The 55,960-nt window shown below is 60.8% G+C and carries 51 protein-coding genes and 2 pseudogenes; 25 read left to right on the top strand and 28 right to left on the bottom strand.

Translation table 11 applies throughout. The annotated features are described in order from the left end of the window. Window positions 1–131: 131 nt before the first annotated feature. The 4 genes from ACFFNA_RS30055 to ACFFNA_RS30070 all read left to right on the top strand — a co-directional run bounded on the left by ACFFNA_RS30055 (window position 132) and on the right by ACFFNA_RS30070 (window position 4,833). Window positions 132–1,214, top strand: coding sequence for a sugar ABC transporter substrate-binding protein (locus ACFFNA_RS30055; RefSeq protein ID WP_378923482.1), 1,083 nt, complete (start codon window positions 132–134; stop codon window positions 1,212–1,214). A gap of 97 nt (window positions 1,215–1,311) precedes the next feature. Next, window positions 1,312–2,352 carry an ABC transporter permease gene (locus ACFFNA_RS30060; RefSeq protein ID WP_378923483.1) on the top strand — a complete coding sequence of 347 codons (1,041 nt, stop codon included), beginning with the start codon at window positions 1,312–1,314 and terminating at the stop codon, window positions 2,350–2,352. 5 nt (window positions 2,353–2,357) lie between these two features. Further along, window positions 2,358–3,860 (top strand): sugar ABC transporter ATP-binding protein, encoded by a 1,503-nt coding sequence (locus ACFFNA_RS30065; RefSeq protein ID WP_378923837.1) that lies wholly within the window; start codon window positions 2,358–2,360, stop codon window positions 3,858–3,860. Between the two features lie 4 nt (window positions 3,861–3,864). After that, window positions 3,865–4,833 (top strand): ABC transporter permease, encoded by a 969-nt coding sequence (locus tag ACFFNA_RS30070; RefSeq protein WP_378923484.1) that lies wholly within the window; start codon window positions 3,865–3,867, stop codon window positions 4,831–4,833. 86 nt (window positions 4,834–4,919) lie between these two features. Here ACFFNA_RS30070 and gloA read toward each other — a convergent pair whose 3' ends face one another. Then, entirely contained in the window at window positions 4,920–5,330 is a 411-nt protein-coding gene (gene gloA, locus ACFFNA_RS30075; protein WP_258609516.1) for a lactoylglutathione lyase, read from the bottom strand. Between the two features lie 161 nt (window positions 5,331–5,491). Between gloA and ACFFNA_RS30080 the strand changes: the two genes are divergently transcribed. Both ACFFNA_RS30080 and ACFFNA_RS30085 read left to right on the top strand, forming a co-directional pair. Then, window positions 5,492–6,931, top strand: coding sequence for an FAD-binding oxidoreductase (locus ACFFNA_RS30080; protein WP_378923485.1), 1,440 nt, complete (start codon window positions 5,492–5,494; stop codon window positions 6,929–6,931). Between the two features lie 7 nt (window positions 6,932–6,938). Further along, entirely contained in the window at window positions 6,939–7,724 is a 786-nt protein-coding gene (locus ACFFNA_RS30085; protein WP_378923486.1) for a FadR/GntR family transcriptional regulator, read from the top strand. 316 nt (window positions 7,725–8,040) lie between these two features. Here the strand turns inward: ACFFNA_RS30085 and ACFFNA_RS30090 are convergent, their stop codons facing one another. Beyond that, window positions 8,041–9,804 carry a tetratricopeptide repeat protein gene (locus tag ACFFNA_RS30090; protein WP_378923487.1) on the bottom strand — a complete coding sequence of 588 codons (1,764 nt, stop codon included), beginning with the start codon at window positions 9,802–9,804 and terminating at the stop codon, window positions 8,041–8,043. Between the two features lie 343 nt (window positions 9,805–10,147). On the opposite strand from ACFFNA_RS30090, the gene ACFFNA_RS30095 reads away from it, so the two are divergent. After that, the gene (locus ACFFNA_RS30095) at window positions 10,148–10,852 is read left to right on the top strand and encodes an SOS response-associated peptidase (RefSeq protein ID WP_378923488.1); all 705 of its coding nucleotides are present in this window, start codon (window positions 10,148–10,150) and stop codon (window positions 10,850–10,852) included. A gap of 41 nt (window positions 10,853–10,893) precedes the next feature. Here the strand turns inward: ACFFNA_RS30095 and ACFFNA_RS30100 are convergent, their stop codons facing one another. Continuing rightward, the gene (locus tag ACFFNA_RS30100; protein ID WP_378923489.1) at window positions 10,894–11,958 is read right to left on the bottom strand and encodes a hypothetical protein; all 1,065 of its coding nucleotides are present in this window, start codon (window positions 11,956–11,958) and stop codon (window positions 10,894–10,896) included. A gap of 507 nt (window positions 11,959–12,465) precedes the next feature. Between ACFFNA_RS30100 and ACFFNA_RS30105 the strand changes: the two genes are divergently transcribed. Beyond that, window positions 12,466–12,645 (top strand): hypothetical protein, encoded by a 180-nt coding sequence (locus tag ACFFNA_RS30105; RefSeq protein ID WP_378923490.1) that lies wholly within the window; start codon window positions 12,466–12,468, stop codon window positions 12,643–12,645. Between the two features lie 11 nt (window positions 12,646–12,656). After that, window positions 12,657–12,866 (top strand): hypothetical protein, encoded by a 210-nt coding sequence (locus ACFFNA_RS30110; RefSeq protein ID WP_378923491.1) that lies wholly within the window; start codon window positions 12,657–12,659, stop codon window positions 12,864–12,866. 20 nt (window positions 12,867–12,886) lie between these two features. Here ACFFNA_RS30110 and ACFFNA_RS30115 read toward each other — a convergent pair whose 3' ends face one another. After that, window positions 12,887–13,492, bottom strand: coding sequence for a GNAT family N-acetyltransferase (locus tag ACFFNA_RS30115; RefSeq protein ID WP_245446219.1), 606 nt, complete (start codon window positions 13,490–13,492; stop codon window positions 12,887–12,889). Window positions 13,493–13,889: 397 nt separating this feature from the next. On the opposite strand from ACFFNA_RS30115, the pseudogene ACFFNA_RS30120 reads away from it, so the two are divergent. Next, window positions 13,890–14,761: pseudogene (locus ACFFNA_RS30120) on the top strand (AraC family transcriptional regulator). Between the two features lie 296 nt (window positions 14,762–15,057). Continuing rightward, window positions 15,058–15,342, top strand: coding sequence for a hypothetical protein (locus ACFFNA_RS30125; protein ID WP_378923492.1), 285 nt, complete (start codon window positions 15,058–15,060; stop codon window positions 15,340–15,342). A 161-nt stretch (window positions 15,343–15,503) separates the two neighbouring features. On the opposite strand, the pseudogene ACFFNA_RS30130 reads toward ACFFNA_RS30125, so the two are convergent. Then, window positions 15,504–15,908: pseudogene (locus ACFFNA_RS30130) on the bottom strand (NAD-binding protein); the annotation flags it as partial. 160 nt (window positions 15,909–16,068) lie between these two features. Between ACFFNA_RS30130 and ACFFNA_RS30135 the strand changes: the two are divergent. Next, window positions 16,069–16,959 (top strand): ankyrin repeat domain-containing protein, encoded by an 891-nt coding sequence (locus ACFFNA_RS30135; protein ID WP_378923493.1) that lies wholly within the window; start codon window positions 16,069–16,071, stop codon window positions 16,957–16,959. A gap of 39 nt (window positions 16,960–16,998) precedes the next feature. Here ACFFNA_RS30135 and ACFFNA_RS30140 read toward each other — a convergent pair whose 3' ends face one another. After that, window positions 16,999–17,904, bottom strand: coding sequence for an NAD(P)-dependent oxidoreductase (locus tag ACFFNA_RS30140; RefSeq protein ID WP_378923494.1), 906 nt, complete (start codon window positions 17,902–17,904; stop codon window positions 16,999–17,001). Window positions 17,905–18,009: 105 nt separating this feature from the next. Here ACFFNA_RS30140 and ACFFNA_RS30145 point away from each other — a divergent pair, with 105 nt between their 5' ends. After that, entirely contained in the window at window positions 18,010–18,750 is a 741-nt protein-coding gene (locus tag ACFFNA_RS30145) for a FadR/GntR family transcriptional regulator (RefSeq protein WP_378923495.1), read from the top strand. Between the two features lie 17 nt (window positions 18,751–18,767). Here ACFFNA_RS30145 and ACFFNA_RS30150 read toward each other — a convergent pair whose 3' ends face one another. From ACFFNA_RS30150 to ACFFNA_RS30170, 5 genes are all read right to left on the bottom strand, one after another. Further along, complete coding sequence (locus tag ACFFNA_RS30150; RefSeq protein ID WP_378923496.1) at window positions 18,768–19,490, bottom strand: ABC transporter ATP-binding protein; 723 nt, start codon at window positions 19,488–19,490, stop codon at window positions 18,768–18,770. Then, window positions 19,487–20,215 carry an ABC transporter ATP-binding protein gene (locus ACFFNA_RS30155; RefSeq protein ID WP_378923497.1) on the bottom strand — a complete coding sequence of 243 codons (729 nt, stop codon included), beginning with the start codon at window positions 20,213–20,215 and terminating at the stop codon, window positions 19,487–19,489. The genes ACFFNA_RS30150 and ACFFNA_RS30155 overlap by 4 nt, the downstream gene beginning before the upstream one ends. After that, window positions 20,212–21,243 carry a branched-chain amino acid ABC transporter permease gene (locus ACFFNA_RS30160; protein ID WP_378923498.1) on the bottom strand — a complete coding sequence of 344 codons (1,032 nt, stop codon included), beginning with the start codon at window positions 21,241–21,243 and terminating at the stop codon, window positions 20,212–20,214. The genes ACFFNA_RS30155 and ACFFNA_RS30160 overlap by 4 nt, the downstream gene beginning before the upstream one ends. Next, window positions 21,240–22,121, bottom strand: a complete 882-nt coding sequence (locus ACFFNA_RS30165) for a branched-chain amino acid ABC transporter permease (protein WP_095080594.1) — start codon at window positions 22,119–22,121, stop codon at window positions 21,240–21,242. The genes ACFFNA_RS30160 and ACFFNA_RS30165 overlap by 4 nt, the downstream gene beginning before the upstream one ends. Window positions 22,122–22,261: 140 nt before the next feature. After that, window positions 22,262–23,476, bottom strand: a complete 1,215-nt coding sequence (locus ACFFNA_RS30170; protein WP_378923499.1) for an ABC transporter substrate-binding protein — start codon at window positions 23,474–23,476, stop codon at window positions 22,262–22,264. 162 nt (window positions 23,477–23,638) lie between these two features. On the opposite strand from ACFFNA_RS30170, the gene ACFFNA_RS30175 reads away from it, so the two are divergent. Further along, on the top strand, window positions 23,639–24,625 hold the full coding sequence (locus ACFFNA_RS30175; RefSeq protein WP_378923500.1) for an aldo/keto reductase: 987 nt from the start codon (window positions 23,639–23,641) through the stop codon (window positions 24,623–24,625). A gap of 46 nt (window positions 24,626–24,671) precedes the next feature. Here the strand turns inward: ACFFNA_RS30175 and ACFFNA_RS30180 are convergent, their stop codons facing one another. After that, window positions 24,672–26,099: a hypothetical protein gene (locus tag ACFFNA_RS30180; RefSeq protein WP_378923501.1), complete on the bottom strand. Its 1,428-nt coding sequence runs from the start codon at window positions 26,097–26,099 to the stop codon at window positions 24,672–24,674. 474 nt (window positions 26,100–26,573) lie between these two features. Between ACFFNA_RS30180 and ACFFNA_RS30185 the strand changes: the two genes are divergently transcribed. The 3 genes from ACFFNA_RS30185 (at window position 26,574) to ACFFNA_RS30195 (ending at window position 29,833) form a co-directional block, all read left to right on the top strand. Then, window positions 26,574–26,798, top strand: a complete 225-nt coding sequence (locus tag ACFFNA_RS30185) for an exosome complex component (RefSeq protein WP_378923502.1) — start codon at window positions 26,574–26,576, stop codon at window positions 26,796–26,798. Window positions 26,799–27,262: 464 nt separating this feature from the next. After that, entirely contained in the window at window positions 27,263–28,021 is a 759-nt protein-coding gene (locus tag ACFFNA_RS30190) for a response regulator transcription factor (RefSeq protein ID WP_111547173.1), read from the top strand. A gap of 387 nt (window positions 28,022–28,408) precedes the next feature. Then, window positions 28,409–29,833: a glutamate-1-semialdehyde 2,1-aminomutase gene (locus ACFFNA_RS30195; protein WP_378923503.1), complete on the top strand. Its 1,425-nt coding sequence runs from the start codon at window positions 28,409–28,411 to the stop codon at window positions 29,831–29,833. A gap of 239 nt (window positions 29,834–30,072) precedes the next feature. Here the strand turns inward: ACFFNA_RS30195 and ACFFNA_RS30200 are convergent, their stop codons facing one another. The 4 genes from ACFFNA_RS30200 to ACFFNA_RS30215 all read right to left on the bottom strand — a co-directional run bounded on the left by ACFFNA_RS30200 (window position 30,073) and on the right by ACFFNA_RS30215 (window position 33,315). Continuing rightward, window positions 30,073–30,351 (bottom strand): hypothetical protein, encoded by a 279-nt coding sequence (locus ACFFNA_RS30200; protein WP_292630613.1) that lies wholly within the window; start codon window positions 30,349–30,351, stop codon window positions 30,073–30,075. A gap of 206 nt (window positions 30,352–30,557) precedes the next feature. Next, window positions 30,558–31,211, bottom strand: coding sequence for a PIG-L deacetylase family protein (locus ACFFNA_RS30205; protein WP_111547175.1), 654 nt, complete (start codon window positions 31,209–31,211; stop codon window positions 30,558–30,560). Beyond that, window positions 31,208–32,023, bottom strand: a complete 816-nt coding sequence (locus tag ACFFNA_RS30210) for a sugar phosphate nucleotidyltransferase (RefSeq protein WP_275954977.1) — start codon at window positions 32,021–32,023, stop codon at window positions 31,208–31,210. Before ACFFNA_RS30210 ends, ACFFNA_RS30205 begins: the two co-directional genes overlap by 4 nt. Then, window positions 32,020–33,315, bottom strand: a complete 1,296-nt coding sequence (locus ACFFNA_RS30215; RefSeq protein ID WP_378923504.1) for a methyltransferase domain-containing protein — start codon at window positions 33,313–33,315, stop codon at window positions 32,020–32,022. Before ACFFNA_RS30215 ends, ACFFNA_RS30210 begins: the two co-directional genes overlap by 4 nt. A 338-nt stretch (window positions 33,316–33,653) precedes the next feature. On the opposite strand from ACFFNA_RS30215, the gene rfbC reads away from it, so the two are divergent. After that, entirely contained in the window at window positions 33,654–34,205 is a 552-nt protein-coding gene (gene rfbC, locus ACFFNA_RS30220; RefSeq protein WP_111547178.1) for a dTDP-4-dehydrorhamnose 3,5-epimerase, read from the top strand. On the opposite strand, the gene ACFFNA_RS30225 is transcribed toward rfbC, so the two are convergent. The 3 genes from ACFFNA_RS30225 to ACFFNA_RS30235 all read right to left on the bottom strand — a co-directional run bounded on the left by ACFFNA_RS30225 (window position 34,200) and on the right by ACFFNA_RS30235 (window position 37,829). Next, window positions 34,200–35,519: a DUF4910 domain-containing protein gene (locus tag ACFFNA_RS30225; protein ID WP_378923505.1), complete on the bottom strand. Its 1,320-nt coding sequence runs from the start codon at window positions 35,517–35,519 to the stop codon at window positions 34,200–34,202. The genes rfbC and ACFFNA_RS30225 overlap by 6 nt on opposite strands. 5 nt (window positions 35,520–35,524) lie before the next feature. Next, window positions 35,525–36,586, bottom strand: a complete 1,062-nt coding sequence (locus ACFFNA_RS30230) for an NAD-dependent epimerase/dehydratase family protein (RefSeq protein ID WP_378923506.1) — start codon at window positions 36,584–36,586, stop codon at window positions 35,525–35,527. Window positions 36,587–36,725: 139 nt separating this feature from the next. Then, window positions 36,726–37,829 carry a glycosyltransferase family 8 protein gene (locus tag ACFFNA_RS30235; RefSeq protein WP_378923507.1) on the bottom strand — a complete coding sequence of 368 codons (1,104 nt, stop codon included), beginning with the start codon at window positions 37,827–37,829 and terminating at the stop codon, window positions 36,726–36,728. 209 nt (window positions 37,830–38,038) lie between these two features. Between ACFFNA_RS30235 and ACFFNA_RS30240 the strand changes: the two genes are divergently transcribed. Next, window positions 38,039–38,602: a glycosyltransferase family 2 protein gene (locus tag ACFFNA_RS30240; protein ID WP_275954972.1), complete on the top strand. Its 564-nt coding sequence runs from the start codon at window positions 38,039–38,041 to the stop codon at window positions 38,600–38,602. Here the strand turns inward: ACFFNA_RS30240 and ACFFNA_RS30245 are convergent. The 3 genes from ACFFNA_RS30245 to ACFFNA_RS30255 form a co-directional block, all read right to left on the bottom strand. Then, entirely contained in the window at window positions 38,568–39,923 is a 1,356-nt protein-coding gene (locus tag ACFFNA_RS30245; protein WP_378923508.1) for a glycoside hydrolase family 140 protein, read from the bottom strand. The genes ACFFNA_RS30240 and ACFFNA_RS30245 overlap by 35 nt on opposite strands. Before the next feature lie 33 nt (window positions 39,924–39,956). Beyond that, window positions 39,957–41,393 carry a DUF4214 domain-containing protein gene (locus ACFFNA_RS30250; RefSeq protein ID WP_111547183.1) on the bottom strand — a complete coding sequence of 479 codons (1,437 nt, stop codon included), beginning with the start codon at window positions 41,391–41,393 and terminating at the stop codon, window positions 39,957–39,959. A gap of 282 nt (window positions 41,394–41,675) precedes the next feature. Further along, window positions 41,676–42,734 (bottom strand): acyltransferase family protein, encoded by a 1,059-nt coding sequence (locus ACFFNA_RS30255; protein ID WP_378923509.1) that lies wholly within the window; start codon window positions 42,732–42,734, stop codon window positions 41,676–41,678. Between the two features lie 285 nt (window positions 42,735–43,019). On the opposite strand from ACFFNA_RS30255, the gene ACFFNA_RS30260 reads away from it, so the two are divergent. Beyond that, window positions 43,020–44,477: an oligosaccharide flippase family protein gene (locus tag ACFFNA_RS30260; RefSeq protein WP_275954968.1), complete on the top strand. Its 1,458-nt coding sequence runs from the start codon at window positions 43,020–43,022 to the stop codon at window positions 44,475–44,477. Window positions 44,478–44,552: 75 nt separating this feature from the next. Here ACFFNA_RS30260 and ACFFNA_RS30265 read toward each other — a convergent pair whose 3' ends face one another. The 3 genes from ACFFNA_RS30265 to ACFFNA_RS30275 form a co-directional block, all read right to left on the bottom strand. Next, a complete protein-coding gene (locus ACFFNA_RS30265) occupies window positions 44,553–45,482 on the bottom strand; it encodes a glycosyltransferase family 8 protein (RefSeq protein ID WP_378923510.1) in 930 nt (309 codons plus the stop codon). An 83-nt stretch (window positions 45,483–45,565) separates the two neighbouring features. Beyond that, on the bottom strand, window positions 45,566–46,543 hold the full coding sequence (locus ACFFNA_RS30270; RefSeq protein WP_378923511.1) for a glycosyltransferase family 2 protein: 978 nt from the start codon (window positions 46,541–46,543) through the stop codon (window positions 45,566–45,568). 55 nt (window positions 46,544–46,598) lie between these two features. Then, on the bottom strand, window positions 46,599–47,789 hold the full coding sequence (locus ACFFNA_RS30275) for a polysaccharide pyruvyl transferase family protein (RefSeq protein ID WP_378923838.1): 1,191 nt from the start codon (window positions 47,787–47,789) through the stop codon (window positions 46,599–46,601). Here ACFFNA_RS30275 and ACFFNA_RS30280 point away from each other — a divergent pair. Further along, a complete protein-coding gene (locus ACFFNA_RS30280; RefSeq protein ID WP_378923851.1) occupies window positions 47,673–48,032 on the top strand; it encodes a hypothetical protein in 360 nt (119 codons plus the stop codon). The two genes, ACFFNA_RS30275 and ACFFNA_RS30280, sit on opposite strands and share 117 nt — an antisense overlap. A gap of 217 nt (window positions 48,033–48,249) precedes the next feature. On the opposite strand, the gene ACFFNA_RS30285 is transcribed toward ACFFNA_RS30280, so the two are convergent. Next, complete coding sequence (locus tag ACFFNA_RS30285; protein ID WP_378923512.1) at window positions 48,250–49,527, bottom strand: glycosyltransferase family 4 protein; 1,278 nt, start codon at window positions 49,525–49,527, stop codon at window positions 48,250–48,252. 196 nt (window positions 49,528–49,723) lie between these two features. Here ACFFNA_RS30285 and ACFFNA_RS30290 point away from each other — a divergent pair, with 196 nt between their 5' ends. Beyond that, window positions 49,724–50,854 carry a glycosyltransferase family 4 protein gene (locus ACFFNA_RS30290; RefSeq protein ID WP_378923513.1) on the top strand — a complete coding sequence of 377 codons (1,131 nt, stop codon included), beginning with the start codon at window positions 49,724–49,726 and terminating at the stop codon, window positions 50,852–50,854. Here ACFFNA_RS30290 and ACFFNA_RS30295 read toward each other — a convergent pair. Further along, window positions 50,847–52,079 carry a glycosyltransferase gene (locus ACFFNA_RS30295; RefSeq protein WP_378923514.1) on the bottom strand — a complete coding sequence of 411 codons (1,233 nt, stop codon included), beginning with the start codon at window positions 52,077–52,079 and terminating at the stop codon, window positions 50,847–50,849. The two genes, ACFFNA_RS30290 and ACFFNA_RS30295, sit on opposite strands and share 8 nt — an antisense overlap. A 244-nt stretch (window positions 52,080–52,323) precedes the next feature. Between ACFFNA_RS30295 and ACFFNA_RS30300 the strand changes: the two genes are divergently transcribed. The 3 genes from ACFFNA_RS30300 to ACFFNA_RS30310 all read left to right on the top strand — a co-directional run bounded on the left by ACFFNA_RS30300 (window position 52,324) and on the right by ACFFNA_RS30310 (window position 55,121). After that, a complete protein-coding gene (locus tag ACFFNA_RS30300) occupies window positions 52,324–53,196 on the top strand; it encodes a glycosyltransferase family 2 protein (protein WP_378923515.1) in 873 nt (290 codons plus the stop codon). Window positions 53,197–53,210: 14 nt separating this feature from the next. After that, window positions 53,211–54,521, top strand: coding sequence for a polysaccharide biosynthesis/export family protein (locus ACFFNA_RS30305; protein WP_378923516.1), 1,311 nt, complete (start codon window positions 53,211–53,213; stop codon window positions 54,519–54,521). Between the two features lie 369 nt (window positions 54,522–54,890). Next, complete coding sequence (locus ACFFNA_RS30310; RefSeq protein WP_378923517.1) at window positions 54,891–55,121, top strand: hypothetical protein; 231 nt, start codon at window positions 54,891–54,893, stop codon at window positions 55,119–55,121. A gap of 12 nt (window positions 55,122–55,133) precedes the next feature. Here the strand turns inward: ACFFNA_RS30310 and ACFFNA_RS30315 are convergent, their stop codons facing one another. Continuing rightward, window positions 55,134–55,760: a sugar transferase gene (locus tag ACFFNA_RS30315; protein ID WP_245445575.1), complete on the bottom strand. Its 627-nt coding sequence runs from the start codon at window positions 55,758–55,760 to the stop codon at window positions 55,134–55,136. Window positions 55,761–55,960: the final 200 nt, after the last annotated feature.

Here is a 55,960-nt window from a genome sequence, read left to right on the forward strand (position 1 = left end):
AAGGGTATGGTTATCGTGTTGAAGGGTTGTCGTACAAGTAGAGGAGCTTGACAATCCATCGATCGGAGGCCCGGCCGCGCTCCCCGCGCAAGCCGCCGGGCGGGAAACGGATTTCAATGGGAGGTTTGAAAATGAAGGACAGGACAAGTTTGACGCTTTCCGGCACGGTCAGCCGCCGGACGCTGATGATGGGCGCCACCGCCGGAATGGCGGCGCTCGCCATGCCGAGGGTTTTGCGCGCCCAGGAAAAGCCGACGCTGGTGACATCGATCCGGTCGTTGTCCAACCCCTACCATGCGGTGTGGAAGACCGGCGCCGAAGCCTACGCCAAATGGGCCGGGCTCGAACACGTCACGCTGGTTTCGGAAGGCAACAGCGAGAAAGGCATCGCCGACATCAAGGCGATGCTCGCCAAGACCGGCGGCAACATGGTGCTGAATTCCGATCCCAACGACACGCCTGATGCGCGGCCGATCGTCGAGGCCTGCGCCAAGGCCGGCGCCTACGTGGTGACGCAATGGAACAAGCCCGGGGATCTGCACCCCAAGGACTTCAACCCGAACTATGTTTCGCACATCGAGTTCGACGGCATCGAAAGCGGCAAGACCATCGCCGAGATCCTGTTCAAGACCATCGGCGGCAAGGGCGGCATCGTCGCACTCGGCGGCCTGATCTCGACCACCGCGGCGATCGAGCGCAAGAAGGGCCTCGACGCGGCACTCGCCGCCAATCCCGACATCAAGCTGCTCGACTTCCAGGTCGCCAACTGGAAATCGACCGAGGCTTTCGACCTGATGGGCAACCTGCTCACCCGCTTCGGCGACGACATCAAGGGCATCTGGGCTGCCAATGACGATATGGGCTCCGGCGCGCTCGAGGCGCTGCGTGCCGAGAACCTCGCCGGCAAGGTGCCGATCGTCGGTGTCGACGGCATCAAGACGGCGGTCGACGCCGTGCGCACCGGCGAGTTCGCCTGCACCGTCACCTCGGATCCGTTCTGGCAGGGCGGCATGGGACTGGCCATCGGCTACAACGCCAAGATCGGCAAGTTCGACCCGGTCAAGGAGCCGCCGGAGCATCGCGAATTCTACGGCAAGGCGGTGCTGATCTCGCACGACAATGTCGAGGAATATTACAAGACCAATGTCGACGCGAAACCGGAGATCGACTGGAACGATCTGTGGGGTCGGGTGACTGGAGCCATCCGGACCTGACCACCGGGGCGGGCTGCTGCTCCCTGGCGGCCCGCTCCCTTTTATCGTCGTCGTGCATTGCATCGGCGACTGTCATCAGCAGACGGGAAGCGGTTTCTTGACAATCCATACAGAACCCCTGAAGTCCGTTTCGGACATCGAGCGGACGACGCTTATGACATTTCTCCCCGGCCGCATCGCCACTGTGTTCGGTGGCAGGCGCTGGCGCAGCCTGGCGCCGCTGGCGGTGCTGATCGTGCTGTGCGTGCTGATCGCCATTGCCAATCCCAATTTCATCGAACTGCGCAATCTGGTCCGCCTCGCCAACTCTGCCGCCGTGCCGCTGACGCTGGCGATGGGGCTGACCTTCATCATCCTGATGGGCAGCATCGACCTCTCGGTCGAAGGCACCCTGTCGGTGGCGGCGATGGTGGTCGTGCTGCTCGCCGCCAATGACGGCAATGGCAATGATTATGGCTGGTGGGCGGTGCTGGCCGCCGTCGTTGCCGGCACCGCCATGGGTTTCGTCAGCGGTCTCGTCCAGACCATGCTGCGGATCCCGTCCTTCATGGCGACGCTCGGCATGTGGTTCATCGGCCTTGGCCTGTCGGTGTATATGCTCGGCGGCTCGGCGATCCGGCTCAACGACGCCTCGATCCGCGACCTGGCATTGACCCGTTTCCTTGGCCTGCCGCTGGCGGTCTGGGTTGCGACCGGGGCGTTCCTGCTCGCCGCCATCATCCAGTATCACACCAAGCTCGGCCGTCACATCCTGGCCATCGGCGGTGACGAGGACGTGGCCAAGCTTTCCGGCGTCAACGTGGTGCGCGTGCGCATCACCGCCTTCGCGCTGGCCGGTTTCTTCTTCGGCATTGCCGGCGTGCTTGCCGCCGCTCAGCTCGGCCAGTCGCATGCCGTCATCGGCGACGGCAGGCTGTTTGCTGCGGTCACCGCCGTCGTTGTCGGCGGCACGGCTTTGACCGGCGGCGAAGGCGGCGTCGTCAACACGCTGATCGGCGTGCTGATCGTCACCGTGCTCGCCAACGGCATGATCCTGCTCGGCATTTCGCCCTACATCCAGCAGACGGTGCAGGGCCTGATGATCATCGCCGCGGTGGCGCTGTCGCTCGACCGCGTCCGCCTCAGAATAGTCAAGTGACCGCCATGCTGAGCGCTTCCGGCATCATCAAGAACTTTCCCGGCGTCCAGGCTCTGCGGGACGTCAGCATCGAGGTCCGGCCAAACGAAGTGGTCGGGCTGATCGGCGAGAACGGCGCCGGCAAATCGACGCTGATGCGGGTGCTGGCCGGCAGCTACCGGCCGGATGGCGGCAGCCTCACCCTCGACGGCGGGCAGCTCCGCATGCGCAGTCCGCGCGACGCGGCCCGGCATGGCATCGGCATGGTGTTCCAGGAACAGTCGCTGGTGCTCAATTTGACGGTCGCCGAAAACATCTATCTCGGCGAGGAAGACCGCTTCACCCGCTTCGGCATCGTCAACTGGCGCGCCATGAACGCGGCGGCGCGCCGCCAGTTGGCCAAGATCGGCATCGATATAGACGTCACGGCGCGCACCTCCGAGCTCACCTTCGCCGCGCGCCAGATGGTGGAGCTCGCCAAGGCACTGACGCTGGAGGAAGTGGTCGAGCGACAGCTGCTCATCCTGCTCGACGAGCCGACCTCGGTGCTCAACGCCGCCGATATCGAGGTGCTGTTCGCGCGCGTGCGGTCGCTCAAATCGCGTGCCAGCTTCGTCTTCGTCTCGCACCGTCTCGACGAGGTGCTTAATATCTCCGACCGCGTCTACACCATGAAGGACGGCGCGGTCGTCGCCGAACACCGCGCCGCGCAAGTCACTGCGCCGGAGCTGCACGAGATCATGGTCGGGCGCGGGCTGCAGGCGGAGTATTACCGCGAGGCTCGTCAACAGCAGCCGCGCGAGACGGTCATGGTCGAGGCAAAAGGGCTGGGCGCGGGCGGCGCCTATCATGGCGTCGACCTCAAGATCAGGGCCGGCGAGATCGTCGGCATTGCCGGCGTCGTCGGCTCCGGCCGCGAGGAGATCACGCGCACCATCGGCGGCTTCCTCCAGCACGACGCTGGCGAAATGAAAATCGCCGGCGACGCGGTGCGTTTCGGCTCGCCGGAACCCGCGGTGCGCAGGGGTATCGGCTATGTGCCGCGCGAGCGAAGGCTCGAGGGACTGGTGATGTTCCTGTCGATCGCGGAAAACATTTCGCTGGCCGACCTGTCGAGCGTCATGCGCCATGGTGCGATCGACTATGGCAAGGAGCGGAGGCTCGCCGCCGACTGGATCAAACGGCTGCGCATCAAGGCGCCCGGCCCAGACGCCGCCTGCCGCAAGCTCAGCGGCGGCAACCAGCAGAAGGTGGTGCTGGCGCGCTGGATGACGGCGGGCTCGCGCATCCTTGTGCTCGACCATCCGACGCGCGGCCTCGATGTCGGCGCCAAGGAGGAGGTCTACGAACTGGTCCGCGATCTCTCGGCGCAAGGCGTGGCGATCCTGCTGATTTCCGACACGCTGGAGGAAACCATCGGCCTGTCGCACCAGGTGCTGGTGATGCGCGACGGCGAGATCACCGCGCGTTTCGATGCCAGCCCTGGCAACAAGCCGAACCAGGTTGAACTGTTGCGGGCAATGGTATGAGCCGATGAATGAAGCTTTTTCCACCAGGCGCATCTTCGAAGGCAAGTGGACGCAAGGCGCCATTCCGCTGGTCCTGCTTGTCGCGCTGCTGCTGATCATCGAAATCGCCGCGCCCGGCTTTCTGACCGGCGAGACCGTGGCGCTTTTGTTCGCCAACACCGCGGTGCTGTTCATCTTGGCGACCGGCGTCACCTTCGCCATCCTGCTCGGCGGCATCGACCTGTCGATCCAGGCGGTCGCCTCGCTGGCCAGCGTCATCCTGGCGCAGTTGCTGCCCTCGCTTGGGCTGGCCGCCTTTCCGGTGGCGATCCTGTCCGGCCTTGCCTTCGGAACGTTGAGCGGCATCGTCCATGTCAAGCTGCGCGTTCCGTCCTTCGTGGCGACGCTCGCCACCGGTGGCGTGGTCACCGGCATCGCGCTGTGGGTATCCGACGGCCGCGCCATCACCATCGAGGAAGGCGGCCGCGAAAACACCGCCTGGATCAACGCCACGGTCGCCGGCCTGCCGGTGGTGGTGCTGATTTCGGCGGTCATCGGCATCGCCAGTTTTCTTGCGCTGCGCTACACGCGCTTTGGCCGCCAGGCGATTGCGGTGGGAGCCGGCGAGCCAGCCGCATGGGCGGCGGGCATCAATGTCGATCGCACCAAGATCATCGCCTTCGCCGCCTCCGGCATGCTGGCCGCCATCGCCGGCGTCGTGCTGGCAGCCAGGCTGTCGAGCGGCTCGCCGGTTCTGGCCAACCAGTTGCTGCTGCCGGCCATTGCCGCCGTCATCGTCGGCGGCACCGCCATCACCGGCGGGCTGGGCGGCGTTGCGCGCACGGCGGTCGGCGCGCTGATCATCTCGATCGTGCGCATCGGCATGACCTTCGTCGGCGTCAACATTTTCCTGGAAAACATGGTGTTCGGCGCGGTGCTCATCGCCGCCGTCGCCATCACCATCGACCGCAGCAAGATCGCGGTCATCAAGTGACAGATCCATCCGCACCGCCTCCCAAGCAAGCGCGGACCGGACGGGGTCGCATCAAAGGCTCGATGCGGCCCCGCCTGACCAGGTCGCTACATCGTGTCGAGACCGATCAGCTCGATCTTGTAGCCGTCCGGGTCCTCGACGAAAGCGATGTGGGTGGTGCCATGCTGCATCGGCCCGGGCTTGCGCGGAATCTTGGCGCCGCGCTTTTCGAGCTCGGCACAGACGGCGTAGATGTCGTTGACGCCGAGCGCCAGATGGCCAAAGCCGGTGCCGATCTCGTAGGGCTCTTCCCTGCCCCAGTTCAGCGTCAGCTCGACGACGGCCTCCTTGTCCTCCGGGCCATAGCCGACAAAGGCGTTGGTGAACTTGCCGCCGGGATAGTCGTCCCGGCGCAGCAAGGTCATGCCGAGAACCTCGGTGTAGAAGGCGATCGACCTGTCGAGGTCGAGCACCCTGATCATGGTGTGCATATAGCGAAAGCCCGGGGCGTCGCTCATTGGGAAAGTCCTCCGCGTCAGGTGATTTGCTGGTCTGACCATCCACATCAAACGGCTGGCGGGAACATGGCCTCGCTTGATGTTCTAAATCAGGGTTGTATGATAACACGACAAGAACGGTGGTTGTCCAGTCGTTTTCCCAGAGGGTCCCGAGCCAGGTCATGAATGTCGTGCCGCCCACCTCCGCATCGCTGATAGCGGCCCTTGCCGGCGTGCTGCCGAATGGCGGGCTGCTGACCGCGGACGAGGATCTGGCGCGCTACAGCCGCGACTGGTCCGGCGACCATTTCGGCCGCCCGCTGGCGGTCGCGCGTCCGGCCTCGGTCGAGGAGATGTCGGCGCTGATGCGGCACTGCCACGCGGAGCGTATTCCCGTCGTGCCGCAAGGCGGCCTGACCGGGCTCGTGGGTGCTGCGGTGGCGGCGGATGGCGGCGAAATCGTCATCTCGCTGGAGCGCATGAACCGGATCCGCTCGATCAGCCCGATCGACTTCGCCATGGTGGTCGAGGCCGGCTGCATCCTCGAGGACGCCAAGCGCGCCGCCGGAGAGAGCGATTGCCTGCTGCCGATCACCTTCGGGGCACAAGGCAGCTGCCGCATCGGCGGCAATGTCGCCACCAATGCCGGCGGTTTCAACGTGCTGCGCTACGGCATGACGCGCGACCTGGTGCTTGGCCTGGAAGTGGTGCTGGCCGATGGCCGGGTCTGGAACGGGCTGAAGGTGCTGCGCAAGGACAATCGCGGCTACGACCTCAAGCAGATCTTCATCGGCTCAGAAGGCACGCTCGGCATCGTCACCGCCGCGGCGCTAAAGCTCTTTCCCAAGCCGACGCAGATCGAGACGGCGCTGGTCGGCTTGCGTTCCGTCGAGGACGCGATGGCGCTTTATGCGCGAGCGCGACGCGACTGCAGTGACCTTCTCACCGCCTTCGAACTGATCCTGCGCCAAGGCATCGAGATCACCATGCGCGAGGGTGCGGATTTTCCCGATCCGCTGACAAAAGCCTATCCGGCCTATGTGCTGATCGAGGTTTCCTCCGGCGGGTTGATCGACCTGTCCGCGATGCTGCTGGGCTTTCTCGGCGGCGTCGCCGATATCGTCGAAGACGGCATCGTGGCATCGACCCGGGCGCAGGCCGAGCGGCTGTGGCTCTACCGCGAGATCATGGTCGAGCGCCAGGGCCGCGGCGGCCGTTATCTGCGCACCGACGTTTCGGTGCCGATCTCGAAACTCTCCGACTTCGTCAGCGATGCGCTGGCGGCGCTGCAGGAAGCGCGACCGGACGCGCTGGCCGTCACCTACGGCCATGTCGGCGACGGCAACATCCATCTCAACGTGGTGCCGCCAGAAGGCATGGAACCGCAAGCGGTGGAGCATCTGTTCGAAGAGGCGGAAGCCGAGATCTTTGCCGTCGTCGACCGCTATGGCGGCTCGATCAGCGCCGAACATGGCATCGGCCGGGTCAAGCAGAAGGCGTTCCTCGAACGGATCGATCCGGTGACGCTTGATCTGGCGGCAGGCATCAAGCAAGCCTTCGACCCGCGCCACATCCTGAGCAATGGCCGCATTCTGGCAAGCAAGGCCAATCATGGTCTATAGGTGAGCGATGACGCTGAAGCTCGACAAGGTCAATCGCGGTCCGCACCTCTCCACCCTGGTTGCGAGTTCGATCTCGCGCGAGATCGCGCAGGGGCGCCTGAAGCCCGGCGACCAGCTGCCGACGGAGCAGGCGCTGGCGACGACGTTCGGGGTCAGCCGCAACGTCGTGCGCGAGGCGATCGCGCGGCTGCGCTCGGAAGGCCGGATCTGGTCGCAGCAGGGGCGCGGCGCCTTCGTGGTGGAGAGCAACAACCCGACGGTGCTGACCATCGACTATGAGGCGCTGCAGCGCGCCGACTCCTTCCGCAACCTGTTCGAACTGCGCGGCATACTCGAGGTGCAGGCGGCGGCCTTTGCCGCAAAGCGGCGTACCGAAGCCGATCTCACCGCGATGGGCGATGCGCTCGCCGGCATGCGCGCGGCCCCGTATGGCAGCGTCGCCTGGCTGCGCAGCGACCTCGAATTCCACCGCACCGTCGCCGAGGCGACGCGCAACAGCTACATGGGCCAGTTCCTGGTGTTTGTTTCCGAGCGTGTGCGCGAAAGCATTCTCGCTGCCGGCAACCAGCAGAAATCAGACGACATGGCACGCATCACGCTCGGCGAACACGAGCGCATCCTGGCCGCCATCCGCGCCGGCGATGTTCAGGAGGCGCAGGAGGCCATGCGCGACCATCTGGCGGGCGCTGCGTTGCGTGTTGGACTGGATGATGGTGAGGCCGTGGCGGAGACAGCATCTCCGGTGCGGCACACACGACTGAGGAAGGCTATCCGTAAGCAGGCCGCCGGGTAGCGTCGCCCGCCTGCACCTTGGGGACTGCGGCGGCTCTGTCCGCCCGTTCCCATGTCCAACACGCAACGAAAGACATCGTGCGCGATCTTTTGGTGCGCAAGGCTCATGTATCAACAAACTGACGAAACTGGTCACGCCTGGTGCGACATGGAACGCGCCGGCGGACCAAGGCGCCCTATCGGCTGAAATTGGTGCAATAAAATTGATGGCGGGAGCGACAGCCCCGCTTTCGCGCGCTGTCGAAAGGCTGACGAAGAGACGGCGGATAGGAGCCGACGCTCACCGGGTACAGATGGCAAAGCGTCTGCTTTTTTTCTTATTCCCGCAGGCCCGCCTTGCGCAAGTTCTCGCGAAAGTGTTCCAAATCACTTGAATTCCTGTATGGCGCCATTTCCGGGCTCGTTCTCATCGTGATTGTGGCTCGTGGCTCCAGCTGCAAAACGTGCTCAATGGCCTGCTGCGCTTCGTCTTCGCTCCCTAACGCCGCGTAGCTCGCTGCCAAGTACAAGTGGAGATATACGGTGTCGAGGGTTCGTAGACCTTCCAACGCCGCAATCGCTTCATGATATCTGCGAGCGTCGTAGTAAATCTGGCCAATCTGTAGAACGTACCACTCGGGATAGTGAGGGTTGAGACGCATGGCTTTTTGCGCTGTCTCAAGGCCCTCCGGTGCCCTCCCGGAATAACTTAGGCAGGAACCAAAATCCATGAGCACGTCGGCATCATTTGGATTGAGTTCAAGGGCGCGTTGATACTCAACGATAGCGCGTTCGTATTGTCGGCTGAATAGGCAGTGTGCAGCGAGTGCATAGTACCCCCATGCCTCTGAGTCATCGCGTTCGACAGCAAGGGTGGCGTATTTCAGGCCATTTGCCAGTGAGACGTCGGGGTTATCGCTCCAACCGTCGTTGGCGTCGATCATGTGCGTCCAAGCGAGCTTCGCAAACGCTTTCCCAAACTTCGGATCGAGTTCGCCCGCCTTCTCAAAGAGTTCGCGTGCACGCAAGTTGTCCTCTTTCGTGAAACGGTTGAGAAACTCCATGCCGCGCACGAAATAGTCTAGGGCTTCAAAGTTCCGTGTGCCCGCTGCCTCTGGCCGCTCGTGCCAGACCTTCAACAGTCGCCCGCCATAGGCGGTGGCGAGACTGCCAATAATCCTTTCGGTCACATCGTCTTGCACCGCAAAGATGTCATCAATGCCCCGATCATAGCGCTCTACCCAGAGATGCCGGCCAGTCTTACCGTCAATGAGCTGGGCCGTTATTCGGACGCGCTCTTTCGACCGTTGCACACTGCCCTCTAGGATATAGCGAACCCCCAGCTCCCGGCTCGCATCCTGTATTTTCGTGGCCTTGCCTTTGTAAGCAAACGTCGAATTGCTCGCGATGACAAAAAGATCGCGGAACCGCGACAGGCCGGTGATGACGTTTTCTGTAATACCATCCGCGAGATAATCCTGCTGACGGTCGTCGCTCATATTGACGAAAGGCAGCAAGGCGATGGAGGGCTTGTCAGAAAGCGAGGGCTGCGAAATCGGTGCTGCTGCAGGACCACCGAGACGCACCGTATACGCTCGCACGGGCCGCTCAATATTCTTGAGCATCTGCTCGCCAATATCGTCGAATTGCAGGTCAAGCCGATTTCCGAGATGGTCTCGCACCGTGCCCGAAACCATGACACCTCCAACGGGAGCGATGCCTTCGAGCCTCGCCGCCACGTTCACGCCGTCACCGAATAGATCGTCATCCTCGATGATCACGTCGCCGAGGTTGATTCCTTTGCGCAATTGTATCTTTCGATCCTCGGACAGGGCCGCGTTGCGATCCGACATGGCACGCTGCACGGCGACGGCACAAGCCACGGCGTTCACGACGCTTGGAAACTCGGCGAGGACGCCGTCGCCAGTCGTTTTGAAGATGCGGCCTTGGTGCTCGGCCATCTTCGGGTCGATAAGGTAGGCCCGTATCGTCTTCAGTTCGCCAAGTGTGCCGGCCTCGTCGCTGCCCATCAGGCGCGTATAACCCACCACGTCAGCCGCCAGGATTGCGGCAAGACGGCGTTGGACGCATCCTTCGGTCATGTCGGACCTTGCCTTTCAGCAGGACCGAGATTGTATGGGCAACGGCTGGCCGAGTCCACGAGCCGGAACGTCGCCACCATTTCTTGCGACCATGTGCGCGGATTGTCCCTTGCGCTGCGAAGCCTTCCCCCCGCTGACGAATATGCCGACGCAAATGAAGGTTACGGCACAGCGCGTGGTTTGGTGCTGCCTTCCTCGCATCCAATGCCACGCCAAAGGCCGGCAAAGGCACGCCAGCCGTAGCTCCCATCTTCGATTCGGCGGGAATTGGGGGACTGCAAGGTGCAGTTTCGTCCGAATTTTTCGACTAGTCGGAGGACCACTCTCACGGCAGAGTGTAACCATGTGCAACCTCTACAACATCACCACGTCGCAAGAAGCCGTCCGCCAATGGACCCGGACTTTGCGGGACATCTTGGGCAACCTTGAGCCGTCCATTGACATCTATCCCAACCAACCCGGCCCGGTGGTGCGCAATGCGCTGGACGGGCAGCGGGAGCTTGCCAATCTACTGTGGGGCATGCCGACACCCATTGAGCGGATGAAAGGCAAGGCGGATTACGGCACCACCAACATACGCAATCCACAGTACGGCCATTGGCAGCAGTTTGTTGGCGTCACGAACCGCTGTGTGGTGCCCGTGACGAGCTTTGCCGAGCCCAGCCCAACGCACGGCGACAAGGACCCTGAAACAGGCATCCAGCGAAACTATTGGTTCGCGCTCAACAAGGACCGCCCGCTGTTCTTCTTCGCTGGCCTCTGGACGCCGTGGCATGGGGTGCGCAAGGTCAAGGATGGCCCAGGCGACTTTGAGCTTTACGGCTTCATGACGACCGCCCCCAACGCCCTCATCAAGCCGATCCACGAGAAGGCCATGCCGGTCATCTTGAGGACGCAAGAGGAAACGGAGACCTGGCTGACAGCGCCGTGGTCGGAAGCCAAGCGGTTGCAACGTACGGCCCCGGATGTTGCCCTTGTGATTGTCGAGAAGCCGGCCACACAGATCAAGTTTCCGCAGCAAGCACCTGCACAAGGATCGCTGTTTTGACCACCCGTCACGGTAGGCTTAGAGTCACATTGGGCCGTCCTTTAGGCTGTGGCTTTATCGGTGGTAGTACTCCTCCTCACCGCGCCGGTCTCATCGAATAGAAAAGACACGCGCCCGGTCGCGACGATATCAAGAGCAGCGCTACCGGTTTTCCCGTCTACTACAATGCCCTCCGTAAGGTTCCCAAGAGCCCCGACAAGAACGCGGCCGAATATGGATGGCTCAAACGGATGGATTTCGAAATTCGGGAGGGTGACTGTAATACGGGGATGGCCGCCATGGCCAACTAATTCCGTCCGGAAGGTCGGCCTTTTTTTGATATGTATGTTGGCGGCTAGGTGTCGTGCGTAAACCTCCCGCAACTGTATTTCAGAAATAGGATTGGGCATTGATTTTAACTGTTCGCTGAGCATTCCTGCTGTGGCACCGCAATCATCGATAACATATATCAGCGCAATGTCATAGATTTGAATAAGAAGCGTTCGTCCAGCTAGGTTATCGCAATAGTCGAAAGGGTCACCTCCTAACGAAGGGTCGATTTTCAGAATCATAAGAGTTCCAAAAACTCTGTCATCTATTTCGATTCCGGCCGTTTCCGCTCTCGCTATGGCATGAATATGATGTAAATCGCTTAGTTCGTATTCGTCGCCGATCACCCCTAGCTCTTGGCGCTTGTCCAACGAAATCCTGTTTTTAAAATCCCTTAGGTGCACTTTCAGAAAGATCAGGGCGAGCCATGCCCGGATGAGGCTAGAACCGCCTTCCTTGAGATAGGTGATCAGGCTCTCGTATCCACCGCAGATCGCCTTACTCACAGGAGTTTCGTAGATTTCCGAGAGGCGACTATTACAATCTTTGCAACAAGGAATTTTGTAAGTGCCGTATTTCACTCTGTTCCCGGTTGGCAGTGTCAGAGTCTCCTGATGCATACCGCAATGTCTTAGAGCCCAATTTGGGATGATGTGTTCATTGTTGAATGACTTATTCGGGGCGGCGCCGCACACAAAACAATAGCCCTTTTTGCAGATTTCATCTTTGAATCGTTGGAAGGAGAAGAAAATTTTTCGACCATCAATGTCTTCCGCAGTTCCGTCCGCTTCGACCAAGTATGCTCTCAATTCCAGCTCCCACTTAAATCAAAATACGACAACTAAGCGCAAACGTGTCCAAAGTCAGCTTATTACATGGCGGTCCCTGTTAGTCTTCATCCCTCCAGACCACCTTTCGCACCATGCGGATTTCGACAAGCCGCCTCACGCGTATCTTCATGCCTTCCGATGCGCTTGGCAGCAGGATATCCACGTCAAGCTCGCGGCGTCTGCACCGTTCGCAACGCATGTGTCGGGCCACGTCCCAAAACGGAATGTCCCCGACCAGCCTGGCGAGGTCCCCCGGCAGGTAGTGGCGAGTGATGTTGCAGTTGATGCACCGGACACGGACTAGCTGACCAACCTCATGCGCTCGGCACAGGGTCTGCACAAGGCGGCGCGGTCGTCTGCTCTGTTCCGGCATGGCCAAAAAATAGGAACGTATTCCTCTCCGAGTCAATTCGCTCTTGACATTTTCGTTCCCTTTTTGTTCACTGCGACCTTGCAGCGTTTGGAGGAATTGCCATGGATCGCATTGTGACACTCAACAGTCGTCAAGAGGCCGCCCTCCAGGCCCACGCCGAGGATTTCATTGCAGTCCACAAGGGCGACGTGATGAAGGCGCTCAAGGAAATGATCGTTCTCAACGGGCACCTTCAAGAGCGACTTGACGCGCTCTCGGCCCCGCGCCGGGCAAGCCGCTAGGGGAGACCGCAATGGCCACGATGCACCTGGACGCTGAATCCAAGGCCGAGTTGCACGCCGAAGCGGAGAAGCTCATAGCCCGCTACGAAAGTCCCCTTGAGACCGTGAAGGCGCTTATGGCCTACAACTGCGAGCTTGAGACCCAAATTCTCGCTCTCGCCCACAGATATCCGGGTATCGTCGCCATCAGCTACGATCCTACGCCGCCTGTACTGGGGTGATTGCGAATGACCGAAGTCGGTCAGGTCATATCGGCTGGCATCGCGTTGCTCGCCAACAGTGACGATCCGATGTCTCCGTCGAGCGCAAAACGCTCGCAGCGCTCGCCGTCGGACTCATCGATGAAGCTCTCGCTATGTTTGAAGCCGAGCTTCGCCAATATCCGCAGCGACGCGAAATTGCGCGCCGCCGCCTCGGCCGTCACCTGTTCAAGCGCCAGAGTTTCAAAGGCGTAGCGGAGGACTTCGCGCGCCGCCTCGCTGCCCAGTCCGTGCCCCCAATGCGCACGCGCCAGCACAAATCCCAATGCGGCTGCCTTGGCGTCGGTTGCGCCGAAGGACAGGGTTATCGTCCCGATCGCGTCCGATACTCCTGCTTGGTCTATGGACCACTGGATCGCCTTACCGTCAGCGAACCGCTGACGCGAACGGGCGAACCATCGCTCGCCTGCGCTTATGTCGTCGGGAACGGGATCGCCGGCAAGGGAGGCGGATTCGACATCCGTCGCGCGCGCAAACCATGCTGGGATATCCCGTTCGCTCGGCGCCCGAAGCACGAGCCTTGGTGTCGTGAGCTTGGGAAATCGGACTGCTTCCATGGGGGCATTTTCGACCTGAGACGGCGCCAATGCAACGGCGCTGGCAGGCCGCGTTCGCTAACCACCAATCTCGGTCATTCCGCATTTATGTGTCGCCCCGCCCTCTGGCGGCTCAACCAGAGAAACACCGTTCGGGCCGGCGATGACATCGGACAGGGCCGGCACGAACTTCTCGCCATGGCCGGTTGCGATCGCAGTGGCAAAGCCGTTGCGCACCGCCGCAACGACCGGGTTGGGACATCAGCGGCTTGAGCGAAAGAGGCGAGATAGGTCATATCCTCAGCGCATTGACGATGGTGAAACGCTGATCGGGCTTGCCTGCAAGCCGTTGCTGGCAGGCACCTGTCGATCCGTGCCAAATCGCAAGATCGGTCGAGCGCGACATATCCGGAAGGGCCTAGCTGGTGTCGCCACGGAGGAAGAGACGGTGAAGGCGGCACTTGAAAACTACCATGCCCGAATGCAGCGGGTGCTGGACCACATAGACCAGCATCTGGACGACGATCTGGGCCTGGAAGCGTTGAGCGGCGTCGCGGCGTTCTCGAAATACCATTTCCACCGGCAGTTCATGTCCACCTTCGGGTTGTCCGTGCATCGCTATGTCCAGCTTGCCCGTATGAAGCGCGCTTCGTACCGGCTGGCCTACACAGACGCCCAAAGCGTCACGGACATAGCGATGGATGCCGGTTACGACGCACCGGATGCCTTCGCCCGCGCCTTTCGGCAACGGTTCGGACAATCGCCTTCGTCGTTCCGGAAGTCTCCCGACTGGGAGCCGTGGCTTGCGGCCTTCGGGCCTCTCGACAACGCCAGGAGCAAGCTCATGCAGAAGACTTTTACCACTGACGACGTGACGATCCGCGATGTGGCCCCCACGCCGGTGGCGATCGTGGAGCATCGGGGCGACCCAGCGACGCTCGGCGCCACCATCCAGAAGTTCATCGCGTGGCGCAAGGCCGCTGGCCTGTCGCCGAAGACAAGTCCGACCTTCAATGTCTGGCGTTCCGAGCGGCGTCCTGCGTCGCCTGCCGATTACAGCGTGGACCTTTGTGTCGGGACCGACCAACCGATCGAGGCGAACGGCGAGCAGATCAAGGCCGGCGAGATCCCCGGCGGACGCTGCGCGTCGTCGGCAACACCCACAATCTGGAGCCCGCCGCGCTCTACCTCTATCGCGAGTGGCTGCCGGCCAGCGGCGAGGAAGCACGTGACTTCCCGATCTATTGCCAACGGCTAAGCTTCTTCCCGGAGGTGCCGGAGCATGAGACGGTCGCGGAGCTGTTCCTGCCGCTGAAATAGTACCGCTGGACGGCGGCTTGCAATGGTTCGGGACAGGTCCGCCCCGGTGACCAAGGGACTTCAGTCCTAGTTGAGCCATAGCTAATATGCCTATAGCGTTGGCAGTGCGGGGGGACGATCCCAAATCGAAGCCTATCCCGCAGTGGCCGGTGCGGCACGCTTCACCCAAGCATCCCTGCACCGGCCATTCTTTCGCTATGACCAGTTAGGCTCCCCTACCGCTGGGTAGCCTACGGCCCGCTTGAAATCGTAACCTGGGTGCGCGATTGTCGCCGCTTGGGGGAGATAGGTGATCGATGCGCCGCACTACAAAGGCTCTGCCTTTCGTGCCGACCGAGATTCACGTCAGTACGTTCGAGGATGAGAAGGGCCTTCTAGGCATCCTTTCGATTCAGACAACGGAGGGCATCCTGGACCTGGCCCTCGACCTCACGACCGCAGACGCCGTCGCAAACGCCGTCAAGGAAATCCGGTCGAAGCTGGCCCCCGAGCGTCAAAAGAAAGCCCGGCTTGAAACCGGGCCTGGGAGGTCAGTTGGGAACACCGAAAGTGAGAGGATCGTGCCCTTTCGGTATTGCTAACTTTGCATCGCCTTCATGACGACTGCATGAAGCCATATGTCGATTGGCTAAAATACGGAACGTCCGATAGAGTGGCCATTCGGCTCGTCAACGGCCGGGTCTGTCAAACATACAATCGCCTAATAGCACGCCCTGCGCCGCGCCTTATCGGTCCGGCCCCGTCACATCTCTGGCGGCTCGACCAGCGAGACGCCGTTCAGGCCGGCGATGACATCCGACAAGGCCGGCACGAACTTGTTGCCATGGCCGGTTGCGACCGCGGTGGCGAAGCCGTTGCGCACCGCCGCGCCAATCGGGTTGGCGACATCGGCGGCTTGAGCGAAAGAGGCGAGATAGGTCATGTCCTTGAGCGCATTGACGATGGCAAAACGCTGGGCGTTCTCGTTGCGGTTCAGCACGAAATCGAAGAAAGCCTGGTAGAAGCCGCAATCCATGCGGCTGCCCGAGATGACGCTGTTGAAGACCTGCGGCGTCAGCCCGGCTTTGACGCCGAGCGTCAACGCCTCCGAATAGATGGCGGAGTAGCCCATCGAGACGAAATTGTTGAGCAGCTTCATGGTGTGGCCGACGGGGCGGGATGTTCGCCCAACCTCCACGTGAACTCACGAACGTTCGTATCTCGGTCGCGTCGCACCGATGGTGCGTGGCTACGATCAGGCATTCGTGGTATACTTTTGCCGCCTTGAAAGCGTGACGCGTACGGCGGTTTGCCTTGGGAGATGCCAAATGCGCATGTCCTTGCTCTTCATTCCACTACTGCTTGCATACATCCCGATTGTATCGCATGCCGCCGACATTCACGACGCCGCCATGAACGGCGATGTCGCAGCGATCAAGGCGGCGCTCGATGCAGGCGCCGGCATAGATGAGAGTGATGGAACCGCAACGCCGCTCTATTTTGCGGTCTGGATGGGCCACATCGAAGCGGCAAAACTGCTCATAGAACGTGGTGCGGACGTCAACGCCCAGACGGCTTTGGGTCCCCCGCTGATGGCGGCTGTGGGGGTAGGCAAGATCGATCTGTTAAATCTGTTGCTGGAGCGCGGTGCAGATCCAAATTCCGTCCGTGGCGGCGAATTCGCCCTTCATGTCGCCGTCACTCTCGATTGTCTCGACTGCGTGAAGGCACTGGTTGAGGCCGGCGCAGACGTGAATGCGAAGACAATGGACGGCAAGACGCCGCTCCATCTGGCAAAAAGCAGGGGGCAACGCGAAGTTGCCGACTATCTCTTGTCGCACGGCGTCGTCTTGCCAACACCAGCCCCGATCTCAATGAAGTTGGCTTCTGCCGATGTCGAGAAAGGCCGAACCTACTTCACCCACGCTTGTGACCGTTGCCACAACGCCGAGCCAAAGGGAGTGACCAAAACAGGACCGAACTTGTGGAGCGTCGTCGGCCGCGACAAGGCATCCATGGCAAATATGCGTTACTCCGACGCCTTGCTGGGCTGGGAAGGTGTATGGACGTACGAGGACCTGAACAGATATCTCTTCGGGCCCATGCTCACCACGCCGGGCGTTAAGATGGAGACGCCTGGTGTCCCGGACGAGACCGAACGGGTCAACGTGATCGCCTACTTGCGCACACTCAGTGACAAGCCGATCCCGCTGCCCTAAATTGATGACCTCTCGGGCCGTACCTTATCGGTCCGGCCCTCACATCTCCGGCGGCCCCACCAGCGACACGCCGTTCAGGCCGGCGATGATATCCGACAGGGCCGGCACGAACTTCTCGCCATGGCCGGTTGCGACCGCGGTGGCGAAGCCGTTGCGCACCGCCGCACCAATCGGGTTGGCGACATCCGCGGCTTGAGCGAAAGAGGCGAGATAGGTCATGTCCTTGAGCGCATTGACGATGGCAAAACGCTGGGCGTTCTCGTTGCGGTTCAGGACGAAATCGAAGAAGGCCTGGTAGAAGCCGCAATCCATGCGGCTGCCGGAGATGACGCTGTTGAAGACCTGCGGCGTCAGCCCGGCTTTGACGCCGAGCGTCAGCGCCTCCGAATAGATCGCCGAATAGCCCATCGAGACGAAATTGTTGAGCAGCTTCATGGTGTGGCCGCTGCCGGTCGGGCCGGTGTGGACGACGCGCGCGGCGAACGCCTCGAGCACCGGTCGCGCGCGGGCGACGGCCTCGGCCGGGCCGCCGACCATGACGTCGAGCTTGCCTTCGGCAGCTTCCTTGGGCGTGCGCGCCAGCGGCGCATCGATCAGCATCACGCCAAGTGCTGCGAGTTCAACCGCCAGCGCCGTCGTCGATGACGGGTTGGAGGTCGAGCAGTCGATGACCAGCAGCGGGTTGCCTGCCGCGGCAAGGCCATCCGGCCCCTTGACCAGCATTTCGACCTCACGCGAGCCGGTGACGCACAGGATGACGACATCACAGGCGGCGGCGAGCTTGCGTGGGCTTGCCGCCTCGGTGGCGCCGGCTTCTATCAACCGGTCGGCGGCAGTGCGGCTGCGGTGCACGCAGACCGTCAGCGGCCAGCCCTTGCGCAGCAGATTGTCGGCCATGCCGGCGCCCATGCTGCCCAAACCGATGAAGCCTACGCGTTCTTTCATGCAATCCTCCAACCGTGACCCGCGCCGGCGGGCCGCATTTCGTCACCTTGCGGCGGGCACCTGTCGATGCAATCCTTTGCCGGAGAATCGGACCGGAGTCCCCCGATGGCGGAGCCCATGTTTTTCGACGCCATACCGCAAGCGCCCAATCTGCGGACCGGGCTCGTCAACACGCTGATCGCGCAGATCGAATCCGGCGATTTGGCGCCGGGCCAGCGGCTGCCGACCGAGCAGGAGATCGTCGCCGCCACCGGCGTCAGCCGCACCGTCGTGCGCGAGGCGCTTGCAGCACTCCGCGCCCGGGGATTGATCACCACGCGGCAGGGCCTCGGCGCCTTCGTCGCCAAGGATCCGCTGCCGAGGACCTTTTCCATCCTGCCGGACGATCTTGAATCGATCGACGAGGTGCTGCGCGTGCTGGAGCTGCGCATGGGTATCGAGGTCGAAGCGACCGGGCTTGCCGCCGAGCGGCGAAGCGACGCGGCGCTTGAGCAGATGAGTTCGCGGCTGGACGCGCTGGAGGCGGCGGTGCGCGCCGGCGGGTCGGGCTCGGAAGAGGATTTCGGCTTCCATCGCGCCATTCTCGCGGCAACGCAGAACGCCAATTTCACCCGGCTGTTCGACACGTTCGGCAGCGCCATGATCCCGCGCCAATGGACGCGGCTCGACCGGATGACCGTTCCCGAGCGGGAAAAGTACCTGGCGCGGATGCAGCGCGAACATCGCGCCATTCTCGCGGCCATAGAGGCCAGGGATGTCAACGCGGCGCGGCGCGCCATGCGCAGCCATCTGACCAAGAGCTATGCCCGCTTCGAGGAGTTGCGCGACAGGGCAAGCCACGACTGAATGGTTGCTCATAGCGCTCATCCAGCCACACCGCCGAGATAGAGTTCGCGCATCAGCGACATGTCGCGCAATTCGGCGATTGCGCCTGAGACGACGATGCGGCCGTTCTGCATGAGATAGCCGCGCGACGCGACCGAGAGCGCCAGGCCGGCATTCTGCTCGACCAGCAGCACCGAAGCGCCGAAGCGCTCGCCGATGCCGAGAATGATCGCCTTGATCTCCTTGACCAGCAGCGGCGACAGGCCCAGCGACGGCTCGTCGAGCAACAGCACGCGCGGCCGCGTCATCAGCCCGCGTGCAATGGCCAGCATCTGCTGCTGGCCGCCGCTCAGCGAGCCGCCCTTGTCGCGCCGCTTGGTGGCGAGGATCGGGAAGAAGGCCAGCATCGTCGCGAAATCGACTTCCACGGCGGCATCGTCGCGGCGCGCATAGGCGCCAAGACGCAAATTCTCCTCGACCGTCATGTCGACGAATATCTTGCGCCCTTCCGGCACCAGCACGACGCCGCGCCTGGCCATGACATCGGCGGCAAGCCCGGTCACCTCGGCGCCATCGAAGGAGATGCTGCCGGCGCGCGGCCGGATCAGCCCGGCGATGGCCTTGAGCAGCGTCGACTTTCCGGCGCCGTTGGGGCCGAGGATGGTGACGATCTCGCCCTCGCCCAGCGTCAGCGAGACGCCGCGGTTGACGATCGTCGGCCCGTAGCCGGTGACGACATCGGAAACGGCGAGCAGGTTCACAAATCGCCTCCCAGATAGACTTCCAGCACCTTGGGATCGGCAAGCACCGCCTCGGTCGGGCCGTCGGCGATCTTGGAACCGAAATCGAGCACGGCGAGGCGCCGGCACAGCATCTGCATCAGCTTCATGTCGTGGTCGATGACGCAGACGGTGATGCCGTGGCCGGAAAGCTGGCGGACAAGTCCGACCAGGGCGGTGGTTTCGCGATCATTGAGGCCGGCGGCAGGTTCGTCGAGCAAAAGCAGCGACGGCCGCGTGGCCAGCGCCAGCGCAAGGCCGAGCAGGCGCAGGCTGCCGAATGGCAGCACGCCGGCCTTCTCGCTCGCAACCGCGCTCAGCCCAACGAAATCGAGCAGTGCCTGCGGTGTCGGCCACGGGTTGGCGGTGCTGCCTGCCCTCGCCCGGACATGTTCGCCGGCGATCTGGACATTCTCCAGCACGCCAAGGCCGGCAAAGGCCATCGCCTGCTGGAAGGTGTAGCCGATGCCGGCCCGCGATATGGCATGCGGCTTGAGACCGGTGATGTCTTGCCCGCGAAACAGCACGTTGCCGCCGCTCGGCCTGTGGACGCCGGTGACGACATTGAACAGCGTCGTCTTGCCCGAGCCGTTCGGACCGACGACGCCGAGGATTTCGCCCTCTTCGATGGCGAGGTCGACGCCGGCCAGTGCGGTGACGCCGCCGAACTGCTTGCTCAGGCCGCTGATCGCCAGAATCGGGCTCATTGCCGCGCCTCCGCCGCGTCGCGCTGTTCCGTCTCCTGTTTCGGCTTGGCCGAAAACGCCGCGCGAAGCGCTCGCACGATGCCGCCGATCAGGCCATCGGGCAGCAGCATGATCACCGCGATCAGGCAAACGCCGTAGACGATGCGCGACTGGACCGGGTCGAGGTTGAGCACTTCCGGCAGGAAGGCGACCAGGATGCCGCCGGCGAGCGGTCCCTCGATCAGGCGGGCGCCACCGATCATGACCATCAGCGCCAGGTAGATGCTGGGGAAGGAGGAGAACTGCGACGGCGAGATGTGGCCGAGGAAATGGGCCAGCAGCACGCCGGAGATGCCGGCAAAGATGCCGCTGACGACGAACGCGCCGATCTTGTGCCGGCCGACATTGATGCCGAGCGAGGCGGCAAGTTTCTCGTTCTCCCGGATGGCGCGCAGCGTGCGGCCATAGGACGAGTTGATGATCGCCCAGCTCGCCACCGCCGCGACCGTCACGAACGCCACCACCATCAGATAGTAGCGCGTCAGGTCGCTCATATCGGCGCCGAGCAGGGTGACCGGGCCGACCAGGTCGAGCCCGGTCGCCGCACCGGTATAGTCGCCGCCATTGGTGAGCACGATGGCCAGCAATTGGCCGAAGGCAAAGGTCATGATGACGAAGTGGTGGCCGCCGACACGCATCGACGGAATGCCGACGATCATCGCGAACACGGCGCTCGCGAGCGCCGCCGCCGGCAGCGCTGCCCAGAAGCCGACGCCGAAATCACGCGCCAGGATCGCTGCCGCATAGGCGCCGACGCCGACCAGTGCGGCGTGCCCCATCGACAGGATGCCGGTCTGGCCGAACAGCACCGAAAGGCCGTAAAGCGCAATCACGTTGATGCCGGCCGAGATCGCCAGCGACAGGAAGCGGTTGCTTGGCGAGAACAAAGGCACAGCTGCTATCAGCGCCAGGATGACCAGCACCGGCAGCAGGGATCGCAACGCCCTAGAGGCGGAACCGGCGCGATCCTGGTGGAGGCCTTCCTTCATGATGCCATCCTGGGTCCGCTGGTGCCGCCGAACAGGCCGTGCGGGCGAACGATCAGCACCAGGATCATCAGGGCGAAGGAGTAGGCGTCGGTCCATTGCGAGAAGCCGTAGCCGGCGCTGAAGCCTTCGACGATGCCGAGGATGAGACCGGCGGCGACGGCGCCGTAGATGTTGCCGAGCCCGCCGATCAGCGCGACGGCAAAGCCCTTCATGACCATGGTGCCGCCGGTGAACGGCGTGATCGGAAACAGCGCGATCAGCAGCGCGCCGCCAAGCCCGGCCAGCGCACTGCCGAGCACGAACACGCCGGTGATGTAGCGGCGCACCGGAATGCCCATCAGGGCGGCCGTATCGCGGTCCTCGACGCTCGCCCGCAAGGCGCGGCCGTAGCGGCTTGCCGTGATCATCCGGAAGCTCAGCGCCACCACCGCAATGGTGATCGCGATGACCATGACGCGAACGGAAGCGATGCGCACGCCGCCGACCTCCCAGACAGTGGTCAGCGGGCGCGGAATGCTCTTCTGGTTGGGATTCCAGAACAGCACGACGACATGCTGCAGCACGACGATGAGGCCGAGCGAGACGATGAAGCCGTTGGTCGGCCGCTCCAGGGTGAAGCGGAAAAGGCCGCGCTCGAGAATGTAGCCCATCAGCCCGACCGCCAGGATCGCCAGCACCACCGCCAGCGGGAAGCCGAGGCCGGCGCTGACGGCAAGCCAGGTGACGATGCCGCCGATCATCAGGAATTCGCCATGGGCGAAGTTGATGATGCCGGTCAGGCCGAAGATCAAGGTCACGCCAATGGCGATCAGCGTGATGACGCTGGCGATCGAAAGCCCGTTGAGTATCTGCTGTATGAAAATGTCCACGGCTCGCATTCGCTGTTTAAGTGGTGGCGCTGTTGACGTAGAGGCCGGCGATCGAGACCCGCCTGTATTCCGAGAATATTCTGGGAATATTCTGGGAAGGATGAGTTGGCGGCGGGTGACGCCGCCAACTCGAGGGTCGGTTCGCCTGATCAGCTCTTCGGCGCTTCAGCCGGTGGCTGCTGCATCGAGCAGGAGATGGCGCCGCCGGGTGCCGCGGCGCAGACCTCGGTGGCATGGGTGACCTGGTGCGTTGGATTGAAGGTCAGGTCATCCGAGACCACGCCCTGATGGTGGAGGGTCAGCAGCGCCTCGACCGTCTTGTCCGGATCGAAGCTGCCGGCCTTCTCCCAGGCTTCGGCGAGGAAGTGGACATAGTCGTGGTAGAGCAGCGACACCGACGAGGTCACGCCGTGCGGCGCGCCGGCGGCGAAGTAGGCGTCGAAATAGGTCTTGGCTTTCGGATTGGACGACTCGCCCCAGCAGACCGGAACGCAGCTCATCGCCACCGGCACATCGGCCGAAAGCTGCTTCTCCTTCCAGATGCCGGGGTCGACGCCGAACAGGAAGTAGCTCTTGGCGGCACCCAGTTCGAGCGCCTGTGGCAGTGCCGTCAGCGTTGAATCGCCATTGTACCAGAAGTGGATGATATCCGGATTGAGGCTCTTGGCGCGGGTCAGGAACGGCGAGAAGTCGGTTGTGTCAGGCGGATAGAAGATGATGTCGGGAACGTCCTGCCCCTCGGCCTTCAGCGCCTTGTAGTAGTAGGACGACAGGAACTGGCCGGTGGCGTCGTTGCCGACGATCATGACCGACTTCTTCGGCTTGTACCCTAGCAGCGGCTCAAGCAAGGTCAGCACGCCGCGCGCCGTCGATCCGGACCGCTGGAACTCCTGCGGCTCGGACTGGAAGAGATAGTGATCCTCGCCGCCCGGCCTGACCGAGTCTGGTGTCAGGATTTTCGCCAGCGTCGAATTGCCGGCGAAATGGATGATCTTGGCCGGCTGCGTGATCTTGGCCATGGCCAGCGTGAAGTCGTGCGTCTCCGATCCGAAGATCGCCTGCACCTTCACATCGCGCACCAGTTCCTGGGTGGCGGCTATTGCGGTCGCGATATCCGTGCGGTCGTCGCGCTTGACCATTTCCAGTCTGTAGGTCTTGCCGCCGACCTTGATGCCGCCGGCGTCATTGATCTGCTTCACGGCAAGGCCGACGCCTGCCGGCAAGGTGTGGCCGGCGGAAACGAACGAGCCCGACTCCGCCGCGACGACGCCGATCTTGACGATGTTGTCCTCGGCGAATGCAGGATGAGCAAGCGCGCCAAGGCACAAGGCCGCCGACGCGCCCATTTTCAGAACGGTTTTCAACTTGAGATCCTCCCGACTCCAAATCATTGCAGTCTTACCGGGTTGTCATACAACCCTGTTATCTGGTAAATCCAACGAACGGGGATGTCAATCGCGTTGCCATGCGATAAAAGGCGGCCCGCAGATCAGGAATCACCACCAAGCCGCAGTTAGGAACAGGACATGCAGTCACGGAAATTCGGCCGCACCGGCCGCGACGTCAGCGAGATCGGCTTTGGTTCATGGGCCATCGGCGCCGCCTGGGGCGAGGTCAATGACGACGATGCGGTGGCCGCCCTGCACGCGGCCCTCGACGCCGGCGTCACCTTCATTGACACCGCCGACGTCTATGGCGGCGGCCGTTCCGAAAAACTGATTGCAAGGGTGATGAAGGAGCGCGGCGGCGAGCGGCCATTCATCACCACCAAGGCCGGAAAACGCCTGCCGGCGCAGAGCGTCGAGGGTTTCAGCCAGAAGAACCTGACCGACTGGGTCGACCGCAGCCTGAGATATCTCGAGGCGGACACGCTCGATCTCGTGCAACTGCATTGCCCGCTGACCGACCTCTACTACCACCCGGAGGTTTTCGAACGGCTCGACCGGCTCGTCGAGCAAGGCAAGATCCGCAATTACGGCGTCAGCGTCGAGCGCGTCGAAGAGGCGTTGAAGGCGATGCAGTATCCCGGCGTCGTCAGCGTCCAGATCATCTTCAACGCCTTCCGCCAACGGCCGGCGGAGTTGTTCTTCGACCTGGCGAAAAAGAACGATGTGGCCATCATCGCCCGCGTCCCGCTGGCCAGCGGTTTGCTGTCGGGCAAGTTCAAGGCCGACACCAAATTCGAGGACAGCGACCACCGCAAATTCAACCGCAACGGCGAAGCCTTCGATGTTGGCGAGACCTTCTCAGGCGTGCCCTATGAGGTCGGACTGGCGGCGGTCGAGCGCATCCGGCCGCTGGTTTCCGGCGACACGACGATGGCGAAATTCGCCCTGCGCTGGATCCTGATGTTCGACGCGGTCACGGTCGTCATTCCGGGCGCCCGCAATCCGGCGCAGGCGATATCCAATGCCGAAGCGGCGCACCTTGCGCCACTGTCGGATCAACTCATGGGCAAGATCCGGGATATCTACGACCAGGACATCAAGCCCTATGTGCACCAGCGCTGGTGATCGAAAGCGAACAGCATTTCGACCTTCTCCGCCACGGCGAGATCCTTCATATTGCCTCTGCCGCTGTCTGATGCCAGGCGGTTCGCCCAAACGCCGCCATGGAACGTCGAGCACGGACCCGCGTGGCGGAAACGACGGCAAGTGCGATGAAGAAGAGGATGCCTGGATCGGCGCTGCCACCCGACACTGAGATGGCAATTATGCCGGCGAGCGAAGCATTCCTGACGCTCGTCGCGACCGCATCCGTTTCCGGGTCCACCCATTCCCGCATCCGTCCCATTCCAGCGACCAGGACACCGAGCAGGATCGCCATCATCAGCGATCCGAACAAGCCGAGTTGGGAAAGGACCGCGATCGGCCAGCTCGATGCCCTCGAACTGCCGAAACCGACGCCAAGGCCGCTGGTGTCCAGGAAGGACTGCAGGCTCTTGATGTTCCAATAGGTGCGCTCATGGCCTGAGCCAGAATCCGCTTTGTTGATGATGGTGCTGTTGATCAGCCTGACGAAAGGCTCCAATGCTCCGGCGTCGTAGAGGCTGACGCCCATAATGGCGACCACGCCTATCGCCATCAGAGCGGTTACCAGTATCTCCTCGCGCTCAACCCGCCCCCTGAGGATTGAAACCAACATCGAGAAGGCGACCGGAAGGCACAGGAGAGCCAGACCGACGTAAGCGGTCGATGAAGTCGACAGAATGGTCAGGAAGAGCAGGATGCCCGCCAGCCACTGGGCAAGGCGTGACTTGGTCTTTCTCCAATACGTGTAGCAGAATGCCAGGCAGGCGAGGGAAGCGCTGGCGAACGAAGAGGCTTCCGAAAAAGGTCCCGTGATCCGTACGAATCCTGCCTCGACCGCTTCCGTTATGAGTGCGTAATTGGCGGTTTTGATCGGGCCCAGCAAGTCTCCCGCTCCTGCATTCTTGCCGATAAAATCGACCAGCCCCATGCCCGCATGCAGACCGCACCACAAGAAGAAGCCGCGGCGGACCTGGTCGATCCTGTTGGAGTGCAGCAGCAGCACACAAAGCGCGATGGCGGTGAGCCCGCCAAGAATGAAGTAGCCCGTCTGTGAAGTGTTGGCCGAAACCGGGGCCAAGGACGCTTCTACGACGGCGCCTCGGGTTTTCGACTGCACGAAGACGGCGGTCTGTCCTGCGAACAGTCTTGGAAATAGCCATGCCCCGATGATTGCGTAAGCCATGAGGCTTGTGAGAACCCAGACCGGGCGGATGCTCCCGAACACACTTCCAAGGTCGAGCCAGATGCGACGCCTGACTGTGGTGGCCATGACGAGCAAGGCCGCAAACATGGTGTAGATCAGCGGAGACGACCCACCTAAAAAGGTCAGCGTCACGATGGCCGTCGCACCGAACGCCTGGGAAGCGATCAGGCCGATGATCAGCATTCCCCTGGAATAGCGGGCAACGACCAAAATAGCCGCGCACACCAGCAGCCCCATCAAAGAGACCTGCATTGTTGATCGAGCCTCCCGCTTGGTTTGGCCCTGGACTGTGCGGACTCAGGAAGCTGTCCGACGGCTCATCATTCGGCAGATGGGTATCCCGGGCAAGAGAGCCAAAGGACGTAGCCTGACACCCGCATCCGCAGGACCCGGTCACGGCCGTTGCGTTGTAAAATGCACGGCGGCATGATCAGAGGATATGAAGCCTTTTCGTTCGCGAGCGAGGGGTGACCTGCGGGCCGGTGGGCTTCTTGAGCTGTTTCGCGATGGCGGTCTTTTCGCAATCCGGCCCTCCTGCAAACGGCTAACCCTCAATCCGCGAACGCCTACTAAAGAACGCCTCGACCAAGGAAAATAGTAATCTTATAGTACGGGTGCAGGCTTGTTTTGGTTTTCAGTTGCAGAACCCTGTGTTAATGTTGAAATCGTGGGAGCGCTGGGCAACGGGCGGGTTGTTTGAGTTCCAGCACCAGGAGGAGAAGCGGTATGACCACTCAGGTTGTACATGGCGTATTCGGTCCCAAGCAGGTCAGGCAACTCAAGGAAGTTTACGAGCGTGCCCGGGTAGTGGAGGCAAATTACCCCGAGTCCCACATTGCCAGCAAAGCCGCCAAAAGGCTGATAGAGGCCTTCGAAGCCGTGATTCAGGCTGACGGGACGGTTCTGGATGGGCAGTGGCTAAGCGAGGCAAATCCCCAGGGAAACGCCTGAGACCAGGCCTTCATCTGGCGTCCGCGAAGCCTTACGGTGAACGGCTTCATTCGAGCAGATCCCACTTCCGCCTATCGGATGAGGATCAGCCATGCTGCCTATATACGTGAGGCGCGCCCACACGCGGCGGCAGACCCATCAGGCATCTGAAGCGCTGGGCCGCGGATATCACGAGTTGCGCCTTAGGGATGGCCGGGCCGTCCCGTTCCTGCGGCTCGCAGCGCTTTACGTCGACTTAAAAATTTACCGAAAATTAACTTAAGTTAGAGACCGCTTATAAATAGGCCATACACTGTCCGAGCTGCTCTACATGTCAGCAGCCAAGAACTGCTCAAGGCTCCAGGTTGGGGCAATCCAGCTTTGAGCTTTGAAATGGGTTGGGTATCAAACTTTCAATTCTAGAGAATGAGGGGCTCTGTTGGGCGCCGCAAGGCGGCCTTTGTTGGGGAAGGGTGGGTATAAGTATGGGTTCCACAGTAGGACTGCATAATCACGTTTCGACAAGTCAATCAGGAGTTCCGTCCAGCGGAACTGAAAATGTCCACGAACAAGCAGGCAAGCAATACCTCCTCATGCTGGATGGAAGGGCCTTAGACCGCGAGTGTCTCGCATCGGCCCTTGAGGATCATGAACTGGGCATGGCGGTCGTCGCCATGGGTTCGATCGAAGAATGGCGCCTGAGGAAGGGTTCGGCCCCTCCCCTTGCAGCCATACTCTTCAACCTTGGTGGCCGGAAGGTCACCGATCATGGCATCGCAGACGAGATCAGGCATATTTCGTCCGAGTTCAAGGCAGTCCCTGTGGTCATCCTGGCCGACACGGAAGACCTCGCACAGATACTGACGGCTCTCGAATGCGGCGCACGCGGCTACATTCCGACTTCGGTCGGGATCGATGTATGTGTCGAGGCGATCAACCTGGCGGCAGCGGGAGGCATCTTCGTTCCGGCGAGCAGTGTCCTTTCCATGCGGCACCTGATAAATTCAGGCAGCTGCGACACACGGCCTTTGACGGGCATGTTCACGCTCAGGCAGGCTGAGGTCGCCCAGGCGCTGCGGCGTGGCAAGGCGAACAAGATCATCGCCTACGAACTGAACCTGCGCGAAAGCACCGTGAAGGTCCACATCCGAAACATCATGAAGAAGCTGAAGGCGACCAACCGGACGGAAGTCGCCTACAAGGTCAACGATCTCTTCGCAGAAGGAGCTCTGGCCGAAGAGTAATCGCAAACAATAAGACGGCCCGCCCTGGGTGAATCCTGGCGGGTCGTATTTGTATCGTACTACAGACTCATTCAGTGAAGGTCGATGGATCTCCGTTGCCGCGAATGGCACCGGAAGCCGCCCGAGATAGATGACCCCGCTCCGATGCGGTTCGTTGCGCCGAACTCCTGACAGTGTGCTGCAGGTGGATATTTTCGGAGTGCTCCGAAACGCCCGGATTCGTCGCGATGATCTGGTTCTGTAGTTCCCTGAAAAGCTGTTCCATTGCGCGGCATCAAAGTCGGTGCCCGCCTGGGTATCCACCATAAGTGCTAACCGATGACCTTATGGAGAACGCGAAATCCTGAGCCGAGCATGTAGACTTGCTGCCGGAATGGAGTGGTTGGCATGTCTGAGCAAAGCCTTCGTTTTCGCAAATCCGTCCGCCTGCAGGAACGCGGTCGTGAACTGATCCCGGGCGGTAGCCACACCTACGCGAAAGGCGAGGACCAGTATCCCGTCCTGGCGCCCGGCTTCATCGAGCGTGGTTTGGGATGCCATGTCTGGGACGTCGACGGGAACGAGTACATCGAATACGGCATGGGTAACCGCTCCGTCGGGCTGGGGCACGCCTACCCGACCGTGGTCAGAGCGGTGGAGACGGCCCTCCAAGGTGGGTCCAATTTCACGCGGCCAGCCAGGATCGAGGTCGACTGCGCCGAGACGTTCCTGGAACTCATCGGCGCGCAGATGGTGAAGTTCTGCAAGGACGGATCGGATGCGACTTCGGGGGCCGTTCGCCTTGCCCGCGCCTACACGGGTCGCGATCTCGTTGCCTGCTGCGCCGACCATCCTTTCTTTTCGACAGACGATTGGTTCATCGGGACCACACCGATGAATGCCGGAATTCCGGAGGCGGTCCGAAAGCTCACCGTCACTTTCCGGTACAACGACATCGCCAGCGTAAAGGATTTGTTCGACAGGCACCCCGGCAAGCTAGCAGCCCTGATCCTCGAGCCTTCCCGCGGCGACGATCCGGTGGACGGGTTCCTGCATGAAGTCCAGCGTCTCTGCAGGGAAAAGGGCGCACTGCTCATTCTCGACGAGATGATCACCGGGTTCAGATGGCATGCGGCCGGGGCGCAGAAGCTCTATGGCATAGAACCGGACTTGTCGACATTCGGCAAGGCGCTCGGTAACGGGTTTTCGGTCTCGGCCCTCGCGGGCAAACGCGAATACATGCGGCTCGGCGGCCTCGAGCATACGGACCGCCCAAGGGTGTTTCTGCTGTCGACCACGCACGGCGCGGAGACCCATGCGCTTGCGGCGGCGATCGCGACCATGCGGACTTACCAGAACGAGTCCGTGATCGAACACCTGCACCGTCAGGGGACGAAACTGAGGATGGGGATCGCAGAGGCTGCCAGACGGCATGGGGTGGATGGGCACTTCAAGGTTGTCGGCCGTTCCTGCTGTCTGGCATATGCCACGCTCGACCCCAACGGCAAGCCGTCGCAGGCATACCGCTCGCTGTTCCTGCAGGAGACAATCAGGCGTGGAGTGCTTATGCCGTCTCTCGTCGTCAGCTACACCCACGACGACGCGGCCGTCATGAAGACGATAGAGGCCGTCGACGGTGCACTGGCGGTGTATGCGCAGGCCCTGGAATCGGGAACGAGCCGTTTCTTGGTAGGCCGCCCCACGCAGGTTGTTTTCCGCCGTTTTAACAATGGTGATGGGCGAGCTGAAATAATGACGACTCCAGAGAACCCTCTAGCCGCGAATAATGCGACCATGGGGCAATCTGAAACCCAGCTCGCGGCGACATCTTGACGCCACGAAAGCGTTGCTTTCTCATTCTTTTGGACCAAAGCAGGACCGTATACGGCAATCCCGCATTATACGGCAATCCCGCATTGTTTCCGCATGAGGCCATGGGACAGGATCTCACTTCGGCTGCAGAAACAGCAAGGTGCAGGCTGTCAAGGCCCCTCAGGCGAGGGAGATACAGGACGCGGGCCGAAAGGCATCGCTGGCTTGCACAGGCGCCTTGCTGCCGCGGAATCCGCTGATCAATCTGCAGTGGCAACAGGCTCGGGGAAAGTGTGGTTGCCCACCCATCTTACGGCTTCTTCGATCGTATCGAAGTTCTTGTGCAGCCCGCTCAGCAGCCCGAAGCCTGTCTCGAGGAACCATTTGCCTTTCGTGCAGTAGGCTTCCTCGTCGATCTGGGTAAGGACGGCGACCAGTTGGTCGGATTTCCACACAAGAACCCCGGATTCTCCGCCCTCGACCGTTCCGATCCGAGCTTCGCTGAAAGAATATCCAGGCGCAATGTTTGCATTGCCCATTTTGACAAAAAATCCCTTCAACTTCAAAATGGATGGCAGAAAAGGCAGAAAGGAAAACCTTAGGATTGATGGCCCGCTCTGTCGGTGTTTTTTACCCCGCGACAGCGAATTTAGTAACAGATCGCCGGGTCAGTTCAACCCCCCTTTCACCCGATTCATTCGGTCATCCACCGCTCGTTTCTTCGCCAGAAAATGTGTGCAAACCGCTACAGAATTTTGGCCTTTCGAAGCGTGAACGCCTCGGCAAAATGCTCGGGCGCCCGGCATTCCATCCCGCGCAACCGCGCAAGCCCGGCGAATGTCTCGCGGTCGAACCAGTCCTTTGAGCGCTGCGTCCCGAAGTGCTCGTGAAGGAGTTCGATCTTGCGTTCCAGCACCTCGGCCGTAAGCGGCACGTAGGCATTGGGTTGGCAGAGATCGCCGTCCCATTTCGGAATCTCGTATTCGAGCACAAGATGATCGCGGAAGACGTTCCAGGTCAGTTGGTTGACCTCCCGGTGGTCTTGATGGGCATCGAACCTGGCGTGGGTTAGCACCACATCGGGATGAACCCGCGATCTTAAATCCATCAGCCACTTCTTTATAGATCGGCTATGAGCCGGAAAGTAGCTGTCTTCGAAATCCGCAACGTCGACCGTGGACGAGCGCGATCCTTCGAGGAAGGCCTCGGCCGAAGCCCTGGCCTCGGCCGACCGCTGGCCGCCGGCGCTCAGTACGCACCAGTCGACATGCAGTTTGACCCCCGACGCAATCAGCCCGAGTATCGTACCTCCCGCACCGATCTCTATGTCGTCGGAATGGGCACCAAGGCAGAGGATCGAGAGTTCCTCGCCGCGACGTGCGAGGCCAAGTCCCCTCATGATGCAGCCATTACCATGCTGCGCCTGATTTTCTCTGCGGTGACCCTTCTATTCCAGGGCATGTCACCCTTTTCGACCATGTCTTCGAGCGATTGCCAATCACGCAGCGTGTCCATCGAACGCCAGAACCCCTCGTGCTTGTACGCCATCAGCATGTTGTCATCGATCAATCGCTTGAAAGGTTCGACAACGAGTTCCTCGCCGTCACGCATGTAGTCGAAGATTTCGGGACGGAACACGAAGTACCCGCCGTTGATCCAGATCTCGGACGTCTCCGTCGTGCGGAACTCGCGCACGCGACCATCTTCGGCGATGTCGGCCAAATGGTATGTCAGCGGCGCGCGCACGGCGAGGAAGCAGCCGATCTTGTCGCTGGCCTCGAACTTCGCGATCACATCGTCGAGGTCGACGTTGGTCAGGCCATCGGAGTAGTTGGCCAGAAACATCTTCTCGTTCCTGACGTGGTCCTTCGCAGCCCAGAGGCGTTCTCCGATGTTGCGCCAGATGCCCGTATCGAGCAGGGTGATGCTCCAGTCCTTGACCGTGTCGCCGAGCAGCTTCACGTCCTGGCCTCCTTGCGTGACGACGCAATCGGAAAAGGTCTGCGGCCGGGTGTTCAGGAAGAAATCCTTGATGACGTTGGCCTTGTAGCCCAGACACAAGACGAATTCGTCGTGCCCGTAGTCGCTGTACCACTGCATGACGTGGCGCAGGATCGGCTGGTGGCCGAGCGGAATCATCGGCTTCGGTATGCTGTCGGAATAGTCGCGGATGCGGGTCCCGCGACCGCCGCAGAAAAGGACGACTTTCATCTCCGTAACTCCGATGGATCGATCACTGTCACGAAAGGAATTGGCACCACGAATTTCGCACCCCAGGCGGCGACATGGTGCATCTGCTGGATGATCTCGTCCTTCAGGTTCCACGGAAGGACCAGGATGTAGTCTGGCTTGGCCTGCTCGATCGCCTCGATGGACTTGATCGGGATGTGCATGCCCGGCGTGAAGCGGCCGTGCTTGTAGGGATTGCGGTCGACCGTGAAGTCGAGGAAGTCGGTGCCGATGGCGCAGTAATTGAGCAGCGTGTTGCCCTTGCCAGGCGCGCCGTAACCGCAAATCGTCTTGCCCTCGTCTTTGGCCGAAATCAGGAACGCGAGGAGATCGCGCTTCGCGCGCTGCGCCTTGTAGCCGAAAGAGGTGTAGGTCGTCATTTCCGTAAGCCCATGCCGCTTTTCGCGGTCGAGGAGTTCGGCGATACTGTCATCCGTAGCCCAGCTGCTGCCCTCGTTGGCGAGATAGACACGCAGCGAGCCGCCATGGGTGGGCAGTTCCTCGACGTCGATCAACCGCAGCCCGTGGCGGGCCGCCATCAGGTCGATCGTCAGCAGCGAGAAATATGAAAAATGCTCGTGGTAGATGGTGTCGAACTGGTTCTCCGTCATCAGCCGCTCGACATGCGGGAACTCAAGAGTGACCACGCCCTCCGGCTTGAGCAGGATTTTTATTCCCGCGACGAAGTCGTTGAGGTCGGGCACCTGCGCCAGGACGTTGTTGCCAATGATGAGATCGGCGCGGAGTCCTTCGGCCACCATCTGAAGTGCCAGCCGCACCCCGAAGAAGTCGACCCGGGTTGGCACGCCCTTCTCGACCGCAGCGCGCGCAACGTTGGCCGCCGGCTCGACGCCAAGCACGGGAACGCCGAGCGGCAGGAAGTGCTGCAGCAGGTAACCGTCATTGCTTGCGAGTTCTACCGCGAAGCTGTCGGCGCCAAGCCCAAGTCGCTCCGTGATCGCCCCGCAATAGGCTTTCGCGTGGGCCACCCAACTTGTCGAGAAGGAAGAGAAGTAGGCGTATTCGCTGAAGATGGTCTCGGGGCTCACATACTCCTTGAGCTGCACCAGGTAGCAGCTGTGGCAGACCAGGACGTTGAGCGGATAATAGAGTTCCATCTGGTCAAGCTGGTCGGCCTGGATGAAGCTCTCGCAAGGCGGCGACATGCCAAGGTCGACCAGAGTGTGGCGCAGGCGCGACCCGCACAGCCTGCAGCTGACATTCCGGCGTGCCGTGTTCTGGTCGCGAACGATTTCGACAGCCTGAATATTCATTCCGTACTCCTGTCGCGCTGGTTTGAAAAAACGGAGACGCGGTGGCCTGACGATGAACCTGTGCCCGCCGCGCTCCGTAGGGAGTGCTTCCTTTTCAACGCAGGTTAGGACGGGACCCCCCCGAGTTCGATTTGCCAATCCGTCGGGTGCCTTAATCCTTATAGGGAAACGGCGGGGGCGATGACTCAGCAAAGACCGCCGAACGGGGTACTGCGGTCGGCCTGGCATACCGCGATCGGAGAAGCCACCTAAGGCTTAGGTAGCTCTTCCAGCCCGGGCACGCGGTGCCGACAATCGGACCGCCGGTCCTTGCCTGGCCACTGGGGATTTAGGGAGACATGCAGTTTACCGAAACGGAGCTGAAGGGTGTCTGGCTGATCGAGCCGACACCGGTGGTTGACGATCGCGGTTCCTTCACCCGCCTATTCTGTGAAAAGGAGATGGCCGATTGCGGGCTGGCGACGCGCTTTGTCCAGCACAGCCGCGCGCATTCGGTCAAAAAGGGAACACTGCGGGGGTTGCATTTCCAGGACGACCCGTACGCCGAGGTGAAGCTCGTCTCCTGTGTCCGCGGCGCGATTTTCGATGTCGTGGTGGATCTGCGCCCGAACTCGCCGACACGCCACCGCTGGCTGGGCTTCGAACTGACGCCCGAGAACATGAGGCAGGTCTACATCCCTGCCGGGTTCGCCCACGGGCTCCAGACCCTTACGGACGATGCCGAGGTCTCGTATCTCATATCGCAGTTCTATACGCCCCATGCGTCGACGGGCGCCCGCTACAACGACCCTGCCTTTTCGATAGCCTGGCCTTTGATGCCGACGGCGATGTCGGAAAGGGACAGGACGTGGCCGTTGCTCATGCAGCGAACGGCCGCTGGAGCCTTATGAAGCCGCGGCCAGCAGACCGTGATCCGACAGCAATCTCGCGGCGGCAGCCAGTTCCCTGAATGGCAGACCCGAGCGCTCCGCCATGGAGAGCAGCGAATGCCGGCCGTCGGCGAGATTGAGCACCCAAAGCAGGGACATCGAGGTTGCTCCCGAAGACGCCTGCCCGCCCAGGGCGGCGTAGAGGCCGCGCCTGCCGAGTTGTGGTTCGCCCTTGGGACAGAGGCTCAAAGGCGTCCAATCGTCTTCGACGATGTCGATCACGTCCGTCAGGATGCGGAAGGAATCCTCCAGGTACTCCGGCTTGATGAAGTCGAGATTGTCAGCCGACGTGTGGTATTCGGGGAAGGTGCCGTGGACGCTCCGCTGGAACATGCCGACCGGAAGATTGAAGCCCGGCGAACAATATTGCCTCTCGTCATAGCCGTAAGGGGAGAAATCCATCAACTTTGCCCCGGCTTCACGCCCCAGCACGTGAGCCATGGCGCGATCGATGAAGGCGTCGCCACGGCGGCTGCGCTTGTATGCAGCGCTTCCCGCGTCCCCCACGCATGACAGCACCAGACCGTGGTCGATGAGATGTGTCCGGGCCTCGTTGCGAGACAGCCACGCGATCGAACCGATCGTGCCCGGAGCGAACAGGAAGCGGTAGCTGTATCGTGTTTTTCTTGCCCTCAGGCTTTTCGCAAGGGTTGCCAGCAGGGCCAGGCCTGAACAGTTGTCGTTGGCCAGTGACGGATGGCAGATGTGCGCCGAAAGAAGGAATTCCCGATCGGTCCGGCCGCAGTGCAGGTATTCGCCGTAAGTGAGGCTGCCGTCCTTGAGCTCGGCATCGATCTCCACCCGATAGAGACCGTCAGGCATTTTGGCCACACGGTCGTAGGCCATGCAGAAGCCCCATGTCGGGGCATAGTAGCTGGTGCGGTAGGGGATCACATACGGCTGTTCAGGCAAGGTATGGATATGCGCCTTCAACTCGTTGAGCGGCAGGATCCCCTTGAAGGGTACGCTGTAGTTGACGATGTGCAGGTTGGAGTCGGCAAAATCCACGACCGTTTGCCCGTCCGGGCCTGTGATGCTGGCCGAGCGGATGTTCCATTCCCTAGGAACAGTCCAGTCGAGCACCTGCGTGCCGGTGGGCACCTCATGCCGTTCCAGGTCAATGTGCCCCGACAGGATATCCAGCGTTCGTCGCACGCCGTCTCCGGTGATGCTCCTGCAGATCGGAAAGAGACGTTCGGCCAAGGCATAGATTTCTTGGCCGACGCTGATGGACGCCGGCGGCGAGCCGAGTCCGCCGGGGTTCACGTGTTCCATACCGGTTATCCCGCCGCTGCCTCCAGTGTTCTCGAGCCTTCGGCGACCCGCATCCGCTGGTCTAGAAGTCCGTTGGCCAAAAGATACCTGATGTGGCCGATGCGCTGGAAGCGTGGCCCCTCGAATTCCTCGAGAGTGACATTCGACTTGCCGTAGGCTTGGTAAAGCTGCTCGGCACCCCTGCGCGCATCCCATTGCGGCTTGAAGGCAGGAAGGGAGCGCGCGATCTTGTCGAAGCTGACGCGATAGGACCGCTTGTCGGGCCCGGCATCGGACGCGAATTCAAGCCGGCAGCCCGGCACGACCTCGGCGACAATCTCGGCGATGTCGCGGATCCTGTAGTTGTGATCCGTCCGTCCCACATTGAAGGCTTCGTTGTGGATGATCTCGCGCGGTGCTTCCAGTCCGGCGATGAACGCCCTGGAAATGTCCTCGATGTGGACGATCGGCCGCCACGGTGTCCCATCCGACTTCAGGAGGATCACGCCTTTTGTAACGGCCCAGGCAACCAGATTGTTCAGCACGATGTCGAAGCGGAGCCGGGGCGACAGGCCATAGGCCGTGGCGGGCCGGAAATAGGTGGGAGAGAAGCTGCTGTCGGCCAGTTCGGAAATGTCCCGCTCCGAAAGCACCTTGGACCAGCCGTAGGGCGTGACCGGGTTCAACTCGCCCGTTTCGTCGACCATCCCCTCGCCCGCCTGTCCGTAATTGCTGCACGACGAGGCGAAGAGGAAGCGCGACACGCCGGCCTCCTTGGCCGCCTTCGCGAAACGGACGCTGCCCCTGTGGTTAATCTCGTAGGTGATGTCCGGATCGAGATCGGACAGCGGGTCGTTGGAAAGGGCCGCCAGGTGGATGACGGCATCGAACCCTTCGAGGTCGCGCGCATGCACGTCCCTGACGTCCTTTTGGATGGACGGAACGGAAGCCCGCTCTCCGCCCGAGGCAAAGGTGCAGCGCCGGTAGAGATCGCTGTCGTAACCCGTCACCGAATGCCCTGCGCGCAGCAGCATCGGCACCATCACCGAGCCGATATAGCCTTGATGGCCGGTTACCATGACTTTCATCGCACACCTTTTCCCCAGCGGATATGATCGCGCAGAGGCTACTTGGGCTGAAAACAGTGAGGGAGAACGCCAATAGGCGATCAGGGTGCCCCGTTGGACGAAGCCTTGCCGCCCGCTACCGCTTTCGGGTGGTCCGCGCCTAATCCTTTCGGAGGACTTTCTTCAGAGAACCGTCGAGAGCAGGAATTCGTCCTGAGCCTCGGTGCGCGCGGCGCGCTTCACCCAGCAATGAATCGACCGTCCCGCCGTCGAATTCCAGGGTTCCCACGTCGGCAATTCGCTGCTGGGCCAGAGCGTGCTCGTACACCGCGATCTCCTTGCGCCGCCTCACCTTGTTGACGAGATAGGAGATGCCGTGGTCGTAAACCCATCCGGGGCCGGGGAGGCCTGTTTCTCTGCTGATCGCGCGCAGCAACGCGTGTTCCCTTGGATCGCACGTGCGGGCGCGCACGGGAAGGAATTTTCTAGGCCCGGTGTAGTGCCTAACCGTGGCCGTCCGCCAAGCGTGCGTGTGGAGGGCGCACTTCTGCACGTTGAGCGATATGGGCAGCAGAAGGGTGTCGGAATCGAAAGTCATGTTGAAGACGCATTGGTCGTGCGTCGGGCACGCACTCATGTACGGGCAGTGATCGAGGTGTTGTTCGAGGTTTTCTGAAAATCGCCTTTCGGCTTCCGTCTCCCGCCACTTGCGGGAGTTGATCAGCATCAGGCCGGAATTGAAGTAGCGGGGGGACAGGCCGTATACGTTGCACCGATCGAAAATCAGGGGGTCGTCGATGCCCGTGCCGATCGAAAGGTCGAGGCAGGCAGCGGCGATCTCATTGAACCCGGCAACCTGTTCGCAATGAACGTCGCCGAACGCGAGCATGTCTCCGTCCAGATAGAGCACATAGTCGTAGGCTTCAGATAGCTCCCCGATCGCACGCTCCTTGAGAAGGGCCGTTTCGGTGATGTGCCGATGCTTGCCCGGCCGTTCCCTGATCTCGAAGGCTGGTCGTGCAAAGGGGGCGTCTATCACGTGGATCGTGTGGTTGCGCGACGCCAGGAAATCCTTGAAACGGGCGGGCACGTCTTTGCGGTAGCCGACCTGGAAGAAGTGAAAATCCAGCGGGCGGCTGTGGCTGCGGGCAAAGGAGGCCAGGGAATAGAGGGTTATGTCATGATAGTTCGAATCGCAAAGGTAGGCGGCAGCAATCCTTGTCCGGGACGGCCCTGGCGAAGCAGCGTTCGCATGGATCAACATGGAGCTGGCTTCTTTTCATTGTCCGTCCATTGATCGTCCGTCCATTGATCGCATTTCGCCCGGGCAGGCAAAAGCTGGCAGAAGGAAGTAAGCGCGCGAGATCGGACGTAACTCGTTTGGGGGTTCGGTCATCCGAAAATGGCGGGTTCCGGCTACCCCTGATTCAAGGCACACCAAGATCGTCCCGTCGGGCACCGGTCACTACGCGAATGCCTAAGATCGACATAGCCATCCCCTGCTACAATCACGGGCGATTCCTCCGGCAATGCGTTGCCAATGTGCTCGGCCAGGGAGCGGAGATGCGCGTCCTCATCATCGACAACGCGTCAACGGACGGAAGCGAAGAGACCGCGCGCCGCATCGCAACTGAGGATAGCCGTGTCGAGTTGCTCCTGCGGGAACGGAACATGGGTTCCCACGCTTCATTCAATTCAGGGATCGATTGGGCGGAAAGCGAGTATTTCATGATCCTTTGTGCCGACGATCTCCTCGCTCCGGGCTGTCTTGGGCGGGCTCTGTCGGTGTTGGAAGCCAAAACCTGCGTGGCTCTTGCCTACGGGGGCCAGTTCATCTGGGAGGAACCGAGTCCGTGTCTGTCCCAGCGGCTGTTGGCGGCGCAATCCACACTAGCCTTGTCACTGGACAACAACTTGCAGAGACATTGTCGATGCCGCACAAGCCAATCGGAACCGGTTCGTTTGTCGTCAGAACGTCAGTCCAGAAGCAAGTCTGCGGCGTTCATTGGCTTTGCTCCACAGGGTCTTGAGGCGTGAGTTCCAGAATCCAGTCCGGGTATCCCCGGCTGTTGAGTTCTGGCGGCTTGAAAGCCGTGCGATCCGCCTTGAAAGGGGAACCTTCAACATCCGTTAATTCCCCGCTTGTGGGATCGCGCCAGCGGGCGTGGACGGACGTCGCCGAAAGCAGCGCGAGGTCGACGGTGACGCCCTCGTTGCCGGGCATGTAGACGACGGCGTAGAAGCCGTCCTTGGCCATCGCGGCGACCGCCCTCCCCATCTCCTTGCCTATGCCATCGACAAGCAATCTGTTCTTGCTGTCGGGCTCGAGCAGCCACCATTTTATCGACGATATGAAGGTTATAAGCACCTCCATGCTCTTTGCGCCGGGACTGTTGAGGGCCTCCTTCCACTGCATAGTCTGCCGCTGGACACCAGGTCCCCCGAAATGCCATATCGGGTTGTTGCCATAGAGATGCCCGAAAGCGCCCGAGAGGATCGCCTGGTACGCCTGAATGCGGACCCGGTACTCGTCGGCACCATGTTCGAATTCGTAGACGCTCTCGATCAGGAAGAAGGGCATGCCCCTGCCGATATCGTGCTCCCTGAGCGCGCTCGCATAGACGGGGCCGTGTGTGTAGACGTTGTTCACCTTCAGCCAGGGTTCGTGACCCCAGAATTCGAGCGGTGCCGTTTCGGGAGCGCCGTGGACGGTGCCAAGAGCATCGGGATCCTCTTCCAGAATACCCTTGGCGACGGCCCTAACCAGATCCTTATCCGCAGGATTGTAATCGCCGCCGTTGACCCACATGATGTTGTCGAAGCGCCGGTAGCGGCGTCCAACAAAACGACCATAGGCGTCGAGCCTTTCTGCTCCTGCTGCCGCCATTTCCTGATACCAACCTTCATCGCCACCGCCATATCCGAGATATGCCGGGGCGAGCAGCACAAGGAAACCAAGCTCGCAAGCCTTCTGCAGAATGCGGTCGGCATGGGCGAAGTATGCCTCGTTCGGAACGACGAAATCTCCGTTGTCGGCGAATGGTCTGTCGCCATATGCGTTTGCCGGCGCGTTTCGGGAGAACCGGTGCTCGAGAAGGTTGACCAGGACGGTGTTGAACCCGCGAGCCTTGCGGTCCTCCAGGTAGAAGTCTGCTTCCTCGTCCTTCAGGTCGGCGATCAATGACCAGGCCGAGTCGCCGTGCATGAAGAACGGATGGCCCTCGCTGTCGACAGGATAATTCTTTCCGGATTCGATCCGCAGCGGGAACTTTGTCCCGCCGTTGCGCTCGCAGGCCAGGGCTCCCGTCGACATGGCCGCCAAAAGGGCGCCGGCCATGAAAACAGACGCGAGGCTCACTGCCTTGACACTCCCTGTTGCCAGCGTTCCTGCTCAGCCGGGGGCCGGCACCGCGGAAACTTCGCGGGTGGCAGCGTGCCCAGATCTGAACTCCGATGAATCGACGATGCCGAAGGCCACGTCCTCGCGGGTCATGGTCCCCGCGCGCAGCTGCCGGGCATAGGTTTCAATCCCGTAATCGTCCGCGGGACGGTCAAGAAGCAGCAAATAAAGGAAACTGATATAGCTGCGGTCCGTCAGGCCGATCGTGGCATATCTGGTTTCGAAATCGTCGGTGCGCATCATTTCCATGATCATGCCGGCGAGTTTGCTGTCTCCGCTTTCAAGCGCCGCCGACCAATGATCGACGCTGGACGTGTCGCCCTCGTGGCCAAGCACGAGGCAGTAGGCGAAGCTTGCCTGCCGCACATATATGGACTTGTCTGCGGCGGTGGTCTCGGGGTCGCAGTCCCGATGCGGCTTGGGCAGCGGCTGCGGTCCGCGGGTGAAGTCACGCACCGTCTTGTAGGCAGGCTTCGGCTCGCCGATCCTCCATTTGCCATCAGATGCTGCGGCGAGCCTCACCAATCCCATATTGGCTTCGAAGCCGGGGGCCCAGTAGGTCTCGTCGATCAGTTCGTAGATGTGCGCAGCCTCGACCTTGTACTTCTGGGTGAGTTCGCGAAGTCGCGTCATTGTCTGCTTGATGCCGTCGGCCTGCTGCCGCTCGCTGCGTTGACTTCCATAAGGATTGTTGAATTCGGTGACCCAGATCGGCTTGCCGTAGCCCGCGATTTCGCGGAAAGCCCATTCCGGGTCGTCGCCGTACATGTGCCACACAGAGATGTCCCAGGCGATCCCGTCCCGCTTCATCCGCGCGAACGCTCCGGTGTGGCCCCATCCGGCGGTGCCGATCGCCTTCCTGATGCCCGGATCGACCTCGGTCATGCCGTCGGACAGGCCCTTGAGGACGGCGCTCACCTTCACCCAGCGCGGACCGTAGTAGTCGAGTGCTCCCGTTCCTCCTGCCGGCCCCCATCCACATGGATATTGCGAGCCGTCGTCGCGTTTCTCGCAGGGCTTGATGATGGCGTAGTTCTCCATCTCGTTGCCGAGTTCCCAAACGCGGATGTCGTTCTTGAACCTGGTGCCGAGGGTGACCGCCAGTTTCCGGGTCTTCTCGTAGAGCTCTTCCGGACTATCCTTGTCCAGATCGATGGCCGCAGGCGTGATGACGGGCAGGATCTCGATTCCTCGCGCCTTCCCGGCGTCGACGAGGTTGGCAAGCGTTTCTGCGTTGTCCTCGCTTGTAACGTTGACTCGGTACGATTTCAGGCCGAGATCCCTAATGAAATCGAGCTGCCTTTCGAGCGGGATGCCCGGATAGGCAGTTATTGGATGGCCGTTGACGCCCCAGAGCAGATCGGCGGCGGAAGTAGGCACGACTGTCGCCAGCAGGCAGGCCGCGATGGTTGCGAAACGAAAGGACATGGACGAGCCTCCCTGTCGGGTTTCAGATTCAGGCTGGATAGTCGGGACTGCGGCCGCTGGAAGCAATCTGCCCATACGGGTGAACGGAGTGCTCGCGCTACCCCTTTCGGCGGTCGCGCTACCACCATTGGGAAGCACACCTCTGGTCCTTGTCTACCCTGGCAGGCCCGGAGCACGCACCATTGTGCAGCCGAGGGACGAAAGCCGGACCAACCCCTTCGGGCCACTCCTCGGTTCTGCAAGTTCATGACGCTGGCGCGCCGGATCACCTCGGATAGGCTTCTAGCTTCTGGCCTCCAGTGGCCGCCGTCCCGACTGGCGTCTTGTGACCCTCCGAACGAGGTCGAGAGCTGGCCTTTCCACAAATACGTGTGTCAGCACACCAACAATAAGGCATAAGAATATAATTACAGGAGCGAAGACAGCTTGTGACATTCCTCCCACAAATGTCGACTTAATTACCCAGCCATATGCCATCATGACGAAGATGTGCGTTAAGTAGAGGGCATAAGATGCATCGCCGAGCAGGACAGTTGCGCGGCCGGCTATTGATTGCGGTCGCTTAACCTCGAGAAATGCAGCCACTATCAAAGTTGCTGGAAGACCCCATACGATGACCCGCGAACCGGGCAAAGCATCGGGATGGGGTAGGAAAATCGGGGACACGATTATTATAAGAAACCCGAGCGCGCCGAGAGCTAACGGGACTTTCCATTTCTTGCCAGCGGAAAAAAACAGTGCCAAAGCGATGCCGAAACAAAACTCCAGAACGAGGGGGCTAGAGAAGAAATCATAGTATGTCGAATTCTGAATTTCTCTTCCTAACACAATTCCACCGATCATCAGCAATATCACAGAGATCGACGTCGAAAACATTTTTCCAATATTAAGACATATCGAAAAAATTATGTAAAAATATAGTTCATAAGAGAGTGTCCATGCGACATAAACTAATTTATCTCCAGGTAGTATCAGCGCGGAGTTCAATATGGTATATAAATCTATATTTTTGTTCTTTAAGAAACCTACCGCAGAGATTGCAACAATGGCTGCACTGCAAATCCAGTACAATGGGAATATGCGCGTTGCCCGCTTGACAATGAAACGCTTCGGCGTGTCCGCGGCCTGACCGGGCGGAAAGCTCACGTACACCATAATAAACCCGCTAATTACAAAGAACAGATCTACTCCTGCGGCGCCAGATGCTGTTATCCAGTCGGGACTGAACCGCCCAGCTTCCGATCCATTCGACATCTCGAGGGTATGGCGAACTATGACGCCAAAGGCGGCGATAGCGCGAAGTATTTGAAGCCCACTTAGATCGCGATTTTGCCGGTTCATCCCATTCCACCATATGAGAAGAGGGGTGCCCACCCTAAGTGCCCCCTGCGGTAATACAATTCATCCCTCCGGTGGATGGGGTTGGGGCTCTTTGCGTCCTATTTTATCCAGTCCGATCAATCCTGAACTGGCCAGGAAGTGGTCAGATCACGCGGGTAGTCGCCTCCCTTGCTACCGCTTTAGTCGGTGGTCATTCCCTAGCCTATTGGACGTCCTGACCTTCAACCCGGTTTGTCGGACTATCCGTCGGCACGCAGGCGGCCGGGCCACCTGGAAAGGACACTCATGCTTTCGGTAAAACGCGCACTCTTGATGAGCGTGGGTGAACGCTACGTCCTGCTCGTGACGAATTTTGCCACTGCAGCCTTGGTCTCCCGTATATTGACGCCCCAGGAGATCGGGGTGTCAGTGATCGGCATGGCTATCATGGCGACTGCCCTGTCCCTAAGGGAGTTCTCCAGTTCGAGCTTCCTCATCCAGCGCGAGGAACTCAGTCGCGAGGATATACGCAGTGCCTTTACGGTGATGTTCATCCTCACCGGGGTCATCGCCGCCACTCTCGTCGTCGCTTCCCCTTTGCTGGCTTCGTTCTACAGCGAGCCGAACCTCGTTCCCTACTTCAGGGTCATCTCGGTGTGTCTCTTCCTTGACACCTCTTTCACCTTGATAAACGCTCTCCTGCGGAGGGAGATGTCCTTCGGCAAGATCGCGGCCATCGACATAACGGGAGCTGTGGCGAACTCTGCAGCAACAATTGCGCTGGCATTGGCGGGCTTCAGCTATATGAGCTTCGCCTGGGGCTGGTTGATCGGCAGTGGTCTTGCCGCGGGCCTCGCCCTCGCCCTATGCCCCCATTTCTGGATGTTCAGGCCGTCCCTGGCCAATTGGCGCGGAATGATCTCATTCGGTGGATACAACGGCGTTATCACCATGCTTTTCCGCATCTTTGACGCCCTGCCCCTGCTCCTGTTGGGCCGCGTCGTGTCGCCGAATGCGGCGGCCTTGTTCAGCAGGACGCTCTGGATCGGCCAGATACCCGACAAACTGGTCATCGGAGGTGCCGTGGCGGTCGTGCTGCCCGCCTTTTCAGCCGAGGTCAGGCAAGGCAGGGATTTGAAGCGTCCCTATCTAGCCGCCCTTTCCCTCATTACCGCGCTCCACTGGCCCGCGCTCCTCGTGCTGTCGGTTCTGGCGTACCCGATCGTGGACATCGTGCTCGGTCACCAGTGGACCGAAGCCGCACCCCTGGTGCAGGTCGTCGCAATCGCGCTGCTCTTCTCGTTCAGCTTTGAACTCAATTACCCCGTGATGGTTGCACTTGGAGCGATCCGCGACTTGTTCATCCGAGCGCTGATCGTCTTCCCGTTTTCCGGCATTCTGCTCTCCGTAGCCGTCGTCTTCGGTGGACTGCAGGCAGCCGCCTGGTGCATGCTGGTGACCGTTCCCTTCCAGGCATGTATTGCCCTGAGCTTCGTCCGGCGCAGGCTGGGGCTGAAACGCAGGGACATCGCCGCAGCGCTATGGAAAAGTGCTGTCGTCGCCTTCGCGAGCGCGGCTCCTCCCCTCGCAGCCATCGGGATCTCCAGTTCCGGCTTCGGCCTCTCCAACATGGAAGCCGCTGCAGCGGCATTGTCGGCGTTCGGGGGGTGGTCGGCCGGATTGATCATCACCCGGCATCCCCTGCTTGATGAGATCATCAAGATTTTCCCGGCACTCCGGCGGGCACGGGTTTCGGTAGGTTGATATCGAAACTTGTCCGAGATCCCGCACCACCAACTCGCGGTAAATCAACGAGAGGACATGCTCAGACGGAGGACCTCAAACCACAAGAAAACCGTCCAATAGTCTCGAAATTTTGGTCCGATCCGCTCTCCTGCGCAATCTGTTGACCCTGTAGGGCAACCCCAGATACGCAGGAGGAATATTCAGCCCGAGCTCCCCGCAGTTGCACGATATGCGGCCGAGTACAGACCGTTCCTTGCTGTCGATGCGATGTGCCACCGCCGGCAGGAACTTCTCCGGCCCCGTATAGTGGCGGATCAATGCCCGATCCCAATAGGCTGTCTGGAATGCGGACTTCTGCACGTTGAATTCCAAAGGAAGCGTCTCCCATGCCCCATTGGCGGCGATGTTGAGGGCGCATTGGTCGATATGGATGCATGACCCGTCCCAATAGGGACAAAAGTCCGCATGTTCCTTGACGGCGGAATCGTACCGTTCGGGAATTCCCGCCCCAATCCATCGAGAGACATTGATGGCCATCAGACCGGAGTTGAAGTAGCGCCGTTCGAGGCCGTGTTTGTCGCAGTTTTCGAAGAATGCGGGATTGTCGAAACCTGTGGATATGGAGAGGTCGGGCACGGCGGCGAGAGGTTGTGTCTTCGGGGCAGCAGCTGCCAGATCAAGAGGCGACATGGCAAGCGTATCATTGTCGAGGTAACAGACGACATCGTGTTCGCCCGAAACCACGGCGATCGCCTCGGCTTTTTCATATGCCGTCGAGGTTATATGGCCGTGCCCGGATCGGCCTCGGTAGACCGTCGACAGGGTGTGGGTCGCCAGCCGATGGCCCTTTGCCTGGAGGACCCTGAGCACCGCCGGCGGGGGCGCCGAGCGGAATCCGGATTGAACGATATGGATGTCTATTTCCCGCGAATGGCTCAATCCCAACGCCACGGCGCTGGCATAAGTCAGGTCATCGCGCCTGCCGTCAGTCAGATAAACGACACCGATGCGCCTTTCGGTCATGGGCTATCCTTTGCGCGGATGAAAGACGGCATCCGATCCGAGACAACGGATCCACATCGGCGGCCACATGCCAGACGTCGTTGTCAATGCTGGCCCCAGGCCTCCGCCAGGCGTGAGCGGATGTGGCTTAGCGGGTTGGGAACATGGGCCAGGTAGTCAATCGGCGGAATGTAGGCCAGGCTGGGCGAGAGTTCAGCCGCAAACCTGAGGAGATCAAAGCCGGCGGCCCGCTGGCCGCGGGCGATGTGTGACAGGCCGGACCAGTACGCACGCTTTCCAAGGTTTCGATACACATTCCGCCGCAGTTGTTCCACCCCGGGTACGCCTGCTGCATCGTTCGAAAAGAAACTGTCGAAGGCGATCTTCTTTTCGACCATGTCGCGCTTGGGATCTTGCCAGAATACCGCAGATATATTCGCGCCGTGTTCCCGCCTTATTCCATGGATCGCGTTGGTCACCGCCACTCTGCGATCCAGCGAGAGCCGTAAAAACATTTCCACGTCTTCGTTGTAGGATATCTCCGACCGGAAATGGCCGACCCGTTTGAGGTCGGAGGTTCTGATCAGCGACGCGCCGAACCCAAAAATAACCCTACTCGGGAGCGACCGCGCCAAAGCGTACGATTCCATGGATAGAAATCGCCAATCCCCTACGTCCGAATTTTCCACTATTGGAAAGGGCCGGTCCTCGTGCCATGCCAGTTCGGCTCCGCATGCGAAAGAAACATCGGGTACCCGTTCAAGAACCGACAGGGCGCGGTGAAAACAGCCATCGACGAGCAAATCGTCGGCGCAAAGAATCACAACGTACTTGGAACTGGCCCAGTCTAGACCCTCATTCCACGAAGCGTGCAGCCCGAGATTTTTTTCACGCGCCACAAGCGTTATGCGCTTGTCCTGCCTTGCCAGTTTTTTTGCAACATCGACGCTATCGTCTGTTGAAGCATTATCTATGATCAAAATCCTGATATCTTCTACCTGCTGCCGAACGATGCTTTCGACGGCCTGAGGCAAGTAACGCCCGTAGCAGTAGTTTGGAATCAGAATGTCGACCATCGGCATTGATCAGCCCTCCAAATTTGTTGAGAGTGGAAGAATTTCTGTTTGTCTGTCGACCCTAACTTCGGGTGTTGCCTTCACGGATCTTTTCGTCGTCTATGTCAGCCTCCCCAGATTTCATTTTACGAGAGCGGCCAAGACACCGCACGTCGAAAACTTGCGTTCGGAAGAGATCTTCTTGGTTCATAAGTTGTCGCCTGTACTGCAGAACGCTTTCGCGAACTTGCTGCGCTCGCGCTTCCCGCTCTGCAAGGAGCGAGTCGAGCCGCGACTCAAGCCATTCGACGCTGAACGTTTCGACGTTGGCGCAAAAGGCCGATAGGCCCATGTCTGCGGCAAGCACGTCATGCTTTTCGAGGTATCCAAGAGATATGACAGGCAGACCCACCCGCAGGGCGCAAACAACATTGTGAAATCGGGTTGCGATGACGACGTCAGTGGTCTGCATTTGGGCCATGACGTCGTGGAGCGATGCAGACCGACTATAGATGACCCGGGCCAAGTCAGCCTCAGAAACCATGCCGCGGAGCCGCTCGATGATATCGACGACCGCGGCCTCGTCATTGTCCTGGCCCAGGATCAGTCGAACGGCGAAGCCTCGCATCACAATGCGTGCAACAAACTCCGCGAGCTTGGAAATGTACGCGTTATAAATTGCTTCACTTCCACCCGTGCGGCCACGGTAGTTCATGACGCCCACGCCAACGACGGTGGTCTCCGAAATCTCACGCTCGACTGTTGGAATTGGAAGACCAAAAGCAAGGTCGGGGAAAATCCGGTCGCTGGCAACATTGACTCCGAGGGATCGGATGAAATCGCGCGAAATTCCGTCACGATACGAACGGTATGAGGCGCAACGGGCAGCCCAGGCGAAGAACAGACGAGAGAGGGGGTGGTAAGCAGGCCCAGCCCCGACGCTCGCAAATGCGACGACGCAGCCGCGCAACCTCGCCATCGCCAACCATTTGAGAAAGCCGTAAGGCATTCCCAATGGTGTGTCGCTGAAATCATCGAACGCGCCGGTTCCGGGCACTACGACAGCATGAAAACCACGAAGTTTGAGGAAGGCCCGAATTAGTCCCCATATCCTGTATGGGACACGACCGAGCATGCGGTTCGCCCGGTCAAGCCAATGCGACTGGATGCCCGGCCGCGTCAATTTGATGGTCTTCAAGCCGAAGACCCTCTCGACGGTCTCGGGACGTGTGCAAATCACGGCAAGCTCGGCCTCTGGGCAGATGCGCCTCAGAGTGTCGATCATTGCCTCAAGCGAACCGTCATTGCCGAAGTTACCGACGCCGAACTGCCCTATCAGGCCAATCCGAAGTCGCCTTGTGCTTCGCGCCACACGCGCAAGGTCGGAGCCCTTGGTCCGTCGTTGCTCTTGGACATGACGTTCAAGCAAGGTTTCAACTTGCGCATTTTGGGATTGCATAGCGAACCGTTCGCTCTCGATTTCAGTGAACAGAAATCCACACCCATTCTCGGATGAGGTGCCAACACACCCGTCATTGAATGAATGCTAATGACCAGTATAGAACCCAGTACTCGTTTCCTCGCTTCACCTTATGGGCAGGACAACACACCTTTTTGGCTGAGGCAGCGCTTTGGGAGGCCTCCCTAAGTCAGGTTTGTCGAAGCTTCCAGCGACGGCTTCGAAGAGCAAGGTCGGTCCCTTCATAGGGTTCCTGCCGCAGACCGGTTGCCGCTCAACTGTCGAACTCCCCGAAATCGGCGTCGACCTGAATCATGAGTTCGAGGTATTTCCACGCTATCCACCGCCAGGAATAGCTGCTCGCCCTCGCGTGCCCCTTAGCAACCAACCGCTGCCGCAAGTCTGGGGCGAGCATCAGCAGGCGGATGGCTTCGGCCCACGACTGGACGTCGTCGGGGTCGGCATAGAGGGCCGAATCCCCACAGATTTCGGGAAGACACGGCGATGTCGAGGCCACGACCGGGCAGCCCGAAGCCATCGCCTCGACAGCGGGCAGCCCAAAGCCTTCGATCCGTGACGGGAACAGGAAGCACAGGGCGCCTTCGAGCGCCTTCTTGAAGTCGTCATCGCCTATGCGGCCAGGGAGGACGATGTTTCCGGGCATTTCCGGGACGTACCTCAGGACCGTGGTCTCGTCGACATCGCCTGGCATCCAGAGGTCGAGACCCATCGCGTCGAGGAGTGGGGCCAGCTTGGCGAGAAGCCCCATGTTCTTGTATTCCTGGTCCCGCCTCCCAAGGCAAAGCACATACTGCCGGCCCCGGTCGACGGCCAGAGACGATCTCGCTGCATCCCATCTCTTCGCATGGTCGCTGCCGTTGTAGGTGACGACGATGTTTTCCTCCGGCGCGATCCCGAACTCGACCAGATGGCTGCGCGAGAGTTGCGAGACCGTGGTGATGCGGGCGGCCCGCCTGCCAAGTGCCGGCAGGATCAGGCGGTGCGCCCACCGGAACCCCCGCGCGTAGCTCGACGGCATGAGCCTGGTGTGCATGTCGTGGATGCACGCGATCTGGCGCCTAAGCACGACCGGAGCGAGATTGCAGAAGCTCAGCAATCCTCCCGGCACATGCCAGGGCAACTGCGCCTGCACCCAGAATTGGGGAAGTCGCGGCCTGTTGAATTCGGGAACGACACGGACAGAGATGGCATTGAGGCGCAAAGGTTCGGAAAGCGGGCGCGGCACCACGAGATCGATCTCCAGGTCGCGACCGAGGGGATGCCCTTCCGAAATGAGGGCGTCGAGAGCCAAGGTGACCTCGCGGGCGTAACGGGCTACTCCGGTCGGCCGAAGCGTCGTGAAGTCTCCATTTATCGTCCAGCGTCGTCTCGGCGCTTCCCGGTCCACGCACACCCGAGCGGAATGCCCGATCAGGAATTCGGCGCCGGCGGCAGCAGATCTGGCCAGGGGTGTGTCGGCGCGGTGTCCATTCACCTGTCTGGCCTGCCTTGGTGGTGGCGACTCTGTCGTGTCGAACTCGAGTTTGCCCATGTCCACCCTTCCCCGGTCCTTTCGGCACCCTGGGCCAGACTAGCATTCCCGGGAGCACTAAGGCCCTCAAACGTTTGAGGTAGGCACGCTGTCCGACCTCGCCTATCCGGATGATTCCCGCTTAGCCGGATGACCCGATGGCCATGGTGACCTGGCGCCTTCGCGGCTCCACACTAAAGGTTTCAAGGGGGACGGCATGGCGCGACGTTGGACGATCAATGGGCGTTTTCTTTCCCAGCCGACAACAGGCGTCCAGCGTTATGCGCGCGAGGTCGTGCATTCTCTCGACGCCTTGATCGCCGAACAGGAGCCCCTCGCCCGCGGCCTCGAGCTTACACTGCACTGTCCGTCCGGGTCCGGGGACATCCCCCTGGCTTTCATCGAACGTCGCGAGATCGGCCGCACGAGCGGGCATGTCTGGGAGCAGGCACAGCTCCCCTCATCGCTCGATGGCAGCGGACTGCTCAGCCTCTGCAACACCGGGCCACTGCTTTCCCACAAGCATATCGTCTGCATCCATGATGCAAACGTCTGGAATGCCCCGCAGAGCTATTCCCTTGCCTTTAGGCTTCTTTACAGGAATCTGTTGCCCGGCCTCGGCAAGACGGCGTGCGGTATCTCCACCGTTTCCAATTACTCCTTGGATGAACTGGTTCGCCGCGGCGTCATCCCGGCAGAACGGGCTTTCGTAGCGCCGAATGGCCATGAGCATGCGTTGCGGTGGAAGCCTGAACACTCAGCGCAGACACGGCTGGCGGCCTCGCGGGAAACCGTTGTTCTGATCGGCAGTGCCGCACCCCACAAGAATGTGGATCTCCTCCTGAACATGGCTGACCGTCTTGGCGAAGCCGGACTCAGAATCGCGATCGTCGGCATGTCGGATTCACGCGTCTTTAGGTCAGGATCAGCCAGGACCGAAGCTCGAAACATCCACTGGCTCGGCCGCATTTCCGATGGCGAATTGGCGGCCCTGCTCAGGGACTCGCTATGCCTGGCTTTCCCCTCGCTCACCGAGGGCTTCGGTCTTCCAGCCCTCGAGGCGATGGCCGTCGGCTGCCCTGTGGTGGTTTCCGACCGCGCCAGCCTGCCTGAGGTCTGCGGCAGCGCAGCCCTGTTTGCACCTCCCCACGACCAGGACGCATGGGTCGACAGTTTCGTGCAGCTTCGCGGTTCTCAGGCCTTGCGACTGCAGATGATAGGCAAGGGAAGGGCGAGAGCCTCGGCATACAGCTGGAGGGCGACGGCCTTGCGTTATCTCGAGGCGATGGCGGCCGCAGACGGCGTCGATACGGAAACGAAGGTCGTCAGGGCTCGCGAATTCACATGATCTCGTGAAGTGCCTGCACGGCCCCGAGGGATTCCAGGATCGCGCGGTCGAAGTTCTCTTCGGAAAAACGTCCTGCATTCTTGGCGCAAGCGCGGGGCGCGATGGCGTAGCTGTTCTCTTCGAACCGTTCGACTGCCTCCTTGAGGTGATCGACCGTCTGAGCCTTGAACAGTACCCCTGTCGGCTCGGGGGATGATCCCAGGCGCTGTACGATGTCGACGGCCCCGCCGCGGCCGAAGGCGACCAGCGGCGTGCCGCAGGCCTGCGCCTCGGCCAGCGCTATGCCGAAATCCTCGCAGCCCGCGAAGACCATCGCCTTCGCCCGCGCCAGGGTGTCCACATAGTCTTTCCGGGGCAGGTAACCCGAGAAGGTGACGTTCGGACCGGCAAGCGCCCGCAAGCTGGCTGATTGCTGGCCTTCGCCAACGATGACCAGGCGCCGCGACGGCATCTCGTTGAAGGCCCGGATGACAAGGTCGGTGCGCTTGTAAGGGGCGAGGAAGGACGCCGAAACGTAGTAATCGTCCTTGTCCTCGACACAGGGCAGTTCTGCCAGTGAAACCGGCGGGAAAACGACGCGCGCGTCGCGCCCGTAAATGTGCTGGATTCGGGAGCGGACATAATTCGAATTCGCCAGCATCAGGTCCGGACCGTGCGCCGTTCTCGTGTCCCACGTCCTCAGGCGATGGAGCATGTACCGATAGAGCATTCCCTTGGGGCCGAAGCCAAGCCGTCCTTGCTGAAGATAGGAAAACTGCTCGTCCCAGGCGTAGCGGACGGGGCTGTGCACATAGCAGAGATGCGGCTGGTCCGGCCTGGTGATCACGCCACGCGAAAATGCGGCCGAAGACGAGATCACCGCATCGTAGCCTGTCACATCGAACTGTTCGATCAGGAAGGGGCAAAAGAAGAACAGGGATCGATAGAATTTCTGGACCATCGGGATCCGGTTGGCCGCGGACGTATGGAATTCCACGTCGTGGAAATATTGCTCCTTCACCTCGAGCGGCAGGAAATCGAAAAGCGTGAAGACTTCAGCATTGGGGAACTGCTTGCAGATTTGCGCCAGAACCCTTTCCCCTCCCCGGAAATTCGGGCACCAGTCATGAACGATCGCTATCTTCGCGTACCTGTCGACGCCAGGCCCCGGCGCGGCCGGCAACTCCTCGATGGGCATATCGACCTTGGCCGCGATGGCCAAATCGGAAGAGCGTTCGTGGAGCATGGTTCCCCCTAGCCTCATCAGGCCGTCAGTCTCCATTCCATGTCATTGCTCCGGCAAGTTGTCCGATCGGTTACAGACTGCTGCGGGCGCATGCCTGTCTAATACTTATGGCTGTGGTCGTTCACCGGGGATACTCCGAAAGCCTGTGTCCGGCGGTAGGCCAAGCTCCTCCCGTCTCCTTTTATGCAGGCTGTTTCGGTCCACTCGCCGGTCTAGGTTCGGCGGAACCGAAACTGGATCGAGCATGAGACTCATAGTGATCATCCCGACCCTTGGCCGCAGCGGACAGGTCGCGCGCCTGCTCGGGTATTTGGGCGGCCAGACGAGGCTTCCCGACGAGGTCATATTGTCGGCGCCCGACGCCACGCATGTCGAACTGCCGGAAAGCTGTCCTTTCCCGGTGTCACTCGTTTTCGGACCGAAGGGACTGGCTGCCCAGCGGAACAGGGCTCTCGTACCTTCCCTGGGGCGCTTCGACATCATCACATTCTTCGACGACGATTTCGTTCCGTGCGCCGCATACCTGGAGCAGGTCGAGAAAGCTTTCGTGGAAAATGTCGGATGGGCGGTGGTGATGGGCAAGGTCGTCAGGGACGGGGCCACGAATGCCGGCCTCACTTGGGAAAATGCCGAAGCCGCCTTGCGGGAAAACGAGGGCAAAAAACATGATGGACCGTCGGTGGTCGACCATGTCGGAGCATACGGATGCAACATGTCCTTCCGTTCCTCGCTTGTGGGCGATTTGCGCTTCGACGAGCGCCTCGTCCTGTACGGCTGGCAGGAAGACATCGACTTCACCAGCCAAATGAGATCCAAAGGTCGGGTGGTCTGCGTGACCGCAATCACGGGCGTCCATCTCGGTATCAAGACAGGGCGGGTCAGCGGAGAGCGGTTCGGCTACTCCCAGGTTGCGAATGCGATCTACCTGATCAAGAAGGGCTCCGTTCCGGCCTCCTTCGCGCTTCCCCTGATGTTCAGGAATATTGCGGCCAACCTCGCAAAGAGCCTGCGACCCGAGCCGTATATCGATCGGAGGGGCAGGCTCAGGGGCAACATGCTGGCGATCCGGCACATCGCCATGGGACGAATCGAACCCGAATACATCCTGAAAATCTGACGGCGGGAAAGACAATGCGGAAATGGCTTGTGACGGTGGCGGCGGCTTCATTGGCAGCGGCAGCGGCCTGCCCCTTGCCGACGGTGGCTGCCGAGTACCTCCTCGGACCTCAGGACAAGGTCAGGCTCAAGGTTTACGAATGGCGCGCATCACGCGACGTGATCTTCGAATGGACGGCGCTCAACGACAGTTTCATTGTCGGTGCCGACGGCACGCTCTTCCTTCCATTTGTCGGCCAGATACGCGCGCAGGGCACCGCCCCCGGTGACCTCGCCCGCGCGATCGGCGACCGCCTGATGCAGCACATGGGCCTTGGCCGCCAGCCGGATGTCGCCGTCGAGATTGTCCAGTACAGGCCGTTCTACATAGTCGGCCACGTCACGCAGCCCGGCGAATTTCCCTACAGGCCCGGACTGACGGTGCTGCAGGCGCTGGGAATCGCCGGCGGCCTGCGGACGCGCGAGGAAGACATGTCGAGGCTTGAGCGTGAAGTCATCGCGGGCCAGGGCGACGTGGGTTTGTTGGCGCTGAGCAACGTCAGTCTGCTCGCGCGCAAAGCGCGGCTGGAATCCGAACTGGCTGGCAGCGACGACATCGCTTTCCCTGCGGAACTGAAAGACAGGGCTTCGAACGAGACGATTGCGGTGGCGATGGAGCAGGAACGCAAGATCTTCGCCGTCCGCAAGGACGCGATGATGACGCAACTCCGTGCCCTCCACGAACTCAGGGATTTCCTGGAAAAGGAACTGGCCTCGCTTGAAGAACAGCTGACCTTCCACGACAAACAGATCGAACTCATCCAGAAGGAACTCGCGGGTGTTTCGGCCCTTGTCTCGAAGGGGCTGGCGGTTGCACCGCGGGAACTCTCTCTGGAGGGAACTGTCGCACAGATGCAGAGCGAAAAGTTGGCTGCCGAGACCTCGCTCCTGCGAGTCAGGCAGGAGATAAGCAAGACCGATATCGAGATCCTCAACCTCGGCAACAGCCAAGCCAGCGAAGTCGCCGCGGCCTTGCGCGAGACGCAGCTGCAGCTCAATGAAGTAACCAGCAAGGCCGACACCGCGGTGCAGTTGCTGCACGAAACCGAGGTCACGGCCCCTGCTCTGCTCGCCCTTAGAGAGCGCTCCGAAAGGGCCAAGCCGATCTTTAAGATCGTGAGGACGACGGACAGCGGCTCGGAAGAACTCACGGCTGAGGAAACGACGCCGATCGAGCCAGGCGATACCGTGAAGATCGAGATCCCCCCGCCGCAGTCCGGCTTGGCTGCCCTACCTGCAGGCGGCAGCGTGCAGGCAGAGACGAATCCGGTTCAGGGCACCAACTGATCAAGCTTGCATGGTTCAGCGAGGGCGGCAGCTCGCTGCACCCCTTCGCTTGTCGATCGATCACCTTAGAGAATCACCATAGAGAATCACCAGAGAATCACCGCGTTTCGCCGGCTCTTGAATTGCAAGCGCTTGGTTGGCATGGGCTTCGGAAGCCAAATCGCGGCTGCTGGAAGCCGCAGGGAAGGACGAAGAACACCGCAAGCGCAGGGCTAGCTTAGCTCGACCCCTAAGCGGACCAACTAAGCAATGACCCTAGCACTTGCCATGCACTTTGAGGCCGCATATCAGTGAGCACACGCTGACGAAACCTTCCCTGCCGCAGTGAGGCAATCAGTCCTGCGGGTATCACTGGAGATGTCGGTGCTCATGAGTGTAATCGCTGTATCGGCGGCAGGCGTTTTGATGGGATTGCGGTTCAAGGCTCCCGCCCTGATCGCGGCGACTGCGCTGCTTGTGATCGGAAGCTTTGCCTGGAATGGCCTTGGGTTGCCCGGCCATGTGACCGTCACCAAATTCCTGATCCTGGCATTCGTATTGGCTTGCGCCTACATGATCGGCCTGTCCCTGTCCGTCCACTGGAAGCGGGAGGAAGGGTGACCGGTCGGGACTTCAGGAAGCCCTGTCGAAGCGCATCACTGCGAAAACCGTCCTGAACAAGATCACGATGTCGAGCCAGACCGACCAGTTCCGCACATACTGGCTGTCCAGCGCCACGCGGTTGGCGTAGTCCATGCTGCTTCTTCCGCTCACCTGCCAGAGACCAGTGAGTCCCGGCCTTGTCCGAAGGTATTCCCCCAGGTGGTCGCCGTAGCGTTTGAGTTCGTCCTTTACGATGGGCCTTGGGCCTACGCAGCTCATGTCGCCGCGGATGATGTTGAAGAGCTGGGGGAGTTCGTCGAGGCTCGACTTGCGGAGCATCCACCCCAGGAGCGTGACGCGGGGGTCGTTCCTGATCTTGTGGGTCTCCTCCCACTCCTTGCAGACATGAGGGTTGGCATCGAGATATGCTTTCAGAACTTCTTCCGAATTGGCAACCATCGAGCGGAACTTGTAGCAATCGAACGGCTTTCCGCCGAACCCGATACGGCTGTGCGAGAACACTGCCGGGCCTCCTGCCGTCATCCTGATCAGCAGGGCAATGACGATCATCACTGGCGCAGCCATGACAAGCGCCGTGGCCGCTATGACCAGATCCATGATCCGCTTCAGGAGACCTCCGATAGGAGGGATCGTCATTCCCGCCCTGATGGCGGGCGACAGGTCTGTCAACACTGCCCCGGCACTGTTGTGGTCGGGCGCAGGAACAACATGCAGGACTGCCGTTCGGTTGTCAGCCGCCACTGGTAATGATGGCTGAACCCAGATCGGGGTTCCCTGATGTGACTCGAATGCGTTTGTTGTCATGGGACGGTTGCTGTCTGAATTGTTCTCGTCAC

This window comes from Mesorhizobium kowhaii (assembly GCF_042431665.1).
In the GTDB taxonomy this organism is placed as follows: Bacteria; Pseudomonadota; Alphaproteobacteria; order Rhizobiales; family Rhizobiaceae; genus Mesorhizobium; species Mesorhizobium kowhaii.

Excerpts from the sequence above, each read along its gene's own strand:
- ACFFNA_RS30055 (WP_378923482.1), top strand. The coding sequence starts at position 132 with ATGAAGGACAGGACAAGTTTGACGCTTTCCGGCACGGTCAGCCGCCGG.
- ACFFNA_RS30065 (WP_378923837.1), top strand. The coding sequence starts at position 2,358 with ATGCTGAGCGCTTCCGGCATCATCAAGAACTTTCCCGGCGTCCAGGCT.
- ACFFNA_RS30070 (WP_378923484.1), top strand. The coding sequence starts at position 3,865 with ATGAATGAAGCTTTTTCCACCAGGCGCATCTTCGAAGGCAAGTGGACG.
- gloA (WP_258609516.1), bottom strand. The coding sequence starts at position 5,330 with ATGAGCGACGCCCCGGGCTTTCGCTATATGCACACCATGATCAGGGTG.
- ACFFNA_RS30080 (WP_378923485.1), top strand. The coding sequence starts at position 5,492 with ATGAATGTCGTGCCGCCCACCTCCGCATCGCTGATAGCGGCCCTTGCC.
- ACFFNA_RS30085 (WP_378923486.1), top strand. The coding sequence starts at position 6,939 with ATGACGCTGAAGCTCGACAAGGTCAATCGCGGTCCGCACCTCTCCACC.
- ACFFNA_RS30090 (WP_378923487.1), bottom strand. The coding sequence starts at position 9,804 with ATGACCGAAGGATGCGTCCAACGCCGTCTTGCCGCAATCCTGGCGGCT.
- ACFFNA_RS30095 (WP_378923488.1), top strand. The coding sequence starts at position 10,148 with ATGTGCAACCTCTACAACATCACCACGTCGCAAGAAGCCGTCCGCCAA.
- ACFFNA_RS30105 (WP_378923490.1), top strand. The coding sequence starts at position 12,466 with ATGGATCGCATTGTGACACTCAACAGTCGTCAAGAGGCCGCCCTCCAG.
- ACFFNA_RS30110 (WP_378923491.1), top strand. The coding sequence starts at position 12,657 with ATGGCCACGATGCACCTGGACGCTGAATCCAAGGCCGAGTTGCACGCC.
- ACFFNA_RS30125 (WP_378923492.1), top strand. The coding sequence starts at position 15,058 with ATGCGCCGCACTACAAAGGCTCTGCCTTTCGTGCCGACCGAGATTCAC.
- ACFFNA_RS30135 (WP_378923493.1), top strand. The coding sequence starts at position 16,069 with ATGCGCATGTCCTTGCTCTTCATTCCACTACTGCTTGCATACATCCCG.
- ACFFNA_RS30140 (WP_378923494.1), bottom strand. The coding sequence starts at position 17,904 with ATGAAAGAACGCGTAGGCTTCATCGGTTTGGGCAGCATGGGCGCCGGC.
- ACFFNA_RS30145 (WP_378923495.1), top strand. The coding sequence starts at position 18,010 with ATGGCGGAGCCCATGTTTTTCGACGCCATACCGCAAGCGCCCAATCTG.
- ACFFNA_RS30155 (WP_378923497.1), bottom strand. The coding sequence starts at position 20,215 with ATGAGCCCGATTCTGGCGATCAGCGGCCTGAGCAAGCAGTTCGGCGGC.
- ACFFNA_RS30160 (WP_378923498.1), bottom strand. The coding sequence starts at position 21,243 with ATGAAGGAAGGCCTCCACCAGGATCGCGCCGGTTCCGCCTCTAGGGCG.
- ACFFNA_RS30165 (WP_095080594.1), bottom strand. The coding sequence starts at position 22,121 with ATGCGAGCCGTGGACATTTTCATACAGCAGATACTCAACGGGCTTTCG.
- ACFFNA_RS30175 (WP_378923500.1), top strand. The coding sequence starts at position 23,639 with ATGCAGTCACGGAAATTCGGCCGCACCGGCCGCGACGTCAGCGAGATC.
- ACFFNA_RS30180 (WP_378923501.1), bottom strand. The coding sequence starts at position 26,099 with ATGCAGGTCTCTTTGATGGGGCTGCTGGTGTGCGCGGCTATTTTGGTC.
- ACFFNA_RS30185 (WP_378923502.1), top strand. The coding sequence starts at position 26,574 with ATGACCACTCAGGTTGTACATGGCGTATTCGGTCCCAAGCAGGTCAGG.
- ACFFNA_RS30190 (WP_111547173.1), top strand. The coding sequence starts at position 27,263 with ATGGGTTCCACAGTAGGACTGCATAATCACGTTTCGACAAGTCAATCA.
- ACFFNA_RS30195 (WP_378923503.1), top strand. The coding sequence starts at position 28,409 with ATGTCTGAGCAAAGCCTTCGTTTTCGCAAATCCGTCCGCCTGCAGGAA.
- ACFFNA_RS30200 (WP_292630613.1), bottom strand. The coding sequence starts at position 30,351 with ATGGGCAATGCAAACATTGCGCCTGGATATTCTTTCAGCGAAGCTCGG.
- ACFFNA_RS30205 (WP_111547175.1), bottom strand. The coding sequence starts at position 31,211 with ATGAGGGGACTTGGCCTCGCACGTCGCGGCGAGGAACTCTCGATCCTC.
- ACFFNA_RS30210 (WP_275954977.1), bottom strand. The coding sequence starts at position 32,023 with ATGAAAGTCGTCCTTTTCTGCGGCGGTCGCGGGACCCGCATCCGCGAC.
- ACFFNA_RS30215 (WP_378923504.1), bottom strand. The coding sequence starts at position 33,315 with ATGAATATTCAGGCTGTCGAAATCGTTCGCGACCAGAACACGGCACGC.
- rfbC (WP_111547178.1), top strand. The coding sequence starts at position 33,654 with ATGCAGTTTACCGAAACGGAGCTGAAGGGTGTCTGGCTGATCGAGCCG.
- ACFFNA_RS30225 (WP_378923505.1), bottom strand. The coding sequence starts at position 35,519 with ATGGAACACGTGAACCCCGGCGGACTCGGCTCGCCGCCGGCGTCCATC.
- ACFFNA_RS30230 (WP_378923506.1), bottom strand. The coding sequence starts at position 36,586 with ATGAAAGTCATGGTAACCGGCCATCAAGGCTATATCGGCTCGGTGATG.
- ACFFNA_RS30235 (WP_378923507.1), bottom strand. The coding sequence starts at position 37,829 with ATGTTGATCCATGCGAACGCTGCTTCGCCAGGGCCGTCCCGGACAAGG.
- ACFFNA_RS30240 (WP_275954972.1), top strand. The coding sequence starts at position 38,039 with ATGCCTAAGATCGACATAGCCATCCCCTGCTACAATCACGGGCGATTC.
- ACFFNA_RS30250 (WP_111547183.1), bottom strand. The coding sequence starts at position 41,393 with ATGTCCTTTCGTTTCGCAACCATCGCGGCCTGCCTGCTGGCGACAGTC.
- ACFFNA_RS30255 (WP_378923509.1), bottom strand. The coding sequence starts at position 42,734 with ATGAACCGGCAAAATCGCGATCTAAGTGGGCTTCAAATACTTCGCGCT.
- ACFFNA_RS30260 (WP_275954968.1), top strand. The coding sequence starts at position 43,020 with ATGCTTTCGGTAAAACGCGCACTCTTGATGAGCGTGGGTGAACGCTAC.
- ACFFNA_RS30265 (WP_378923510.1), bottom strand. The coding sequence starts at position 45,482 with ATGACCGAAAGGCGCATCGGTGTCGTTTATCTGACTGACGGCAGGCGC.
- ACFFNA_RS30270 (WP_378923511.1), bottom strand. The coding sequence starts at position 46,543 with ATGCCGATGGTCGACATTCTGATTCCAAACTACTGCTACGGGCGTTAC.
- ACFFNA_RS30280 (WP_378923851.1), top strand. The coding sequence starts at position 47,673 with ATGCGACTGGATGCCCGGCCGCGTCAATTTGATGGTCTTCAAGCCGAA.
- ACFFNA_RS30285 (WP_378923512.1), bottom strand. The coding sequence starts at position 49,527 with ATGGGCAAACTCGAGTTCGACACGACAGAGTCGCCACCACCAAGGCAG.
- ACFFNA_RS30290 (WP_378923513.1), top strand. The coding sequence starts at position 49,724 with ATGGCGCGACGTTGGACGATCAATGGGCGTTTTCTTTCCCAGCCGACA.
- ACFFNA_RS30295 (WP_378923514.1), bottom strand. The coding sequence starts at position 52,079 with ATGCTCCACGAACGCTCTTCCGATTTGGCCATCGCGGCCAAGGTCGAT.
- ACFFNA_RS30300 (WP_378923515.1), top strand. The coding sequence starts at position 52,324 with ATGAGACTCATAGTGATCATCCCGACCCTTGGCCGCAGCGGACAGGTC.
- ACFFNA_RS30305 (WP_378923516.1), top strand. The coding sequence starts at position 53,211 with ATGCGGAAATGGCTTGTGACGGTGGCGGCGGCTTCATTGGCAGCGGCA.
- ACFFNA_RS30310 (WP_378923517.1), top strand. The coding sequence starts at position 54,891 with ATGAGTGTAATCGCTGTATCGGCGGCAGGCGTTTTGATGGGATTGCGG.
- ACFFNA_RS30315 (WP_245445575.1), bottom strand. The coding sequence starts at position 55,760 with ATGACGATCCCTCCTATCGGAGGTCTCCTGAAGCGGATCATGGATCTG.